Below are 55,850 nucleotides of genomic sequence, written 5' to 3'. Positions count from 1 at the left end.
TCCGCGCGCTGGGCGGGCCTGACAACACTTCGGCGATCCTGGCCCGCAACTACTACTCGTGGTTCGCGAAGGGGTCCCCTCGCCATCACGCGGCAACCGCGGCCGGGGTCACGGCACTGGGTGAGCACGCGGACCTGTTCGCCGAGGTTGTCGGCGGCACCTGATCGACACGTTCCACTTCACGCGTCCAGACACCGAACGGGGCACTTCATGCATCAGCGACTGCACTTCATCACCCTGGCCACCGCGGATCTGAGCGCCACGCGGACGTTCTACCGGGCCCTGGGATGGACTCCGCTGGCCGACGTCGAGGGCGAGATCATCTTCTTCCAGACCGGACCAGGCCTCGTACTGGGATTCTTCGACGCCGAGAAGTTCAACGAGGACCTCGAGTCCGGCCAGGATCGCTCCCAGGTCTCCGGCGTCACCCTGGCCCACAACGTCGACAGCCCGGACGAGGTGATCAAGCTCGTGGCCGCCATGGAGACGGCCGGCGGGACGATCCTGAAATCGCCCCGGGCGGGGCAGTTCGGCGGCGTCTTCCATGCCCACGTGCAGGACCCGAACGGTGTGATCTGGGAGATCGCGCACAACCCGGGGTGGTGCATCGCCGAGGACGGCACGGTCGTCTTCGGTTAGGGCACTCCCTAGCCTTCCGCGGGGCCTCCCGGGGTGTTGCGGTCGACGGCCATCGATCCGAGCCGGGCGATCTCGGCCCGCACCGAGGCGGGCCCGTGCACGTCGATGCGCTCGGCCCAGCCGACCAGACCTCGCGCGATGATCTCCGCCGTGGGGGCGGTGATCACCACACGGGCTCGGCCCTCGATGACCGTGTCCTGCTGGATCGACTCCGGGCCGAAGGTCGAGCGGAGCCACGGCAGGACCTCAGCGTCGACGGTCACCGTCGCGGAGGCGCGGGCACGCAGCCCACGTACGTCGTCGAGGACCCGCGCCCATGCCGCCTCCAGGCCACCTCGGGGCGGCCGCTGGGCCGGTTGGTCGGTGATCTCCAGGTCTGTGATCCGCTCCACGCGGTAGGTGCGCTCGGCTCCGTCGGTCGCGCCGAGCAGGTACCAGACCTCGCCCTTCCGTACCAGGCCCCAGGGGTCGACGAGACGGTCGACCGGGTCCTTGTCCCAGCCGGTGTAGGTAAGGCACACCCGTCTGCGGCTCACCACGGCCGACTCGAGCTGGTTGACGTATTGCGGGCGGTCCCGCGGAGCGGCACCCCAGCCCGCCAGGTCCACCATGATCGCTTCTGCTGCTGCTTCGGCGTCGGCCCGGAACGTCTCGGGAAGGGCCCGGACCAGCTTGCGCAGTGCGGACTTGGCTCCGGGGTCGAGCGCCGCTGCCGGGCCGACCAGCAGGAACAGTGCACGGGCCTCGTCCGAGGTCAGACCGCTCAGGTCGGTCCGGGCACCGCCGAGAAGCTGCCATCCGCCCCCTCGGCCCGGCTGCGGATAGACCGGGATGCCGGCCGTCGAGAGCGCCTCCAGGTCGCGGCGCGCCGTCGACACGGATGTCTCCAGCTCCTTGGCGAGCTCGGCCGCGCTCACGCGACCACGCGCCTGCAGCACCAGGAGGGTGGCCACCAGTCGATCAGCTCGCATGTCTCAAGTATCGCCATCAAAGTGCTCAGAGGATGACTACTTATGAGGTCGATGCTGGAGTCACCATCTCAACCAAGGAGAACACCATGCTCAGAGGATTCGCGACCGCCACCAGCTACGCCGCAGACCTGGACGCCGCCGAGGCCTGGTACAGCGAGGTGCTCGGCATCCCCGCCTACTTCCACGTGCCTGGGTACGTCGAGTTCCGCGTCGGGGACTATCAGCACGAGCTGGGCATCATCGACGCCCGGTACGCACCCCCGCTCCCGCCCGCGCCGGCGGGGCAGTTCGTCAACTGGCACGTCGACGACCTCGAGGGCACCGTCGAACGCCTGGTCGCCCTCGGCGCGACCGAGTATCAGGCGATCACCGACCGCGGGAACGGCTTCCGCACGGCGGCCGTCGTCGACCCCTTCGGCAACATTCTGGGCGTCATGCAGAACCCGCACTACCTTGAGGTGCTCGACGGCACAGGAGCCACGGCGGGCGACTGACGGGGCCTCAGCCGCTCCCGATGCTCGACGACCCCGTACCGCTGCCGGTCCACGTCTCGGTCATAGCCCCCGAGCCGGGATCGATCTGCCCGGATGAAGCGGACGGGAGGGGGTTCTCTCTTGGCGGGCCTCAGTGGTCAGTACCACGACAAGTCCCGTGCCGATGTCATATGATCAGATACGTTGGAGTTCAAGCGAGGAGGCCGTACCGATGAAGAGTGCTGAAATCCTGCGCAGCGCGCGCAAGCGCGCACATCTGACGACTGACGAACTCGCGCGCCGCGCTGCGACATCGCGCACCGCCGTGTCCGCCTACGAGAATGGTCACAAGTCCCCGACCATCGCCACCTTCGATCGGCTGATCGCGGCAACCGGCCAACAGGTCGTCCTCGATGACAAGCCCGTGCAGTTCACGACGATCTTCACTCGACGCGGCCGCCCTCTGTCCGTGCCTGATCGCATTCCTCGGCTCCTCCTCAAGGACGCACTTCGCACGACCGCGCTCCCGGCACGAACACACTGGTCGGGTCCGCCTCGGGAGTACAACCTTGCCGATAGGCGAGAACGCGCTCTCGTCTACAGGGCCGTGATGACCGAGGGCACCGAGCAGGACCTCTTGGACTTCATCGACGGCGCCCTGCTCGTCGACATGTGGGACGACCTGCGACTGCCCCGAGAAGTACGCGATGCCTGGCAGCCACTCATCGATGATGCCCTTCGGGTCGACCGTGGCTAGCCTCCCCACTCGAGGGGGTCTGACCGCCTTCCAGCAAGAGGTCGCCCAGACGTTCTTCACGCTCGACGAGTCGCACGGCTTTGTCGTCGCGGGCGGAGCCGCCCTCATCGCCAACAAGATCGTGGATCGCAGCACCGAGGATCTCGACCTGTTCACGAGCCGTGGCCGGGGCGATGTAGGAGGAGCCTCCCGGGCCCTAGATATCCTCGCCCGACAGAGGGGCTGGACATGCACCATCGAACGCGAGTTTCCTGGATTCGTCCGGCTTTCACTGACCGCAACAAGCGGCGAGATCGTCATCGTTGATCTCGCAGAGGACGCTTCGCCGATCATCCCTCCGACGGTCTCCGTCCTCGGGCCCACGTTGGCGGTCGAGGAAAGCGCAGGTCAGAAGACCCTTGCCTTGTTTGGGCGCGGCGAGCCGCGAGACTTCGTCGACGTGCACGCTCTCGCTCAACTGTTTGGTCGTGACCGACTCATCGACTTGGCCGCCGAGCGTGATGCGGGATTCCTTCCGTCCGTTCTTGCCGAGATGATCGACCAACTCGATGTGATCCATGACGACGAGCTTGATGTCGACCCGGGACAGATACCCGCGCTGCGCCAGTTCTACGCGGACTGGGGCAAGCAGCTACGCCAGCAGGGGTGACCATGTTGGCCAGGCGCGAAGTGGTCCATCGGCGGTCGGCCATCCTCGCCACCCACTGCGAGCGCCGAACTGTAGCTGCTGCTGCAGCCCGCACCTGGAGTGTCTGCGTCAGACGCCGCCGATTCTCGACGAGGAGCTGTTGTCGGAGGAGTTGCCCGGGGTGGCGGTGTAGCGGCCGGTCTTGCGGCCCTTGCGGACACGCCTGCCGAGGGTTGCACCCAGGATCGCCACGAACCCGAGACCCACCGTGAGCGCGGTGAGGAGGATCCCTACAAATAGCAACCAGACCGGCATGACCATCCCCCGCTCTCATCGATGAGGTCGACGCTATCGCTCTTCGCGTCCGGAGGGCAGGCTCTCCGGTCCCCACGTCGGTGGTCAGGTCGCCAGGAGTTCGCGAACTGCGGCCACGATCTCTGCGGGGACCTCCTCGGCCATGAAGTGACCGGCGTCCGTCGTGTAGTGCGTCAGACGCGGCGCCCATGCCCGCCACACCGCTGCCGCGTCGTAGCCGAGGGCAGAACCCCAGTCCTGCTGGATCACCGTCACCGGCATCGAGAGCGTCGTGCCGAGGTCGAGGTCGGCCTGGTCATGGGCGATGTCGATGCTCGCGGTCGCGCGGTAGTCCGCGACGATCGACGGCACCGCTCCCGCGCTCGCGGCGAGGTAGGCCAAGCGGTACTCGGCCGGGATCGCCGCGGGATCCTTGGTCCAGGCGTCGAGGAAGTGGCCGAAGAAGACGTCGGCGCTATTCGAGATCATCGTCTCGGCAAGACCAGGCGGCTGCGCCATCAGGTAGAGGTGGAAACCCACCGCGGCGTTCGCGCCGTGGAGCACGTCCCACATGTCCAAGGTCGGCAGGACGTCGAGGCTGGTGAGGTGGGTGACGTTCTCTGGGTGGTCCATCGCCGTCCGGAAGGCCACGAGCGCACCGCGGTCATGGCCGACCAGGGCGAAGGTGTCGTGCCCGAGCGCCGCGGCGAGCGCCACGACGTCGTCTCCCATCGTGCGCTTGGAGTAGGTCGTGGCATCAAGCTCGGCTGGCTTGTCGCTGTCGCCGTATCCACGCAGATCCGGGACGATCACCGTGTGGTCCTGCATGAGGTCTGCCACGACGTGGCGCCACATGAGGTGAGTCTGGGGGAAGCCGTGCAGCAGAATGACCGGGCTGCCGGTCCCGGCGACGGCGACGTTGAGGCTCACCCCGTCGGCGACAGGGATACGGCGGTAGGTGGCATCGGGGATGACGAGCGTCATGGCGGGTGATCCGTTCAGTTGAGGTTCGGTGGAGGCTCCAGGCTGCCCCGCGCGGATCAGCACCTGATCAGTGACCCCGCCGCGCTCACCGTCGGCGGCCGTACTGTGGTCCCGAGACGCTCAGTGAGAGGAGGACCGTGTGGCTGTCACGCTTGGAGTCCTCGGACCCGTGACCGCGTGGGATGAGGCCGGCGAGCGGATCTCGCTGCGCGGGCCCAAGCACCGGTCGGTCCTCGCGCGCCTGGTCGTCGCGGGCGGGCGGACGGTGCCCCTGTCGATGCTCGTCGACGACCTGTGGGTCGCCCCTCCCGCGCACGCCGTCGGCGCGATCCGCACCTTCGTCGGCGACCTGCGTCGCGCCCTCGAACCGGATCGCCCTCCTCGGGCGCCCGCGATGCTCATCGTCACCGACGGGACGGGTTACGCCCTGCGAACCGATCCGTCGTCCCTCGACGCGTCACGATTCGAGCGGGCAGTCCGCGCCGCCCGGACGCTCTCCCCCGGTGACGCCCAGTCGACGCTCCGCGAGGCCTTGGCCTGGTGGCGCGGACCCGCCTACGCGGACCTCGCCGACGAGCACTGGGCACGCGCGGAACGCTCACGGTTGACCGAGCTGCGGCTGCACGCCGTGGAGCTGCTCGCCGCCTCGCTGCTGGACCTGGGACGCGCCGCCGACGCCGTTCCCGACCTCGACGCCCACGTGGCCGAGCACCCCTGGCGCGAAGAAGGGTGGCGGCTGCTGGCTCTCGCCCTGTACCGCACCGGGCGTCAGGGCGAGGCCCTCGATGTGCTCCGGCGGGCCCGCACCCTACTGGTCGACCAGCTCGGCGTCGACCCCGGTTCCGCGCTCCGACGCCTCGAGGTCGACGTCCTCAACCACGCCGATTACCTCGACCTGCACCCATGGCCCGACGACGGCGCCGGGCTGGTCTGGGCGGAGGCAGCGGCGACCTACGAGCGGAGCACGGGTCCCGGCGACACTACGCCGGGTGTCCGGTCACGGCTCCGCTCGACCGTCGATCTGCTGCGCAGCCTCGCCATCACCGGAGGCACGGGGCTCGAAGCCGCCCGCCGCCAACGCCTGGCGACCATCCTCGCCGCCGAGGAACTCGGCGACATCACTCTCACGGCCCGGGTCATCGGCGCCTATGACGTGCCGGCAATATGGACGCGATCAGACGACGCCGAGCAGGCGGAGCAGGTCGTCGCCGCGGCGGAGCGCACACTCGCGGCGCTCCCCTCGGGCCAGGACGCGAGCCGGGCGCGCCTGCTCGCCACGATCGCGATCGAGTCCCGTGGGACGACCGAGCCACGGGGTCGGAGCGCCGCGACCGAGGCCGAAGCGCTCGCGCGGCACCTCGACGACCCCGCTCTCCTGGCCTTCGCCCTCAACGGCGTCTTCATGCAGACCTTCCATCGGGCCGGTCTGGCGGCCCGCCGCGACGCCATCGGCGCGGAGCTCGTCGCACTGTCCTCCCGCCACGACCTCACCACCTACGAACTCCTTGGACACCTGATCCAGCTCCAGTCCCAATGTGCGCTCGGTGATCTTGATCGCGCCGACGCCCATGCCCGCGCAGCCGACGACCTGGCAGCCGAGTACGAGTCACCGCTCGTCGCCGTCTTCACCGGGTGGTACCGCGCGCTGCGGCTCGCGCTCACAGCCCAGCCGGCGACCGACGTCGCACAGAGCTACCGCGCCGCAGCAGCGGCCCTCGAGGGAGCCGGGATGCCGGGCCTCGAGCACGGGCTGCTGCCCCTCGCCCTACTCACCCTCCGCCTCCAGCACGACCGCCCGGTGCCCACCGACCCCAGCATCCAGTGGGGTCCCTACGAACCCTGGGTCCGCCCGCTCATCCTTCTCACCCAGAACCTGCCCGACGACGCAGCCCGCGCCCTGCGCGACCTCTCCGATCCCCCACCCGGTCACCTCCTCGAGGCGCTGTGGTGCCTCGTGGCCCGGGCTGCGATCAACCTGGACGATCACCACACCATGCGCCGGGCTCTCGCGGCGCTGTCCCCCGCGGCCGGCGAGCTCGCCGGTGCCGGCAGCGGACTGCTCACCTGCGGCCCGACGTCGGGCTGGCTCGCCGACCTGCGGTTGGCGCTGGCGCGCTGAGATGGAGCCCACCGTGGCCGGAGAGGGCTCGCCCAGCCCGGCCCGCTAGAGTAGACGGTGCCATGGACAACAAACTGAACCCGCACCCCGACATCCCCCTCGACCTGCCGACCGGCGAGCGCATCCAAGCCGCCATCGCGCACTACAGCGAGCAGGTCGTCGAGCAGAAGGCCATCGCGCTCCTGCGCGGCGACAACGCAGGCAAGGACTTCCTGCTCTACGCCGGCGGTCGCCACGGGCTCGGCATCCTCGATGGCGCACCCCCGCTGTACTGGCCCGAGCTGTGGGGCGCACGCGCCCTGCTCTACGTCTGGGACGACTCAGCGGCCCCGTACGTGATCGCCGGCCTGGGCGACCGCGCCTGGCGCGTTCGCGAGATGTGTGCGCGAGTCGTGCTGGAGCGCGACATCCCCGCTGCCTCCGAGCTGGTGCGCCTGGCGGCCGACGAGAACGCTCGTGTTCGGTCCGCCGCCCTGCGCGCCCTCGCCGCGCAAGGCACGGCCGAGCACCAGTCGACCATCGCCCAGCACTTCAGCGACCGCGACAAGTCGGTGCGCCCGATCGCCCAGCAGGCACGCGACACCCTCGCGGCTCGGCTGAACGCTCGCTCTGCGTAGGCAGTCTCCACACTGACTGATGGCGGCCGCAAGGCCTCCGTCGGTACAGTTGCGCCAGGACACCACAGTCGAAGCGCGGAGTGGGGAGAACAACATGGCCACCTTCATCACGATCGGTTACGGTGACCGCGCCGGATACGACCAGACCGATCCCGCCGTGCGCGATGAGGCGCACCGGCACGACGCACGCCTGCGGGAGCGAGGCGTCGTCATGGGCATCGCGGGAACCCCGACCCAGGTACGCAACCACGACGGTGCCGGAGCCGCGACCACTGACGGGCCATACCTGCAGTCCGAACTGCCGATCGCAGGGTTCGCCATCATCGAGGCCGACACCCTGGACGAGGCCGTGAGCCTCGCCGCTAGGACCCCGTGCGCCGTCGCCCACGGGGTGGTCGAGGTCTGGCCCCTGCAGACGACAGCGTGAGGGTTGTTCAGAACGTCAACCGCGTGCGGCCCACGCATCGTCGCCGGCGCGCAGGGCTGCTGCGGTGACGATGCCGATGATCTCCAGTACCCCGCCAGCGACCGCGTACCATTCGCCGCCCCCGAAGATGTCGCCGGCGGACACCGCCGACCGCGAGATCGTGATCTCTCGAGTGATCGACCCACGGGAGCTGGTGTTCGAGGCGTTCACCGAGGTGCGGCACCTGTGACGACTCGCTACGACGCATCTGTAACCAAGCGTTCTTTGAACGCATCAGTGTCTACGAAATCGAGAACATCGACACTATAGAAAGCGAACCCGGTGAACCGTTCGATTCGCTTCTTGATCCGAACCTCCACGCCGCAGCACTGGCCTACGAGGCCAGGCTGCCTACGGGAGAGGATGTCAAACCTGCGGATGTCGCAAGTCTGAACATCGAACACTGGGTGGGCCCGGAGGGACTCGAACCCCCGACATCCACGGTGTAAGCGTGGCGCTCTAACCAACTGAGCTACAGGCCCTTGAACGAGCGGATGACAGCCTACCCGCTCGCAGAGTCAGCCCTCGACCGGCACGAACGTCGCGACGCACCCCGCGATGATCGTCGCGAAGTCTTCCCCCGTGCACAGCCGCCGGTCCCACTTCCCCGATCCCCACTTGTCCTGCGTGGAGTCGATGAAGATGTCCACCCCGCCGATCTTGGGACCGACCCGGAAGTAGTACGTGATGGGGTCGCCCTCAGTCGTGAGCTTCGCCACGACAAACTCGGCTCCGGTCGCGACCCCGGCCTCGAGACAGTCCCATGCCTGCGCCGGAACGCTCTCCCCTTGTGCGAGCTTCAGCTCGCCGCAGGAGGCGAGCGGGGCGCGGCCGGCGAACTCCGACTTCTCCGGGTCCGGGCCTGCTACGCACCCGGTGACGCCGGTCAGGACCGTCGCCACGACCAGGACGGAAGCCAGAGTCAGCTTCACAACCCGGCCAACGCCGCCCGGTACCCGGCGAAGTCGCGTCGCTGGCCACGCGGGTTCACCACGGCCCACCGCACGATCCCGCCCGAGTCGATGAGGAAGCTGCCGCGGACTGCCAGGCCGCGCTCGGCGTCGAACACGCCGTAGGCGCGAGCAACCTCGCCGTGCGGCCAGAAGTCCGAGAGCAGGTCGAAGGTGTAACCGTCCTGCTCGGCCCACGCCTTGAGCGAGTACATCGCGTCGCACGAGACGACCAGGAGCTCGACGCCCGCGGTCTCGAACTCCTCGATGTTGTCCCGCAGCTCGCACAGCTCGGCCGTGCAGTTCCCGGAAAACGCGAAGGGGACGAACACTACGAGTACCGGCTTGCCCCGGAGGTCACCGAGGTGGACCGGGGTGCCGTGGGTGTTGGGCAGCGTGAAGTCCGGCGCCGCATCGCCGACGGCGAGCGTCACCTCAGGGGACACCGAGCTCACTTGCCGCGGCCGCGGTTGCCGAGCTTGGTCGCCGACCAGTCCGAGGCGATCGAGAACGTGCTCGTCGCGTGCAGCCCGGCCGTGGTCGCAGCCTCCTGGATGTCGCTGTGCCCGACGTGCCCGTCACGGCCCGGCTTGCGGGTGAAGATCCAGATGACCCCGCCGTCGTCGAGCACGGTCTGCACGTCGACGAGGGTGTCGGTGAGATCGCCGTCGTCCTCGCGCCACCAGACGATGACACCGTCGGTGACCTCGTCGTACTCCTCGTCCACCAGATCGGTTCCGGTGATCTCTTCGATGGCGTCCCGGAGGGCGTCGTCGACGTCCTCGGCCCACCCGAACTCCTGGACAACGAGCCCAGAGGTGAAACCTAGGCGGTTCGCATCCTGAGGCTCAGCGGTCGCTACCACGGTGATGTTCTTCCCTTCACAGCAGATTCCGGACGCGTGACCACGCCGGATGGTTCAATGGTGGCAAACGTAGCCCACTGTGCGCTAGGTCGCGTCCGGAATCGGCCACGAAACGCCGACGCATCGTTGTCGGGGACCGATTTCTCCCCTGCCACCAGGGCGCACAGCCTCCGGAGCGCGCCCAGCAAGCGGGACATCTGCATGGATCTGACGCCCGGAATCGTTGACGTACCAACGATGTCACGAACGTCACGTCCGATCTTCACGTCACGGGGTGGCTTTCACCTCGACCATGCGTTGAGAATGGTCAGAACGACCGGAGTTGACGAACCCTTTGCGCGCAGCACACACAGCTGCTGCATGCAGCACCCAACGACCGGTCCAGGCGAGCAATGGGGCACACCGCCCCCGCTCTGAACACGATGTGAGGTTGCTGGTGGCTACGCATGACGAGACGGGACCATTGATCAATGGTCTGTTGAGCCAGGTCCCCGATATCGACCCCTCCGAGACCGGAGAATGGGTCGAGTCCCTCGACGGGCTGATTGATGACCGCGGGGGCCCTCGCGCCCGCTACGTCCTGCTGAACCTGCTCAAGCGCGCCCGGGAGCGCAACGTCGCCATCCCGACGTCGATCAACACTCCCTACGTGAACACGATCGGTGTGCACGAGGAGCCGTACTTCCCCGGCGACGAGGTGATCGAGCGCCGCTACCGCAGCTGGAACCGGTGGAACGCGGCCGTCATGGTCACCCGCGCACAGCGCCCCGGGATCGGGGTCGGTGGACACATATCCTCCTACGCCTCCGTGGCGACGCTGTACGAGGTGGGCCTCAACCACTTCTTCCACGGCAAGGACCACCCAGGCGGCGGAGACCAGGTCTACTTCCAGGGCCACGCCTCCCCCGGTGTGTACTCGCGTGCCTTCCTCGAGGGACGCCTCTCGGCCGAGGACCTCGACGGGTTCCGCCAGGAGCACTCCCACGCCGGCGGCGGACTGCCGTCCTACCCGCACCCGCGTCAGATGCGTGACTTCTGGGAGTTCCCGACCGTCTCGATGGGCCTCGGCCCGGCGTCGGCCATCTACCAGGCGTGGACTAACCGCTACCTGAACAACCGCGGCATCAAGGACACCAGCCAGCAGAACGTCTGGGCGTTCCTCGGCGACGGCGAGATGGACGAGCCGGAGAGCCGCGGCATGCTGCAGCTCGCTGCCCAGCAGCAGCTCGACAACCTCACCTTCGTCGTCAACTGCAACCTGCAGCGTCTCGATGGTCCGGTCCGTGGAAACGGCAAGATCATCCAGGAACTCGAGGCGCAGTTCAAGGGCGCCGGCTGGAACGTCATCAAGGTCATCTGGGGCCGCGAATGGGACGTCCTCCTCAACGCGGACAAGGACCGCTCGCTCGTCAACCTCATGAACGAGACGCCCGACGGTGATTACCAGACCTACCGCGCGGAGGATGGCGCGTTCATCCGTGAGCACTTCTTCGGCCGCGACCCGCGGACCAAGCAGCTCGTGGAGAACCTTTCCGACGACGACATCTGGGCGCTCAAGCGCGGCGGCCACGACTACCGCAAGATCTACGCGGCCTACGCGGCGGCCATGGCCCACACCGGCCAGCCGACCGTCATCCTCGCGCACACGATCAAGGGCTACGGGCTGGGTTCCGGCTTCGCCGGGCGCAACTCCACGCACCAGATGAAGAAGGTCGGCCCCGCCGACCTCAAGACGCTGCGCGACACGCTGCACATCCCGATCACCGACGCCGAGCTCGACGCCGACCCGTACGCACCGCCGTACTACCACCCGGGCGTTGACGCTCCGGAGATCCAGTACATGCTGGACCGCCGGGCCAAGCTGGGCGGCTTCGTTCCTGAACGTCGCTCGGTGTCCACCGCGGTGACCCTGCCGGCCGACTCCAAGTACGACATCCTCAAGAAGGGTTCGGGAGCTCAGGAGATCGCCACCACCCAGGCGTTCGTCCGACTGCTCAAGGACCTCATCAAGGACAAGGAGTTCGGCAACCGCATCGTCCCGATCATCCCGGACGAGGCACGCACCTTCGGCCTGGACTCGATCTTCCCGAGCGCCAAGATCTTCAACACCCTCGGCCAGAACTATCTCGCCGTGGACCGCGACCTCATGCTCTCCTACAAGGAGTCCGAGTCCGGTCAGATCATGCACACGGGGATCAACGAGGCCGGCTCGGCCTCCGCGTTCCAGGCCGTGGGCACGTCCTACGCCACACACGGCGAGGTGATGATCCCGTTCTACATCTTCTACTCGATGTTCGGGTTCCAGCGCACCGGCGACCAGTTCTGGGCCGCGGGTGACCAGCTCACCCGTGGGTTCATCATCGGTGCTACCGCCGGCCGTACGACCCTGACCGGTGAGGGCCTCCAGCACGCTGACGGCCACTCCCCGATCCTGGCCGCCACGAACGCCGCGATCGTCCAGTACGACCCGGCGTACGGCTACGAGATCAGCCATATCGTCCGCGACGGCATCCAGCGCATGTACGGCGAGAACGAGTCACGTGACCCCAACGTCATGTACTACCTCACCGTCTACAACGAGCCGATGACCCAGCCGGCCGAGCCGGCCGACGTCGACGCCGACGGCATCCTGCGCGGTATCCACCGCATCGCTGCGAGCGACGCCGAAGGCCCCAAGGCGCAGATCCTCGCCTCGGGCGTGGGCGTGCCGTGGGCGATCGAGGCCAAGGAGCTGCTCGCCAAGGACTGGGGCGTCCAGGCCGACGTGTGGTCCGTGACGAGCTGGAACGAGCTGCGCCGCGACGGCCTCGCCGCCGAGCAGCACAACTTCCTGCACCCGTCCGAGCCCGAGCGTGAGGCCTACCTCACGACGAAGCTCAAGGACGCTCAGGGGCCGTTCGTGGCCACGAGCGACTTCGATCACCTCGTCCCCGACCAGGTCCGCCAGTGGATCCCGGGCGAGTACGCGGTCCTCGGCGCCGACGGGTTCGGGTTCTCCGACACCCGCGCCGCCGCTCGCCGTTACTTCAAGATCGACGGACCCTCCGTCGTCGTGCGGGTCCTGCAGCAGCTCGCTCGCCGCGGCGAGGTAGCGGCCGACGCGCCCGCACGGGCGATCGAGCAGTACCAGCTGCACGACGTCAACGCGGGTGCCTCTGGCAACGCCGGCGGGGCCTCCTGACCTGGTGGCACGACGACGAAAGGCCCGGTTCCCAAATGGAACCGGGCCTTTCGTCATCCCTAGCGGGTGTGCTCAGGTCCCCGTGATCTGCTGCTCGAGGTGGGCGATCTGCGCATCCAGCTCACCACGGATGGCGGCGACAGCCTTCGTGTCCGGGTGCGTCACCAGGATCTCCAGGTGGTGGCGTGCGTCGAAGAGCCGGTCGGCCTCGACCGCGGCGAGCACCACCTGACGCCCCGCCTCCGGGGTGTGCTCCTTCGCACGCCAGTGCCCCACGCCCAGCCCCAGCGCCTCCACGGGCAGTCCGGCCTCACGCAGGACTGCGATCGCCTCAGCGAGGGCCTGGCCGGTCGGGTCGCGGTCGGCGGCCGTGGCCAGGCGACGGATGGCGGCGTCCTGGTCGTCAGCCAGGGACAGCCGAGCGAGCTCGATGAGCGGGTACCAGGCCCGCGGGTTCCCGGCGAGCTCCTCACCGAGCGCCCAGACCGCGAGGTCCGCGGCGCGCTGCTTGGCGTGCTCGTCCTCCGGGGCGGAGAGCGGGTCGTCGGCATGGGTGCCCTCGGCCGCGCGCCTGCGGACGACCTCAGAGAGCGCCTGGAAAGCACGGCTGTTGTTGGGGTCGTCGACCAGCATGGCTCGCAGCGCGTCCTCGTGGAGGGTGTCGCCGCGGCGGTCTCCCGTGGTCGGACGGCGCGCGCCGATGGTCGAGGCCGACGAGGTGCGGCGCATGAGCTGACGGAGTCTGGGCATGAGTGCCATACGCCGACGATAGCCGTTCGCGCCGCTCGCCACCGCAGATGTGACCGGATTGCACGGAACGTCGCCGCCCTCCGTCAGCCGTACTTTTGTGAGTTCCCCACAACCGACGACGTATGCTCGGGGGATGCCACCCGCTGCAAAGAACGCGAATGCTGGCGCGGCGTCGACATCCACCACCGCCACCACGCTCCAGCGGGTGCGCGAGGGGAGCGGCCTGCTCACCGCCGCGGCACTGCGCCGCCTCGACGACGAGCTCCCCTGGTACCGCGACCTGCCGGCCGAAGACCGTTCCTGGGTGGGTCTGGTCGCCCAGTCCGGCATCACGGCGTTCGTCACCTGGTACGCCGACCCGTCCGTCTCCCCGCACGCCGTGAGCGACATCTTTGCGGCCGCGCCCACCGACCTCACCCGGTCCATCTCGCTGCAGCACACACTCCAGCTGGTCCGCATCGTCGTCGAAGTGGTCGAGACCCACAGCGACCAGCTCGCCGCCCCCGGCGGGGAGCGGGACCTCCGGGAGGCCGTCCTGCGGTACTCCCGCGAGGTGGCCTTCTCCGCCGCCGAGGTCTACGCCCGCGCGGCCGAGGTCCGCGGCGCGTGGGACGCCCGCCTGGAGGCTCTCGTCGTCGACGCGATCATCCGCGGCGACAACGACAACTCCCTGCGCTCCCGCGTGGCCGCCCTCGGCTGGAGCGGACGCGGGTCCGTCCTGGTCCTGGTCGGTACCACCACCTCCCCGCTCGACGACATCCGCGCGGCCGAGCTGCGCCGCGCCACCCGCCGCGCGGCCGCGGACGTGCTGGTGGGCATCCAGGGCGACCGCATCGTGCTCGTGCTCGGCGGGGAGGGCGACCTGGTGGCCGCCGCAACCTCGCTGCTGCCCCGCTTCGGCCCCGGGCCCGTGATCATCGGCCCGGAGATGGCGAGCCTGGAAGACGCCCCGCGTTCTGCCGCAGCCGCTCTGGCCGGCCTGCGTGCGGCCCCCGCCTGGCCACAGGCGCCGCGCCCGGTGCTGGCCGACGAGCTGCTCCCCGAACGGGTACTCACAGGCGACCACGAAGCCCGTCGCACGCTTGTCCGGCAGGCCTACACACCGCTCTTCGAGGCAACCGGGTCGGTCCTGGAGACACTCTCGGCCTACCTGGCCACGGGGCGATCCCTCGAGGCCGCGGCCCGCAACCTCTACGTCCACCCCAACACGGTGCGTTATCGTCTCCGCAAGGTTGCCGAGCTCACCGGCTGGGACCCTCTGGACGCCCGGGAGTCGTTTGTGCTCCAGGTGGCCTTGGCCGTGGGGCGGCTCGCGGCAAGTCGCTGAGTCGGTCGACGAGGGGCCGCTGTGGGGTGCTGCGCAGGCGCTCCACGGTGGACGCGCGTCGAAGCCATCGACGGCCGTCTTGTAGGTTGTGCACAATCACCAGAGAAACACTTCGTGCGGGTCGTGACGGCCCGTTCCCCTACCGGATCGGGCAGAGTTAGATCGTGCTTGCCGTCGTTTGCCCTGGACAGGGCTCCCAGTCCCCCGGAATGCTCGCCCCTTGGCTCGAGCTGCCCGGCGTCGCCGACCAGCTGGCCGCCTTCTCACAGGCGTCCGGAACCGATCTCGTGGCTCACGGAACGGTCTCGGACGCTGACGCGATCCGCGACACCGCCGTCGCCCAGCCCCTCATCGTCTCGTCCTCCCTGGTTGCGCTGCGCGCAGTGCTCGACGGCGCGCCGGCGACCGGCATCGTGGATATCACCGCGGGCCACTCCGTCGGCGAGTTCGCCGCCGCGGCCGTGGCGGGCGTGTTCGACGACGCAGCAGCCGTCGGCCTGGTGACCGCGCGGGCCCGTTTCATGGCCTTGGCGGCGGCCGCCACGCCGACCGGCATGAGCGCCGTCGTCGGCGGCGATCCGCAGGAGGTCCTCGCCGCGATAGAGGCCGCGGGGCTCTTCCCCGCCAACGTCAACAGCGCCGGGCAGGTCGTCGCGGCCGGTTCTTTCGAGGGCCTCGCCGCCCTGGCCGCCGCCCCGCCCGCCAAGGCCCGGGTCATCGCCCTGCAGGTGGCCGGCGCCTTCCACACACCCTTCATGCAGCCCGCCTTGGACTCCTTCGCCACGGTCGCCGCCGGCTGGCCCGCCGCTGATCCATCCCTCGGACTGCTGTCCAACGCCGACGGCGCCACGTACGCCCAGATCGACGCCGCGGGAGCCGGTGGAGCGGTTGGTGGCCCCTTCGGGTCCCGCCAAGACGTTCTGCGCCGCCTCGCCGACCAGATCGTCGCCCCGGTGCGCTGGGACCTGTGCCAAGAGCAGCTCATCGCGCTCGGCGTGACCGGGCTGCTCGAGCTCGCACCGGGCGGGGTCCTGGTGGGCCTGGCCCGCCGCTCGCTCCCGGGCGTGGAGACGGTCGCCATCAAGTCGCCCGCCGACCTCGACGCGGCACACGACCTCGTCGCCCGCCATTCAACTGCGGCGTCGAACGCCACAGCACCCACCACCAGCTCGCCGGAAAAGGACTCGAAGTGACCATCCAGCTCAAGCAGTCGACCGGCCCGCAGTTCTCCCGGATCCTCGGGATCGGCGCGGAGCGCGGCGAGCTCGTCGTGACCAACGACGACATCGCCGGCCCGATCGACTCCTCCGACGAGTGGATCCGCCAGCGGACCGGGATCATCACCCGCCGTCGCGCCGGAGCCGAGACCTCGTTGCTCGACCTCGCCGAGGCCGCCGCCCGCAAGGCGCTCGACGCCGCCGGGCTGACCGGCGCGGACATCGACGTCGTCATCCTCTCGACCGTCACCTACTTCCACCAGACCCCCTCCGGGGCTGCGGTCCTCGCCGACCGGATCGGGGCCACCCCCGCAGCGGCCTACGACATCTCGGCGGCCTGCGCCGGCTACGCCTACGGCATCGGCCAGGCCGACGCGCTCGTGCGCTCGGGGGCGGCCCGGAACGTGCTCGTGATCGGCGCGGAGAAGATGAGCGACTTCATCGACCCGACCGACCGCTCGATCTCCTTCCTGCTCGGCGACGGCGCGGGCGCGGCGATCGTTGGTCCCTCGGCATTCCCCGGCATCGGCCCGACCGTCTGGGGCTCGGACGGATCCAAGGCCCAGACGATCCGCCAGACGCACGGGTGGAGCGACCTCAAGGAGCACCCCGAGCTCGGCTGGCCGACCCTGCGCCAGGAGGGGCAGCCGGTGTTCAAGTGGGCCAGCTTCCAGATGCCCGTCATCGCCCAGCAGGCCCTCGACGCGGCCGGCGTGAGCGCCGACCAGATCCAGGTGTTCATCCCGCACCAGGCGAACATGCGCATCATCGACCAGTTCATCAAGCAGCTCAAGCTGCCTGAGACGGTTGTCGTGGCGCGTGACATCGCCGACACCGGCAACACCTCGGCGGCCTCGATCCCGCTCGCCGCGGAACGCCTGCTCCGCGAGGGCGCGGCGAAGTCGGGTGACCTCGCCCTGCAGATCGGATTTGGCGCCGGGCTGGTCTATGCCGCTCAGGTCGTCGTTCTGCCGTAGGTTTCCCCCGTACCTATTTCTTGCCCCGCACGTCAGTCACCACCACACACAAGGAGATATACCCATGGCTTTCACCGAAGCTGATGTCCTCGCAGGCCTCGCCGAGATCGTTGCCGAAGAGACCGGTCTGCCGGCCGACTCGGTCACCTCGGAGAAGTCCTTCACCGATGACCTCGACATCGACTCGCTCTCGATGATGACGATCGTGACCCACGCCGAGGACAAGTTCTCCGTGACCATCCCCGACGACGAGGTCAAGAACCTCGCCACCGTCGGCGACGCGGTGAGCTTCATCACCGGCGCGCAGGCCTGATCCACGCCTGATTCGCTGGGACGGGACCGCTCGCGGCTCCCGTCCCAGCGGCACCAGACCCCCGCGTCCGACGACGGTGGGTCTTCACTGGCTCCACCGGCCCCGCTCGGGCACCGTTCACGATCCCCAGGAGTTCCCATGACCAACGTTCGCGACGTCGTCGTGACCGGCCTTGGTGCCACCACGCCGCTCGGCGGCGACGTGGCATCGACCTGGACGGCCGCCCTGAACGGCGAGTCCGGTGCCCGCACCCTCGACAACGACTGGGCCGAGACATACGGCATGCCCGTCAACTTCGCTGCGACCATCAAGGTCAAGCCCGAGGAGGTGCTCGCTCGTCCCGAGATGAAGCGCATGGACCCCTCGGCGCAGTACGCCATCATCGCCGCCCGCGAAGCCTGGACCGACGCGGGCTCCCCCGAGCTCGACGGCGACCGCATCGGCTCCGTGGTCTCCTCGGGCATCGGCGGCATCTGGACCACCCTCGACGCCTGGGACACGCTGCGCGAGAAGGGTGCCCGTCGCGTCCTGCCGATGACGGTCCCGATGCTCATGCCGAACTCCCCCACCGCGTACGTCTCCCTCGAGTTCGGTGCTCGCGCCGGCGCGCACGCCCTCGTCTCCGCCTGCGCCTCGGGCGCCGAGGCGATCGCCTACGGCGTCGAGATGATCCGCTCGGGCCGGGCCGACGTCGTCATCGCCGGCGGTACCGAGGCGACCATCCACCCCATGCCGATCTCCGCCTTCGCGGCCTCGCGCACGCTGTCGCTGCGCAACGACGACCCCGCAGGCGCCTCGCGCCCCTACGACGTCGACCGGGACGGCTTTGTCATCGGCGAGGGCGCGGCCATCGTCGTGCTCGAGGCCGCCGACCACGCCGCGGCCCGCGGCGCCCGGGTCTACGCCAAGATCGGTGGTATCGGTCTGACCGCCGACGGCTACCACATCACCTCCCCCGAGCCCACCGGCGCCGGGCAGATCCGCGCCATGGGCGCGGCCCTCGAGGACGCCCAGGTGACTGCGGCCGACGTCGTGCACGTCAACGCCCACGCGACCTCCACGGTCGTGGGCGACCTCATCGAGGCCCGCTCTGTGAGCGCCGTCATCGGGGCCTCTGCGGACCGCGTAGCGCTCTCGGCGACGAAGTCCATGACCGGTCACCTGCTCGGCGGCGCCGGCGCCCTGGAGACGGTCTTCACGGTGCTTGCCGTCCACCACCGCCAGGCCCCGCCGACGATCAACGTCGCCAACCCCGACCCCGAGCTGGCTCTCGACCTCGTCCGGGACACCCCGCGCGCGTTGCCCGCGGGCGACATCGCGGCGATCAACAACTCCTTCGGCTTCGGCGGGCACAACGTGGCCCTGGTGGTCACGAACGTCTGACCCACCGCCTACGGCAACGGGGTGGACCCGATCGGGTCCACCCCTTCGTCATTTGCTGGAAGCTGCTGGCAGTACGAGGGCGCCCTGGACGCTCAGCCGACGCGGTGCAGCCAGCGCACGGGAGCGCCGGCGCCGGCATAGCGGAAGGGCTCGAGCTCGTCGTCCCACGCCTGGCCCAGCGCGAGGTCAAGCTCGTTGCGCATCCGACGCGGGTCGTGAGCGAACTCCAGGGCGGCACGGACGCGGTCCTCGGGGACGACCATGTTGCCGTGCACGTCGGTCGCGGCGTGAAAGATCCCGAGCTCAGGGGTGTGGCTCCACCGGGAGCCGTCGGAACCGTGGCTGGCCTCTTCGGTCACCTCGTAGCGCAGGTGGGTCCAGCCGCGCAGGGCCGAGGCCAAGCGTGATCCAGAGCCCTGCTGACCCTGCCAGGTGTATTCCGCGCGGTAGAGTCCGGGCGCGGCAGGCTGCTCGATCCAGTCGAGCGTCACGGCGGTGCCGAGAACATTGCTCGCTGCCCACTCGAGGTGCGGGCAGAGCGCTCGTGGAGACGAGTGCACGAAAAATACACCGCGGGTGATAGCACCAGCCATGTTGTCCCTCCCAGAGTAGAGATTCGTCTTCCCCAACGACCTCTGAAACCAGGCGACTTCACGTACTTCACGGTTTGTCTGAACTGCTGTGCCACATCATGCCGTAGATCACACCCGATGACCAGCGCGTCCCACGCCCCGGTCTGCGCCTGGGCAGGTCACGTCAGGTCAGAGGGACTCGCGCAGCTCGCGCATGGCCTTCTTGCGGGTGGCCCGCTCCAGACGGTCGAGGTAGAGGTACCCATCGAGGTGGTCCACCTCGTGCTGCAGGCAGCGCGCCATGAGCTCGGTGCCCTCCACGACGACCTTGTTGCCGTCCAGGTCGGTCCCCTCCACGCGGGCGTACCAGGCGCGCTTGGTCGGGTACCACAGGCCCGGGACGGAGAGGCAGCCCTCGTCGCCGTCCTGATACTCGTCCTCGGAGACCTCGACGATCTTGGGGTTGAGGACGTAGCCGACCTCGTCGTCGATGTTCCAGGAGAAGGCGCGCAGGCTCACGCCGATCTGGTTCGCGGCGAGTCCCGCGCGACCATCGTGGTCGACGGTGTCGACGAGGTCCTCGACAAGACCTCTGACCCGGTCGTCAATCACCGTGATCTCCTCGCACGGGGTGCGGAGGACGGGATCGGGGATGACACGGATCTCACGGATAGCCATGCGGATATTCTTCCATGACGCAGCCCCCTCCCGTCACATCGAGGGCAGGCCTGCTCGTCACACGTCGGGGTCACACTGCAAGGCCACAGCGCAAGTTCACAGCGCGAGGTCACATCTGGGCGTACCGTGCCCGGGCGAAGGAGTAGAGCCCGTAGGCAGCGAAGCCCACGGCGACGACTGCCAGCATGAGCTTGCCGAAGGGCAGCTCCGCCAGGGTGCGCAACGCCACGTCGAGGCCACTGGCCTTGTCCGGATCGGCCTGGACCGCGCCGACGACGAACAGCACACCCATGATGATCAGGGCCACGCCCTTGGCGGCGTAGCCCGCCACCCCGGCCACGATCACCCCGCGGCCCACCGCGCCATCCCCCGTGCTCTCGAGGTCTTCCGTGAACTTCTGGCTCAACCCCTTGTAGACGTGGTAGCCACCGACCGCGACGATCACCACGCCGGCGACCGCGACTCCCACCCGGCCCAGGGGGGACGACATCAGGGCGTCGGTCCCCGACCCCGACCCGGAGCCACCGCCTTGGACCACACGCCAGGCGAGGACAGCCAGGACGAGGTAGGTGACAGCCGTGGCGACCGCCTTCATCCTCGTGCTCCCCGCGTCCTCCTCCGACCCGGACACGGCGACCGCAGTCGTCACCTGCCACGCCCCCAGGGTCGCCAGGGCGACGACGGCGAACCACAGGATGGCAACACCCCACGGGGCATCCCCGAGTGCGGACAGCGCCCCCTCCTGGTCCGCCGACTCACCACCCGCGGACGAGGTCAGAGCGAGGTGGATGGCGACCCAACCGATGACAAGGTGCAACAGCCCACTCACGGCGTAGCCGGCGCGCGCGACCCGCCGAAACCCGTCCGATCCTTGGAGGTCGCGTGCCCGGTTGGTGGCTGCTGAGTTCGTCGGCATCCGATGATGGTCTCACCAGCAGCGGTGTTCTGTCCTGCGGCGGATACACTCTCCAGCGCGCCCTGTTAGCTCAGCTGGTCAGAGCAATCGACTCATAATCGACTGGTCGCCGGTTCAAGTCCGGCACGGGGCACCCCTGAGGCCTCTGCACCTACCGGCGCGGAGGCCTCCGGCGTCTGCCTCGGGCCGCTCGCAACGACTACGGTGGGGACCATGGGACTGTTCTCACGCACAGACGCGATGCCAGCCGAGATCCGCCGGGCTCTGCCCCTGTCCCCCGGTGACTCCGCGCTGGCCAGTGCGCTGCTCCGCGACGGGGGCTGGGTCGTGGCCACCCAGCACACGCTTGTTTTCGTTGCCGCACCGGACCCCGAGCAGGCGACCCTGGCCCCGCCCACGTCGTGGCCGTGGTGCCAGGTGGACCGGGCGAGCTGGGACCCCGAGTCGGCGTCCCTGACCGTGCGCTGGGTCGACACCGCCGCCCCTCTCCCCCTGCACCTGGTCCACCCCGAACGCACCACCTTCGCCCGGGTCTTCCGTGAGCGCGTGCAGTACTCGGTGATCCTGGCCGAGACGGTGCACCTTCCCGACGGGCTGTCCGCACGGGTTGCCGTGCGTCGTGACGCTTCGGGCGATCTGTTCACCCAAGTTGTGCCGGACCCCGGTGCCGACGTAAGGTCTGCGAGGTCAGCCCAGCTGATCCGGTCGGCACTATCCCGGTTGCGCTCCACGTCCGGAGCACCTCCGGAAGCCTGATAGAGTTTTTTCCGGTCAGTCCCGCGTAGCTCAGTTGGCAGAGCATCCGACTGTTAATCGGATTGTCACTGGTTCGAGTCCAGTCGCGGGAGCAGTCCACGAAGGCCCCGATCTGCGCCAGCAGGTCGGGGCCTTCGTCGTTCGCCCTATGGTCCGACCGGGATCCCGTGCCCGAACCTCAGCATGTTGGTCGGGTCATAGCTGGTCTTGGCCGCACTGAGCCTGGCGTAGATCTCCGGGGACCAGGCCCGCGCCCGGTCCGCCGCGTCCCCCGGCCGGCCGTGGAAGTTCACCATCGTCCCCCCGGTCGCGTAGGGCTCCATCGCCTGCAGCAGGTCATGGATCGCCGCGGGCACGACGGCGGCCACCGGCCCGGCCATGAGCCCGATCGCGATGAGCGAGAACGCGGCGTCACGCCCGGAGACGGAGTCCGCCCCGGCCGGCGGGCCCACGAGCCGGCCCCCGAGCGGGCGCAGCTCGACCATCAGGAGCGGAGACTCCACCTGGGCCCCGGCCAGTTCGAGGAGGGCCTCCTGGGCCGCCTCGTCGAAGTGGCGCAGGAGGACCCCGCCGTCCTCGAAGGGCGTCGGGTTCACCGGGTCCATGTGCACCATGTCGATGTCGCGGTAGTTCATCGGTCCGACCGCGTCCATGAGCGGCGTCGAGACCTGTCGCATCGGCGCCAACAGGGCCTCACCCTCACTGGCGCCCCCGATGAAGGCGAACCGTAGGTGCACCACGAACTGCCCACGCAGCGGCTCCGGCACGAACTCGAGGTCGGGCAGGCGGAGCAGGGCGATCGAGGGCGCGGCGGTCTCGGGCAGGGTCGGCCACCAGTCTCCGAAGGCGGAGAGCACGGCAGCCGCGTCCGCCCCTGGGAACATGATCCCGCCGCCGTAGAGCTCGGCGAGCGGCAGCAGGCCGCAGACCATGGACGTGACGATCGCGAAGCTGCCGGTGCCGCCGCGCAACGCCGAGAACAGCTCCGGGTGGGTCTCGGCGTCGACGTGACGCGCCTCGCCGTCGGGCGTGACGACCTCGAAACTGTGCACGTGGTCGGCGGCGAAGCCGAAGGCCCGCCCCAGGACCGGAAGCCCGCCACCCAGCGTGTACCCGACGACGCCCACGTCGGTGCTCGATCCGTTGAGACCGATCAGCCCGAGCGGGACGCTCGCGGCCAGGACGTCGCGCCACTTCACGCCCGCCCCCACGTGGGCGGTCCGCGCGACGGGGTCGACGACGACGTCCTGCATGCGGCGGGTGCAGATCAGCAGTCCGCCGTCGATCGCGTCGCTCGCCCCGTGACCGGTGGCCTGGACCGCGACGGGGAGCCCGAGGCCGGCCGCCCAGCGGACGCCGGCCGCGACGTCGTCGGCGTCTGTGGCCCCCAGGACGACGTCCGGGGAGTGCTGGACGGCCAGGTTGAAGGCGAGCGCGTCGTCGGCGTAGCCGGGGTCGCCGGGGACAGTCACCGGCCCGGTGACGGCGTCGGCAAGTGCGTGAACATCTGCTTCAGAGACCATGGTGAGCTCCTGGTGCCTCCGTGACGGCGTCGGCCCGCAGCACGCGGGTGAGCGGCCGTGCGAGGCCGAGAGAGGCGATACGCGGTTGTATGAGGAGCGAGCCGTCTCTGCAGGCGGCCCGTGAGGATGCATGGAGGCCACGACGGCCGACGACGGTGTCGGCGTCTGGTGCATCCGGGAGATCAGGAGCGCACCGAAAGGCGACGCACCTGGTCTGACGTGTGGGCATCGTGGGGAGGCAGGCATCTCGACGACGCGCCTCCTGGAAGATCCCCGATCACCCGATCGTCTCGCACTCTCGGCTCGCGCTCAACACGTAGACGTGCATCCGGACGCGCTCACTGTTGCGACTTCTGGGCGCTCCACGGCGGCTCGATCGCGAGCGAGCCGTCCCGCCCGGAGAATTTCGTCCGCGGACGCATGCCAGTGATCGTCGTCTTGTCTGGGAGAGTTAGACCATGACCGATGTCGCGCGCTCTCCCCAACGCATCCGTGAGACTCCCCCGCAACCGTTCCACGGCGTGTATGACAGCCCCGCGCTCGCCCACGCTTTTGGGGTCACCCCGGCCCTGCTGCGCATGTGGGTCGCCGGGATCCGGGTCGCCCCGGAGGGCTTCCCCGAGCCCGAGGGCATGCTCAACGGTGGAAATATCTGGAGCGCCGAGTCGGTCGCGCCGATCGTCGAGGCACGACGCCAGCTCATCGAGCGTGGCGAGATCAGGGCAGAGGACTCCCCGAGCAGCTGACGCGGTCGTCGCCTGCGCCTACTCGCCCGCTTGCTCACGCAGCTCGCGGCGCTGCTGCTCGATCGTCAGCAGGTCGGTGAACGCCTGGGTATAGGCCTCGGCCTCGGCGACCGGGTCGATCCGCTGCAGCCGGCTGCGGGCGTTGCCGATCTTGCGCGTGAAGCCCAGGTCGAGGAAGGCCCGCACGATCCCGCGGACGTAGTCCTCGATCGCTCCCGGACGGTCCTCGGGCAGTGGTGCCACCGCGAGCTCGTTGACGAGTGCGAGCACGGGTGCGCTCGACTCCTCCGCGACCAGGGCCACCCACTCGGAGTCGGCGCGTCCGGCCGCGGATGCCAGCCCTCCGGTCGCCCGGATCGCCTCGTGGACCGCGCGCCAGGCAGGCACCGTGAACGCGTCCCCCGGCACGTCGTCGACGAGGGCCGCCGGGACCATCTGCGGGTACTGCAGGATCACCTCGAGGGTCTGGCGTTCCAGCCGGGCGATCGGGTCGGTGTGGCTGGGCCGTGAGAGCCCGTCACCGGCGGCAACTGCCGGCAGCTGGCCGCGCTCAGCGGGCCTGGACGGGCTCGCGGAGCCGCGTCCGGCGTCGTGCACGGCGCGGCGCACGGACTCGCCGTCCATGCCCAGCCAGCCGGCGAGCATGCGCGCGTACTCGGGGCGCAGCGCCGTGTCGCGGATCCCGGCGACGACGGGCGCGGCCGAGCGCAGCGCGGCCACCCGCCCCTCGGCCGTCTCCAGGTCGAAGCTGGCCAGCGTCGTCTTGAGGACAAACTCGAAGAGCGGCTGGCGGCCCTCCACGAGAGCCTGGACGGCCTGCGGTCCGCGCGCCTGGCGCAGCTCGCACGGGTCCATGCCGTTCGGCTCGACCGCGACGAAGGTCTGGGCGTAGAACTTCTGGTCCTCGCCAAAAGCGCGCATGGCGGCCTTCTGGCCAGCCGCATCACCGTCGAAGGTGAAGATGATCTCACCGCCCGAGGACCCTCCCCCGGCGAGCTGGACGCCCGCCCCCGAGCTCGTGTCACCCACCAGACGGCGCACGAAGCGCACGTGGTCGGAACCGAAGGCCGTGCCGCACGTCGCCACGGCCGTGGTCACCCCGGACAGGTGCGCGGCCATGACGTCGGTGTATCCCTCGACGACGACGATCTGCTTGTTCTTGGCGATGTCCCGCTTGGCGAGGTCGATCCCGTAGAGGACCTGCGACTTCTTGTAGAGGGCGGTCTCAGGGGTGTTGAGATACTTGGGTCCCTGGTCCTCCTCATAAAGCTTGCGCGCGCCGAAGCCGATCGTCTCACCGGTCACGTCGCGGATGGGCCAGACGAGCCGTCCGCGGAAGCGGTCGTACACACCCCGGTTTCCCTCGCTGACCAGGCCCGACGCCGCGATCTCGGGTTCGGTGAACCCCTTGCCGCGCAGGTGGCGCAGCAGGTTGTCCCAGCCGTTGGGGGCATAGCCGACGCCGAAGTGCAGCGCGTCGCCCCGGTCGAAGCTGCGCTCGGCAAGGAACGCCCGGCCTGCCGCGGCTTCCGGGCTGAGCAGCTGCTCGGCGAAGTACGCGGCGGCGATCCGGTTCGCCTCGAGCAGGCGCTGGCGCCGGCCCGGCTCTTCGGTCCGCCGGGGTCCGCCACCCTCTTCGTAGCGCAGCGTGATGCCCACCCGACCTGCGAGGTACTCAACCGCCTCGGAGAAGCCGAGGCCGTCCATCTTCTGCACGAAGGAGATGACATCGCCGCCCTCGTTGCAGCCGAAACAGTGCCAGCGCCCCACCTGGGGCCTGACATGGAACGACGGGGAGCGCTCGTCGTGGAAAGGGCACAGCCCTTTCATCGATCCGACGCCGGCCGTGCGCAGGGTGACCTGCTCGCCGACAATCTCCTCGATTCGCGCCTTGTCGCGTACTGCGTCGACGTCTTCGCGTTTGATGAGGCCTGCCACGTCCCTGAGTCTAGGCGTCCCCGGAGGCCCCCGGCGCCCCGGCCATCTGCGCGGCGCACCGGCGCGCGTACGCGCCCGGTGCGAGGCCGACGACGATCACAAAATCGGCTGTGAGGTGGGCCTGGTCGTAGTACCCGACCTGGGTGGCGACCTCGGCGAGGTCGCATCGTGGATCGGCGGCGATGCGCTCGGCGGCCAGGTGTACCCGATGGCGCTGCAGCAGCCACTTGGGCGTCACGCCGACGAAGGTCGTGAAGTCACGCTGGAGCGTGCGGACCGAGACCCCGGCGCGGGCCGCGAGGTCTTCGACCGTGGGGTAAGGACCGAAGCGCGCCGCCACGACGTCGGCTACCAGGGCGTTGATCACCTGCGCCCTGGGGTCGAGGACGGGTGCGGCGCTCCTCAGCAGGGTTGTGACGGCCGCGAGCGCGGATGTGGTGTCACCGCGTTCGGCGGCCGCGAGCGCCAGCTCGGCAGTCTGGTCGGCGGTCTGGTCGGCGGTCTAGTCGGCCGGGTCGAAGATCGTCGCGGCCGGGACGACCCGGTCCCGGAGCTCGGTCAGGGGACGGTGGAGGAAGGCGTGGAAGCCCGCAGGCCGGAACTTGGTCCCAACCGCGACCCCGCGCCCGCTCAGGTCCTTGGTGAACAGCCCGGCGGGCGTGCCGTGGGCGGCGAAGAGGTGCGGCTCCGCCACGAGGTTGACGCACGGGTGCGGGACGATCGTCTGCGCGAACGTCACCCCGGGCTCGAGGTCCCAGCGCACCACCCAGTGCCGTTCGACGAAGGGTTCAAGGTCGGGCGCCGGGTCCAGGCGTTCGAGGGTGAATGCCCGACGGGCGGCCGCCGGGTCGACGATGCCGCCGACGCCTGCGCTCGGGGACGGGACGCCGGTTCTTGGCGTGGGACTGTGTCGCATTCTTCCAAGCGTGCCACCTGCGACCGACAGAGACTGGGAGGACCAGCACGTCCGTCATCGCACGAGGAGCACACCATGGTCGATCCGATCCCCGCAGGCATGAGCACGCTGCACACGAACATCTCGGTCACAGGGTCCGTCGAGGCCATCGACTTCTACTCCCGGGCCTTCGGCGCCGAAGTCGTCTCCACGCTCGAGGCGGGCGGTCAGGTCATGCACTCGCTGCTGCGCCTGGGGAACTCGACGTTCACCGTCGCGGAGGCCATGCCCGACTTTGGTTCGGTCGCTCCGGACCCGGAGGGCCCCACCCACGCCTCGTTCACCATCAACGTCGTCGACGTCGACGCCGCGTACGCCCGCGCCGTCGCGGCGGGGGCGCGGTCCGTCTTGGCGCCCGCGGACCAGTTCCACGGGGACCGCACCGCGACGCTGCGCTGCCCCTACGGGCACCGGTGGTTCCTCAGCCAGCACATCGAGGACGTGAGCAACGAGGAGGTCGAGCGCCGCATGCTCGAGTGGATGGCGTCGTCCTGAGTCCCGTCCGCGCCACCGACCCGGTCAGCGGCGCACGCGCCCCGGTTGGACGAGCCGGGCGTGCCACTGGGCAGCGCTGATGTCGGTCAACGAGGCGACCTGGTCGATGACGATCCGCAGCCGCCGGGCGTCGTCGTCCGCCTCGCGCCAGTCGGCCGCGAAGGCCGGCTCGAGCGCGATCGGTGCCCGCTCGCCGAGGACCTCGACGAGGTCGGCGATCAGCTCACGCTGGTGGATGTAGAGGGGCTCGGCCTCGCGGGGGGCCATGATGTACGCCACGGCCAGCCCTTTGAGGACGAGGATCTCGGCGAGGGTGTGCTCGGGGACCACGAGGGTCGCCGCGTAACGGGTCAACGGACCGTCGCCGTACTGGGCCCGGGTGGCCTTCTCGGCGGCCTTGGCGAAGCGGCCGATGAGCGAGCTCGTGGTGTCCTTGAGCGTGGCGAGCGCCCGGCGCGAGCCGTCGAAGCCCTGGACCAGGAGCCCGGCGGCATCGAGGCGGTCGATCGCCTCGCGGAGCCCGTCGGGTGAGATGAGGTGCCCGTACCAGGTCTGCACGGCGTCGATCACCCGGGCCCGCTCCTCGTCCGCGGCGAGCACCGCGAGGTCGAAACGCCCCCCGACGATCCCGTCCTCGACGTCGTGCACGGAGTAGGAGATGTCGTCTGCCAGGTCCATGACCTGGGCCTCGAGGCACTTCACGCCGTCGGGCGCGCCCTCACGGAGCCACTCGAACACGGGCATGTCGTCGGCGTAGACACCGAACTTGTGCGTGGGACGCCCGTCCAGGCGCAGCGGGCCCTGGCGGTAGGCCCAGGGGTACTTCACGGAGGCGTCCAGGCTCGCCCGGGTGAGGTTGAGCCCGACGCCGCGGCCGTCGTCGGAGAACACCTTCCCCTCGAGCCGGGTGAGCAGCCGGAGCGTCTGGGCGTTCCCCTCGAAGCCGCCGATGTCCTTGGCCAGGTCGGCCAGGGCCCGCTCACCGTTGTGCCCGAACGGCGGGTGGCCCAGGTCGTGGGCCAGGCACGCGGTGTCGACGACGTCCGGATCGCAGCCGAGCGCCTTGCCGAGCTCGCGGCCCACCTGGGCGACCTCGAGAGTGTGGGTGAGGCGGGTGCGGATGAAGTCGTCCGACTCCGGGCCGAGCACCTGGGTCTTCGCCCCGAGCCGGCGCAACGCCGACGAGTGCACGATGCGCGCCCGGTCCCGCTCGAAGGGCGACCGGGACTTGCTCTTGGGCGCCTCCTTGACCCACCGTGCGCGGTCGGCTTTGGTGTAGCCGGAGGTGCTCGGGGTACGGCTTGCGTCAGTGTGTGGCACGGGTCAACCATATCGACCACCGCGGCGTTGCCCAGCAGTATGCCTAGCGCAGCCGCCAGACCTGCACGCCCGGGCCGTCCCCGGGCAGAGCGAGGCCGGCGTCGGACGCGGTGAGCGGGGCGCCGCCATAGAGGTTCTGTGCCGCGCTCCCCTGCGCCACCAACGACCCGGGCAGGGTCGCCCCGGCCCACGGTGCGCGGGCGACAAGCACAAGCACCGACTCCTCGGCCGACTCGCGCAGGTAGGCCACGGCGTCGTCGTCGACGACGACCCAGCGCAGACCGCCCTCGCGCAGCGCTTCGCTCGAGCGGCGCAGCGCGATGAGCCTGCGGTACACCTCGAAGGTGTCGGAGTCCCAACGATCGGGATCATCCCAGGGCATCGTCACGCGGGCGTGCTCGCCGTTGAGTCCCTGGGCGCCCACCTCGTCCCCGGCAAAGAGCACCGGTGTCCCGGGGTAGGTGAACAGCAGGGCTGCGGCGACCTCGACCATCTCCAGGGAGCCGGCGAGCGAGCGCAGCCGCGGGGTGTCGTGGGAACCCAGCATGTTCCACTGCGTGGCCATGACCTTCCACGGCACGACGGCGTCGAAGTCGCGCATGGCGGCGACCATGTCCTTGCCCGAGCGACGCGGCAGCGTCGTGGGCAGGCCGAGCGCGGGCACGGCGGAGTCGGGGGCGACGATCCAGGACCACACCGGGCGGGTGAACGCCGAGTAGTTCATGTTGGCGTGCCAGCCGTCGCCCATCATGTCCGCGCCCGAGTCGTGGAAGTGCTCGGAGACGAGGACGGACTCGGGGTTGACGGCGGCCATCGTGGCTCGGATGGTGCGGGCGACCTCGTGCGTCGTGTCCTGGTCGGCGAAGCGGCCGGTCATGTTCGCGACGTCGACCCGCCAGCCGTCGAGGGAGTACGGCGGTGCGACCCAGCGGCCGATCACCGAGGCGGGGCCCTCGATCATCCGCCGGGCGAGGGCCGCGGAGCCGTAGTTGAGCTTGGGCAGCGAGGCGTGCTCGAGCCAGCTGACGTAGCCGGTCGCGTCGTCGGTCCAGTAGTAGTAGGACGCTTCCTCGCTGCTCCGGTCCGCCTGGGCGGTCGTGAACCACTCGTGCCCGGAACCGGTGTGGTTCGTCGTGATGTCGCCCATGATGTGCATGCCACGGTCGTGGACCGCGCGGGAGAGGTCGATGAGCGCCTCGTCGCCGCCGAGCAGCGGGTCGACCCGGTCGAAGGTCGTCGCGTCGTAGCGGTGGTTGGACCGTGCCGGGAAGATCGGCGTGAGGTAGACGGTCCCGACCCCGAGCTCCGTGAGGTGGTCCAGGTGCTCGCGCACGCCGGGCAGGTCGCCGCCGTAGAGCTGGGTGGCGACGCCGTGGCCAGATCCGATCGGCTCGTCGTCCCACTCGGCCGGCAGGGCCCAGTCGGGCAGCGGTTTGTCATCGATCGCGCGGGCGAAGCGGTCGGGGAAGATCTGGTAGACGACCGAGTCGGTCATCCACACCGGCGCGGGCTCGAAGACTGTGAGGCGGAAGTCGGCGATGTCGGGGACCTCGCGGGCGAACACGCCGCGCCCGTTGAGCCAGAGGTAGCCGCCGGGTGCGTCGATGAAGAAGCGGTAGCTCGTCACCGGGTTGTGCACGAGGACCTCGGCCTCGTACCAGCGGTCCGTGTCGGTGACCTCGGTGAGGCGGGCTGGGGACATGCGCGGCTCGCCGTCGCGCACGACTCGCAGGTGGACGCCGCGCTCGGCGAAGCCCAACGGGATGCGCACGCGAACGGTCACGCTCTCGCCCAGGCGCGGCACGAGGGTGGAGACGTACAGGGACGATCCGTCGTGGTGCGGGTCGCCGAGGAGGTGACCCGCACCGTGGGGCTTGGGGGTCATTACTTGATTGATCCCGCCGTCAGACCGGACACGATGTACTTCTGCAGGAAGATGAACAGCGCGATGACCGGGATGGCGCTGATCACCGCGCCCGCCGCGAACAGGCCCCAGTTGGCCGAGAGCTGGTCGGAGACCCAGGCGTACAGCCCCACCGCGAGCGTCCAGTTGGACTCCGACTGGAGCACCAGCTTGGCGAGCAGGAAGTCGGAGAACGACCCGATGAAGCTCAGGAGGCCAACCACGGCGAGCACGGGGGCGACGAGCCTCAGGACGATCGTCCAGTAGATCTGGCCGTGCGTGGCCCCGTCGATCTTCGCCGCCTCGTCGAGCTCCTTGGGGATCGTGTTGAAGAACCCGTACATGAGGAACGTGTTCACCCCGAGCGCGCCACCGAGGTACACCATGATCAGCGCGATGCGTGAGTTCAGCCCGAGCACCGGCACCGCGTTCCCGAGGGACAAGAGGAGCAGGAAGACCGCGACGAAGGCGAGCAGCTGCGGGAACATCTGGATCACCAGCAGGCTAGTCAGCCCGACCCGGCGTCCGGTGAAGCGGAACCGCGAGAAGGCGTACGCGGCCGCCGCACCCATGAGCACGGTGCCGATCGCCGTCGCTGTCCCGATGAACAAGGTGTTGACCGCCCAGGTCCAGAACTTCGTGTCCCCCAGGGCTGCGTAGTTCGCACCCGTCACCGTCGCGAACAGATGGTTCGATCCGGTCAGGGTCCCGCTCGTGGAGAGCGACGCGGAGAAGATGTACACGATCGGGAAGATGGCATAGATGATCGCGAAGGCGATGACGACGTAGCGCCATCCCAGCTCACGCCACCACCGCTTGCCCTTGAGCGACGTGCGCAGCGCTTGTGAACTGGGTGCCGTGACAGTTGTGTGTGCCATGTCAGATGATCTCCTCGAGCGAGCGCGTCCTGCGGAAGCCGATCACCGAGATCGTCGCCACGATGATGAAGATGACGATCGACAGTGCACTGGCGAGTCCATAGTTCTTCGCGGCTCCGCCGTCGAGCCCGGAGATCGCGTAGACCATGGTGATGAGGATGTCCGTGTGCCCGACCGGCACGGAGGCGTCGACGAAACGTGGACCACCTCCCGTGAGCATCTCGATGATGTTGAAGTTGTTGAAGTTGAAGGCGAAGGACGAGATGAGCAGCGGCGCGACGGCGATGAGAAGCAACGGCATGGTGACCGACTTCCAGATCCGCGCGACACCGGCTCCGTCGATCTTCGCCGCCTCGATGACATCGCCCGGGATGGACTGCAGGGCTCCCGTGCAGATAAGGAACATGTAGGGGAAGCCCACCCACAGCTGGACGCCGAGCACCGCGAGCTTGGCCAGGTTCGGATCCGACAGCCACGGGATGTCGGCACCGCCGAGCAGGATCGTGTTGATGAATCCGTAGTCGGTGTTGAGCATCCCCCGCCAGAGCAAGAAGCTCATGAACGCCGGGAAGGCGTACGGCAGGATCATCACCGATCTCAGGATCCTGCGCCCCTTGACCCGCTCGTCGTTGAGCACGACCGCGAGGAAGAGTCCGAGCGCGAACGTCGTGATCACCGAGAGGACCGAGAAGACGATCGTCCACACGAGAACCTTGACAAATGGCTCGGAGTATCGGGAGTCACCGAAGGCGGTCTTGAAGTTGTCGAAGCCGACCACAACACGCCAACCGACGGGCAGCACGTCACCGTCCGGAGACTCAAACTGCCCCACGTCGTTGGGCTGATAGACCACGCCCGTCTGGACGTTGGTCATGGTGTCGGCCTCGGAGTCGTACTCGAGGATCGAGTGGTAGACGTAGCCGTTGCTGGCATCCTGCGTGCGGATCGAGCCGGCCTCGGGGTCCTCGGAGAACGGGACGCGGAGGTTCGAGACCTCCTTCTGCAGGGTGACGATGTCGTTGATGCCCAGCACCGTGAAGTCGGGGACGGACACGACCCGGCCACCCTCGATGACGGCTCCTGCGGATTCTTCCAGCGGGGTCTCGGCGGTTCCGACGAGGACCACGCCGTCGTCCACGATCGCGAAGCCGAGGGTGCCGTCCTGCTCGACGACGGACAGCTTGTAGCCGGACGAGCCCTCGACACGCTTCTCGTTCTGGATGAGCAGCGCCTCGATGGCCTGCTCCTTGTTGGAGTTGTGGCCGTCGCCGTAGTTGGTGAACGCGATGTAGCCGGTGTAGCCGATCGTGAAGATCTGATAGATGAGCAGGAAGGCGAGCCCAGGAAGCAGATACTTCATGGGCAGTGCGCGCTTGGAGAAGTACACGTAGTTGGTCACCAGGAGCAGCGCGACCATGCTCCATGCGATGAGCGCGTTGTCCTGCCCCCAGGCCGCCATGACGACGTAGACGCCTAGGGCGTCGATGATCGCAAGCAGCGCCAGCTTGGCGAAGAACCCTGCGGAATAGTTGCGAGCGTGAGACTCACGGTATGGGCGCTTCCTGACCGGCTCTGCCGGTACCAGCACATCCGCGGGGTCGTCACTGTTCTGGTGGGATTCCACCTTCGGCGGCTTGGGCGAACTCATCGGGACCTCCGTGCAATCCACGCAGCCTCGTCGGCGGCGCAGCGATGGACAAACTGAGACTACGGGCAAAATGACCGAATGACGTGCAACCGACGTGATGTCGGCTGCACGTCACTCGGATCAGGTGTAGTCGACGACGATCAGCCGATTGCCGCCTGGATGTCTGAGACCATCTTTTCCCAGCCCGTGACCGGGTCCAGGGTTCCGGAGATGATTCCTGCCTCGGTCACGCCCCAGAAGGACCAGACCGAACCCATCTCGGGGATGGACGGCATCGGGACAGCGTTCTTGCCGACCGCGCGGAACCCTGCTGCGATCGGGTCTGCGGAGACCTCGTCGGCGGCGGCGATGAGTGCAGGAGTACGGTTGCCGGCCTTGAACAGGGCGACCTGGGCCTCCTGGGTGGACATGTAGTTGGTCAGGAAGTCAGCGGCAAGGATCTTGTTCTTGCTCTGGGCGCTGATGTAGAAGCCCTGAACACCGGTGAAGGGGCGAGCCTCCTCGCCACCCGCGCTCGGGATCGGGTCGATCGCGACGTCGATGCCAGCTTCCTTGAACATGTCGACCATCCACGGACCGCCCAGGATGTACGGGGACTCTCCCGCGGCGAAGGCTGCGGTGGCGATGTCGTAGGTCATCGTCGTCTTGAAGATCCCTGCCGTGCCCTGCGTGGCGAGCCAGGTGGCGAAGTTGTTGCCGGCCTCACCGCCGAGCGCGAGCTCGGAGGTGTAGGAACCGTCGTCGTTCTGCTTGAAGACCGGGGCACCGAAGGACGTCTGGAACGGGTACATGGTGTAGCCGTCCCCCTTCTCGTCCACCTGAATGAGGAAGGGGTACGTGGCACCGGTGGCCTGGCCTGCGGCGATCATCTCGTCGAAGGTTGCCGGAGTGGCCTCGGGGGCGAGCGCCGTGTTGCGGATGATGGCGATGTTCTCGATCGCGTACGGAAGGGCGTAGACCGAGCCGTCGAAGGTGAAGGCCTGCAGCGCGACAGGCTCGAACCCGCTGGCCAGGTCTCCGAGCTCGATCGGCTCGACAACTCCGTTGGACGTCAGCTCGCCGAGCCAGTCGTGGGCGCCGACGGTGATGTCGGGGCCCTCACCGGTCGGGACCTGGGCGAGGAAGTCGGCGCGGATGTCATCGAAGTTCTTCTGCACGAGCTCGATCTTGTTGCCCGTCGCGCTCTCGTACTCCTTAGCCGCTGCCGTGACGGCGGGCAAGCGGGTCTCGTCGACCCACATCGTCAGGCTTCCGCCTGCCGCGGCCGAAGCGGAGTCGCTCGGCTTGGGCGTTTCCTTGGCGGTGTCGTCCGAGCTCGAACTGCATGCCCCGAGGGCGAGGCTGCTGGCGAGGACGCCAGCAAGAAGAATGCTCCGTCGCATTGTGTCTTCTCCAAAGTAGGTGGTTTGAGTCCGCCGTCGTTGGCTGAGCACCGACGTTGGCCCTGATGAGAACGACCCTAAACCGAAGTCCCCACGATCTGCAAGCCGTTACAGTAACTTTCATGCAACGATCGACTGTGAGACAGTTTGCGTTGCAAGTCTTCCGTCAGATCGTAGGAGTTCACTAGGATCTGCCGTAGCATCTGACGCTGACAGGCAATCTGCAAGTCCCTGCAAGAACGTTCCCGCGAACACAGAACCCGGCTCGACGTAGCCCGGCACGAGACGAGGAGGTCTGGTGTGTCCCTGACTCAATTCCCATCCGAAGCGCTGGGACCGAAGACCCGACTGACCGATCTCGCCAAGCAGGCCGGCGTGAGCACGGCCACCGTCTCCCGGGTTCTCAACGGCAAGGTCGGGGTCGCCTCCGAGACCCGCCAGGCCGTTCTCGCCGCCCTCGACGTGCTCGGCTACGAACGCCCCGAGAAGCTGCGGAACCGGTCCGCGGGTCTCGTCGGGCTGATCGTCCCCGAGCTCACCAACCCCGTCTTCCCGGCCTTCGCGCAGACCATCGAGAGCATGCTCTCCCAGCGCGGCTACACCCCGCTGCTGTGCACCCAGTCCCCCGGCGGGACGACCGAGGACGAGTACATCGAGATGCTGCTCGACCACTCGATCGACGGGATCATCTTCCTCTCGGGCCTGCACGCCGACACCCAGGCCAGCCGCACCCGCTACGACCAGCTGCGCAGCCGCGGTATCCCACTCGTGTTCATCAACGGCTACGCCGCCGAGATCGACGCCCCCTTTGTCTCGGCCGACGACGTCGCCGCGATGGAGCTCTCGGTCCGTCACCTCGTCTCCCTCGGTCACCAGAAGATCGGCCTGGCCACCGGGCCCGACCGGTTCATCACGGCCAAGCGCAAGGTCGACGGCTTCCGCGAGGCGATGGCCCGTCACCTCGGGATCGAGGACGCCACGGAGCACATCTCCACCTCGCTGTTCACGGTCGAGGGTGGTCAGGCGGCCGGCGGGGACCTCATCGACTCAGGCCACACCGCGATCGTCTGCGGCTCCGACCTCATGGCCCTGGGCGCGGTCCGCGCCGCGCACCAGCGCAAGCTCGCCGTCCCCGAGGACGTGTCGATCATCGGCTACGACGACTCCCCGCTCATCGCCTTCACCGACCCACCCCTGACCACCGTGCGCCAACCCGTCTCGGCCATGAGCCACGCGGCGATCAGCGCGCTCATGGCCGTCATCTCGGGTGCACCGACGCCGCGCTCGGAACTCCTGTTCCACCCTGAGCTCATCGTTCGCAACTCGACCGGAGCCTCCCCGGACATGCGCCTGCACGCGGCGCTCCGCAACGGCTGACACCCTCAAACTCTCCACTCCAGACCAGCACACCCTCTCTGACAAGGACTTTGTCGACGTGACTCATATCGATTCGACCGTGGCCTCCCCCGCCCTCGAGCTGACCTCGACCAACCCGGCGGCGACCGTCATCCATCCCGCGAGCGAGTCCGCCCGCGAGTGGTGGCGGACCGCCGTGATCTACCAGGTCTACCCGCGCTCCTTCGCCGACGGCAACGGCGACGGGATCGGCGACATCCCCGGCATCACCTCGCGCCTGGACCACCTGGTCGAGCTCGGCGTCGACGCCGTGTGGCTCTCGCCGTTCTACCGCTCGCCCCAGGCCGACGCCGGATATGACGTCGCCGACTACCGCGACGTCGACCCGCTCTTCGGCACCCTCGCCGACTTCGAGGAGCTCCTCGCCCAGGCCCGCAGCCGCGGCCTGCGTGTGATCGCCGACCTCGTCCCGAATCACACCTCCGACGACCACGAGTGGTTCAAGGACGCCCTCGCTGCCGGCCCCGGCAGCCCCGAGCGCGCCCGCTACCTCTTCCGCGAGGGCAAGGGCGCGGCCGGCGAGCTTCCCCCGAACAACTGGAAGTCGATCTTTGGCGGACCTGCCTGGACCCGCGTGAGCGATCGCACCTCTCCCCTCGCCTCCGACGGTGTCACCGACGGCGAGTGGTACCTGCACATGTTCGACACCCGCCAGCCCGACCTCGACTGGGAGCACCCCGAGGTCCGCGCGGAGTTCGAGGACGTGCTGCGGTTCTGGCTCGACCGTGGGGTTGACGGCTTCCGCATCGACGTCGCGCACGGCATGGTCAAGGCACCCGGCCTGCCCGACTGGGACGGTGACACGTCCATGGTCGAGGGCGCGACGGAGGCCCACGAGGCGGCCGAGGACGGCTCGACCGGCGCCGGCAACTCCGGCCCGATGTTCGACCAGGACGGCGTGCACGACATCTACCGTGCGTGGCACAAGGTCCTCGCCGAGTACACCGGCGACCGCGCGCTCGTCGCCGAGGCCTGGGTCGAGCCGCTGAGCCGGCTGGCCCGCTACGTCCGCAGCGACGAGATGCACCAGGCGTTCAACTTCTCCTACCTCACCACGGCCTGGGACGCGGCAGCGCTCCGCGGCGTCGTCACAGCCTCGCTCGAGGCCTCCGACGAGGTCGGCGCCCCGACCACCTGGGTGCTCTCCAACCACGACGTCATCCGCCACGCCTCGCGGATGGGCCTGACCGGCGCCGCCGTGCGTCCCAACGGGATCGGCACGAACGACCCCCAGCCCGACGCCGAGCTCGGCCTGCGCCGTGCGCGCGCCGCCAGCCTGCAGATGCTGGGCCTGCCCGGCTCCGCCTACGTCTACCAGGGCGAGGAGCTTGGCCTGCCCGAGCACACCGACCTGGACGACGACCTGCGTCAGGACCCGGCCTGGTGGCGCTCCGGCTACACCGAGGCCGGCCGCGACGGCTGCCGCGTGCCGCTGCCCTGGGAGGCGGACAAGCCCGGCTACGGCTTCGGCCCGACCGGCAAGTCCTGGCTCCCCCAGCCTGACTCGTACAAGGCGTGCGCGGCCGATGTGCAGCGCTCGACGGAGGGGTCGACGTTCGCGATGTACCGCTCTGCCCTCGCCCTGCGCAAGGCCAACGACCTCGGCCTCGGTTCTCTCGCCTGGGTCGATGACTTCGCCGGTGCCGACTCTGTGCTCGCCTTCGTCAACAACGGCGTGCTCGTCCTGACGAACTTCGGCGAGACCCCGGTGGCCCTGCCGGCCGGCGCCGAGGTCCTCGTCGCGAGCGGCCCGCTCACGGGCGCCGGAGTCCCCCAGGACACGACGGTCTGGCTGACCGTCTGACCCAAACCCCGGTCACCCACCGATAGGTGCACGAGCTCCGCCCTGTTTCTCACCGAAGCAGGGCGGAACTCGTGCACCTATCGGCGTATGTGGGCAGGGAGGTTGGGACGGGGTCGGGTGGACGGCCTGGGCGAGGTCAGCCGCCGGAGACGCTCAGCTCGGCTTCGAGGAGCTTGGCTCGGTGCTCGTCGCTCAGCTCGCGGGAGTCAAGCCAGCCGTAGGGGACGTGCGGCTGCTTGGGCGTGCCCTGGCGGCCGCGCTGACCTTCGGCGTCCTTGCCCGGGTAGGGCTGGTCGAGGTCAAGAGCGTCGAGGCGCTCGCGCAGCTCGGTGAGCGAGGAGACGAGCGCCAGACCGCGGCGGGCGTCGCCCCCGACCGCGTAGCCCTTGAGGTACCAGGCCATGTGCTTGCGCAGGTCACGGGTGCCCTTGTCCTCGTCCTCGAAGAAGTCCGCCATGAGCTCGCCGTGCCGGTAGATCGTCTCGGCGACGAGGGCCAACCCAGGCTTCATCCGCACGTCGGAACCGTTGAAGGCCGCCGCGAGGTCGGCGAAGATCCAGGGCCTCCCCTGGCACCCACGCCCGACGACGACGCCGTCGCACCCGGTCTGGCGAACCATCTCCAGAGCGTCCTCGGCGGACCAAATATCACCGTTGCCGAGCACCGGGATGGTCGTGACGGTCTCCTTGAGCTGGCGAATCGCCGACCAGTCGGCCGTCCCGGAGTAGTAGTCGGCCGCGGTCCGCGCGTGCAGCGCGACAGCCGCGACCCCGGCCTGCTCGGCGATGAGGCCCGCCTCGAGGTACGTGAGGTGGTTGTCGTCGATACCCTTGCGCATCTTGACCGTGACCGGCACGCCGAAGGGCGCGGCGGCCTCCACGGCCGCCGAGACGATCCGGGTGAACAGCTCACGCTTCCAGGGCAGGACGGCGCCGCCGCCCTTCTTGGTGACCTTGGGGACGGGGCAGCCGAAGTTGAGGTCAACGTGGTCGGCGCGATCCTCCCCCGCGATGATCTTCACAGCGGCCGCGACGGTCGCCGGGTCGACGCCGTACACCTGGGCCGAGCGGGGCGACTCGCCCTCCTCGAAGGTGACGATCCGCAGCGCCTCGACGTTGCGCTCCACGATCGCCCGGGACGTGACCATCTCCGCGACGTAGAGCCCACCCGGGCCGTGCTCGCGGCACAGCTTGCGGAAGGCGGTGTTCGTCACACCTGCCATGGGCGCGAGCACGACGGGAGTTCGGACCGTGTGCGGGCCGATGCGCAGGGGCGGCAGCAGGGGCGCGGTCAGCCCGGAGGTGGCCCGGTCACCGCGCGCCGGGCCGACTGCGGGCGCACTCAAGACAGGAGAAGGGGAACTCATCCCACCAGTATCCCACCGCAGTCTGGCCACGAGCTGACAAGCGAGGCGGCCCACCCTCGACCCGAGCGGCGACATGCCCGGCCGCGGAGCCGCCGTCCTGCGAACGCGCGGAGCCGCCCACGCGAGGCGTGAGCGGCTCCGGAGAACGCGTCGTCGGGCAGGTTTCCCGGGTCAGGTCAGCTCAGGAACCGATCAGGCGGGCGGCCAGGTACGCGGTGACCTGGTCGAGTGCGACGCGCTCCTGGGACATGTCGTCGCGGTGACGGATCGTGACTGCCTGGTCGTCGAGGGTGTCGAAGTCGACCGTGATGCAGAACGGGGTACCCACCTCGTCCTGGCGACGGTAGCGGCGTCCGATCGCACCGGCGTCGTCGAAGTCGACGTTCCAGTTCTTGCGCAGCTCGGTGGCCAGGTCGCGGGCCTTCGGGGAGAGCTGCTCGTTCCGCGAGAGCGGCAGGACCGCAGCCTTGACCGGGGCCAGGCGCGGGTCGAGCTTGAGCACGGTGCGCACGTCGACCCCGCCCTTGGCGTTGGGGGCCTCGTCCTCGGTGTACGCGTCGGCGAGGAACGCCATGACCGAGCGGGTCAGGCCGGCCGCGGGCTCGATGACGTAGGGCACCCAGCGCTCGTTCTTGCCCTGGTCGAAGTAGCTGAGGTCCTTGCCGGAGTGCTCGCTGTGCGTCTTGAGGTCGAAGTCGGTGCGGTTCGCGATGCCCTCGAGCTCGCCCCACTCGCTCCCTTGGAAGCCGAAGCGGTACTCGATGTCCACCGTGCGGGTGGAGTAGTGGGAGAGCTTCTCCTGCGGGTGCTCGAAGAGGCGCAGGTTGTCGCGGTCGATGCCCAGGTCGACGTACCAGTTGGTGCGCAGGTCGATCCAGTACTGGTGCCACTCCTTGTCCGTGCCGGGCTCGACGAAGAACTCCATCTCCATCTGCTCGAACTCACGGGTGCGGAAGATGAAGTTCCCCGGCGTGATCTCGTTGCGGAAGGACTTGCCGATCTGGCCGATGCCGAACGGCGGCTTCTTGCGGCTCGCGCCGAGCACGTTGGCGAAGTTCACGAAGATGCCCTGGGCGGTCTCGGGGCGCAGATAGTGCAGGCCTGACTCGTCCTCGACGGGGCCGAGGTATGTCTTGAGCATCATGTTGAAGTCGCGCGGCTCGGTCCACTGCCCGCGGTTCCCGCAGTTGGGGCAGGCGATCTCGGCGAGGCCGCCGACCGGCTCGCGGCCCTTCTTCTCCTCGAACTCCTCGAGCATCTGGTCCTCGCGGAACCGCTTGTGGCAGGACAGGCACTCGGTCAGCGGGTCGGTGAACACCCCGACGTGGCCGGAGGCCTCCCAGATCTTGCGCGGCAGGATGACCGCGGAGTCGAGGCCGACGACGTCGTCGCGGCTCGTGACCATCGTGCGCCACCACTGGCGCTTGATGTTCTCCTTGAGCTCAACACCGAGGGGCCCGTAGTCCCAGGCGGACCGCGACCCTCCGTAGATCTCACCGGACTGGAACACAAAGCCGCGACGCTTCGCGAGGGAGATGACGGAATCGAGGTGGGACGGCGCTTGGGCCACGGTGATCACTCCAAGAGACTTCGGTGCCCGCACGTGGCTCGTGGGGCAGAGGTGACTGGCGCACGTCGTGCGCCAACCACCCAGGTTACTCGGGGCGGAGGTGACCCAGCAGACAGCGCGCTCGGTTGACACCACCAAACGCGTTAATTGATAATGATGTTCATGTACATCGCCTCACGTCGCACCCTGGCGACCCTCGCGGGCGGCGCCCTGTGCGCCGCGCTCGCCCTCACCGGCTGCGCCAGCTCCGACGCAGCGGACGACGGCCGGCTCCAGGTCCTCGCCTCGTTCTACCCCCTGCAGTACATCACCGAGGAGATCGGCGGCGACCTCGTCGACGTCACCTCGCTGACCCCGCCCGGGGCAGAGCCGCACGACCTCGAGCTGTCCCCCGCGAAGGCCCGCCAGGTCGGCGAGGCCGACCTCGTGGTCTTCCTGTCCAACTTCCAGCCGGCCGTCGACGCCGCGATCGACGCCCGCGAGCCCGCGCACGTCGTCGACGCCGCCGACTCCGCGAACCTCCAGGCGCACGAGCTCCAAGGCACGGACGAGAATGACGAGGACAGCCACTCCGCCGACGACGGCCACGACCACGGAGTCCTCGACCCCCACTTCTGGCTCGACCCCACCCGGCTCGCTGCGGTGAGCGAGGACGTCGTCGCCGAGCTCTCGGCGATCGACCCGGACAACGCCGAGACGTACGCCGCCCGCGGGGCCGAGCTCGTCGCGTCCCTGACCGACCTCGACGCCCAGTTGACCGCCGGCCTGTCCCAGTGCTCGAGCAAGCTCCTGGTGACTACGCACGAGGCCTTCGGCTACCTGGCCGACCGCTACGGCCTCGAGCAGGTCGGGATCTCCGGGATCGACCCCGAGGCCGAGCCGTCACCGGCCCGGATCAAGGAGGTCTCGGCGACCATCCGCGACCGCGGCGTCTCCACGATCTTCTTCGAGACGCTGATCAGCCCGAAGGTCGCCCAGACCCTCGCGAGCGACCTCGGCATCACCGCGACCGTCCTGGACCCTCTCGAGAGCCTGAACGACTCGGGCGGCGACTACCGTTCGGTCATGCTCTCCAATCTCGAGGCGCTGCGCACCGGGCTCGGTTGCGCATGAGCGGCCGCCCCACCACCCCCGAGCAGGTCATCGAGGCTCGTGACCTGCACGTCACCCTCGACGGGAGCCGCATCCTGCGCGGCGTCGACCTGTCCGTGACCGCAGGCGAGGTCGTCGCGCTGCTGGGGGCGAACGGCTCGGGCAAGTCGACCCTCGTGCGCACCCTGGTCGGGATCCTGCCCATCGCGTCGGGCTCTGTCACCCTCTACGGCACACCGCTCGGGCGGACCGTGCCCTGGCAGCGGGTGGGATACGTGCCCCAGCGGGTGAGCGCGACGACCGGGGTTCCCTCGACCGCCCTCGAGGTGGTCTCCTCGGGCCTGCTCTACGGCCGGCGGATCCGGATGCCCCGGGGCGCGTGGGCCAGCGCGATGGACGCGCTCGACCGCGTAGGCCTGGCCGACCGTGCCGACCGCGCGGTGAGCGAGCTCTCCGGCGGGCAGCAGCAGCGCGTGCTCATCGCCCGCGCGCTCGTGCGCGACCCGGACCTGCTCGTGCTCGACGAGCCCGTCGCCGGCGTCGACCAGCAGAGCCAGGAGTCCTTCGCCGTGACTCTCACAGGTCTGGTCGAGCTGGGCACCACGATCCTCGTCGTGCTCCACGAGCTCGGTACCTTCGCCCCGCTCATCTCTCGCACGGTCGTGCTCCAGCACGGCCGCAAGGTGCACGACGGCGGGGCGCTGCCGCCGTCGGCGGCCCACGCCACCCCCGGGCACGACCACGTCCACCCGCACGAGAGCCCCGAAGAGGGCTCACCGCTCATCCACAACGCAGGGTTCGGATCATGACCACCATCTTCTCCGAGCTCCTCGGCATGCTCACCGACCCCTTCATGCAACGGTCCCTCGCCGCGGCCGTCATCGTCGGGCTCACCGCCCCGGTCATGGGGACCTACCTCGTTCAGCGCCGGCTCTCCCTGCTCGGGGACGGGATCGGGCACGTCGCCCTGACCGGGGTGGCCCTGGGCTGGTTGGTCGGCTCCGCGATGGGGCTCGTCCAGAACGACGCGCTCGCGGTTCCCGGCGCCGTCGTCGCGGCCGTGGCCGGGTCGATCACGATCGAGCTGGTCCGCGAGCGCGGCCGCACGAGCGGCGACGTGGCCCTCGCCCTGCTCTTCTACGGCGGCATGGCCGGCGGCGTGCTCATCATCGGCTTCGCCGGCGGCACGAACGCCAACCTCATGTCCTACCTCTTCGGGTCGATCTCGACCGTCACGACGACCGACCTCTTCCTGACCCTCGGCCTCGGCGCGGTCATCCTGGCCGTCGGGGTCGGGCTGAGCGCCGCGCTGTTCGCCGTCTCCCACGACGAGGAGTTCGCCCGGGCCTCGGGCCTGCCGGTCCGCACCCTCAACATCGCCATCGCGGTGATCGCCGCGCTCACGGTCACCGTGTCGATGCGCGTCGTCGGGCTGCTGCTGGTCAGCGCGCTCATGGTGATCCCGGTCGCGGTCGCCCAGCTGGTCACCACGTCCTTCCGGCGCACCATGGTGGTGGCCGTGGCGGTCGGCGTCACCGTATGCGTCGTCGGGCTGTCGATCACGTACTGGCAGCCGCAGTCCCCCGGCGCGACGATCGTCGTGCTGGCCATCGCCGTCTATGCGGTCGTGGCGGCCGCGCGCCCGCTCGTCATGCGCCGGCGCAGGGCCGGTCAGGACCCCCACCCCGATATGCTGGACGACGTCTCACTCGAGCAAGGAGCTCAGCCATGCAGCGAATGACGCGCCAGCGCGCAAGCATCGCGGACCTGCTGGCAGCGACCGAGGACTTCCGCAGCGCCCAGCAGCTGCACGAGGTGCTCCGCGCACGTGGGGAGACCACCGGACTGGCGACCGTGTACCGGACCCTGCAGACCATGGCCGACGCCGGCCAGGTCGACGTGCTGCGCACCGCGGAGGGAGAGAACCTCTTCCGCCGCTGCGAACGCACCGAGCACCACCATCACCTCGTGTGTCGCTCGTGCGGCGCGACGATCGAGATCGACGGCCCCACGGTCGAGGCGTGGGCCTCCCTGGTCGGGGCGACCCACGGCTTCATCGACATCGAGCACACGATCGAGCTCTTCGGCACCTGCGCCGACTGCGCCGCGCGGCGGTAACGCTCCATGCCCGACCTGGACGGCGCGCCCTTCGTCGCGATCTTCTGCTTCTTCTTCGCGATCGTCATCGTGCGCACCCAGGCCACCTACTGGCTGGCCCGTCTCGTCGCGGCCCAGACCGTGGGCCGGTCCGCGCCGAAGAACCGGGTGCTGGCCCGTGCCCAGGCCTGGTCCCAGAGCCCGTCGGCGGCCCGGGGCAACACCGCGCTCAACCGCTGGGGCGTCCTCGCGGTCCCGCTGAGCTTCTTCACCGTTGGATTCAAGTCGGTCGTCAACGCCGCCGCCGGCCTGACCCAGATGCCCTTCCGGCGCTACCTGCCTGCGATGCTCCTCGGCTGCATGATCCACGCGACGATCTATGCGACCGTCGGCTGGGCCGCCTGGGAGGTAGCCCTGGCGGCCGCCGCTGGCTCCCCCTGGGGGATCGCGGTCCTCGCAGCCCTGCTGCTCGCCACCGCGGCCCTCATCACGCTGGCCCGACGCCGCAGCGCCCGAACCCGCGCACGCGTCACCGCGGCGTCCGGAGGCACCGACGGCCCGCAGGCCTGAGCACCGGCTCGGTCAGGACTCGACCAGCGGGTCGGGCCCGTCGTCGGTCTCCGCAGCGTCGGCCATGTCGACCGCGCCACCGTAGCGCCGGTCACGGCTGGCGTACTCCTCGACGGCGCGCCACAGGCTCCGCCGGTCGACCTCGGGCCACGGCTCGGGCAGGAACACGAGCTCGGCGTAGGCGGACTGCCAGATCATGAAGTTCGAGATCCGCTGCTCGCCCGAGGACCGCAGGAACAGGTCGACGTCGGGCAGCTCGGGTTCATCGAGGAATCGCGCGACGGTCTTCTCGGTGATCCGGTCGGGGTCAAGCCGTCCCGCGGCGACCTCGTGCGCGATGGCCTTCGCGGCGTCGGCGATCTCCGCCCGGCCACCGTAGTTGATGCACATGGTCAGCGTGCAGACCGTGTTCGCAGCGGTCATCTCCTCCGCGGTCTCGAGCTCCTTGATCACCGAGCGCCACAGCCGCGGCCGACGCCCGGCCCACCGCACCCGCACGCCCCACGAGCTCATGGTGTCCCGCTGGCGTCGCAGCACGTCGCGGCTGAAACCCATGAGGAAGCGCACCTCCTCGGGAGAGCGCTTCCAGTTCTCGGTCGAGAAGGCGTAGGCGGACACATGCGTGACGCCCACCTCGATCGCGCCGGCGACGACGTCGAGCAGGGCCGCCTCCCCCGCCTCGTGGCCCGCGGTGCGCGGAAGTCCACGGGCGTTCGCCCACCTCCCGTTGCCGTCCATGACGACGGCGACGTGCTTGGGCACGAACTCCAGGGGGATCGCCGGCGCCACGGCGCCCGACGGGTGCGCCGGCGGGGGCACGGGGAGGGCGGGCGCCGTGGCGGCACCTAGAGCAGCTCTGCGGCCGCGGACCATGGGCGGGACCTCTCAGTGGGCGACAGGGACGTCGGGCGTGACGGGGGTGGGCACGGCGGGGGTGGGCACGGCGGGCTCGCTTCGGTCGACCATCCGCAGGGACCGCAGGGACCGTTCGAGGTGGAACTGGCTGTATGCCGCGACGAGACCGTTGGCCTCGCGACGGTTCCGCTCTCCGGCGAGGTCGGCGACCGACCAGTCACCGCTGAGCAGGGCCGCGAGCAGGTCGATCGTCTCCGGAGCCGGGGCAGTCGCACCGGGCGGGCGGCAGCGCGGGCAGACCGTCCCACCCTGAGCGACCGAGAAGGCCCGGTGCGGCCCGGGTTCACCGCAGCGCGCACAGTCGGAGAACGTCGGGGCCCACCCGGCCACGGCCAGCCCGCGCAGCAGGTAGGAGTCGAGCACGAGGCCGGGGGCGTGCGCGCGCGAGGACAGCGCCCGCAGCGCACCCGCGAGCAACCAGAACTGCTGCACGGCCGGCTCGCGCTCGGCGTCGACCAAGCGGTCGGCGGTCTCGAGCATGACCGCACCCGCGGTGTACAGGCCGTAGTCCTCGCAGATCGCGCGGGCGTAGGGCTCGACCGTCTCCGCCTGAGTGACGATGTCGAGGCTGCGCCCGACGTGCAGCTGGACATCGACGAACATGAACGGCTCGAGGCGGGCGCCGAACTTCGAGGAAGTACGGCGCACGCCCTTGGCCACCGCCCGCACCTTGCCGTGCTCACGGGTCAGGAACGTGATGATGCGGTCTGCCTCGCCCAGCTTATGGGTGCGCAGGACCAACGCTTCGTCTCGATACAGGACCACGGGTCCATTGTCCGCCATCGCGGGAGCGCATCACTCCTTCGTGCGGCCCTGACGGTTGACGGCGGAGATGATCGCCTTGAGCGAGGCGGTCGTGATCGACGGGTCGATCCCCACGCCCCACAGGACCTCTTCGCCGACGGCGCACTCGACGTAGGCCGCAGCCGACGCGTCGCCCCCCTCGGAGAGCGCGTGCTCGGCGTAGTCGAGAACCCTCACATCGACGCCGATCGATGACACGGCGTCGACGAAGGCCGCGATGGGCCCATTTCCGGAGCCCTCCAGGGTGATCAGCTCACCGTTGTCGACAAGGTCCACCGAGAGGGTGTCCAGGCCACCCTCGACGCTCGAGGCCCGGGTGCCGCGCAGGGAGAACCGGCCCCACGGCTCAAGCGGTCCGCCAACAGGGGCGGGGAGGTACTCGTCTGCGAAGATCTGCCAGATGTCCTCACCGGTCACCTCGCGGCCATCGGCGTCGGTCACCGCCTGGACCACCCGGGAGAACTCGATCTGCAGGCGGCGCGGCAGGTCGAGGTGGCGCTCCGTCTTGAGCAGGTAGGAGATGCCGCCCTTGCCGGACTGGGAGTTGACCCGGATCACGGCCTCGTAGCTGCGTCCCACGTCACGCGGGTCGATCGGCAGGTACGGCACGCCCCAGACCAGGTCGTCGACGGACGTGCCCGCGGCCTCGGCCGCCGCGGCCATCGCATCGAGGCCCTTCTTGATCGCGTCCTGGTGCGAGCCCGAGAACGCGGTGAAAACCAGATCGCCCGCATATGGGTGACGCTCGTGGACCGACAGCTGGTTGCAGTATTCAGCCGTACGACGGATGTGGTCGATGTCGGAGAAGTCGATCTCCGGGTCGATCCCCTGGCTGAACATGTTCATGCCGAGGGTGACCAGGTCGACGTTGCCGGTCCGTTCGCCGTTGCCGAACAGGCAGCCCTCGATGCGGTCGGCGCCGGCCTGGTAGCCCAGCTCGGCGGCGGCGACCGCGGTCCCGCGGTCGTTGTGCGGGTGCAGCGAGATGATGATGTTCTCGCGGTGGTTGAGGTGCCGGTTCATCCACTCGATCGAGTCGGCGTAGACGTTCGGGGTCGCCATCTCGATCGTCGCGGGCAGGTTGATGATGACCTTGCGGTCTGGGGTGGGCTCGAGGACCTCGATCACCTCGTTGCAGATCCGCGCCGCGAACTCGAGCTCGGTCCCGGTGTAGGACTCGGGTGAGTACTCGTAGTAGACCGTCGTCTCGGGGATGGTCTGCTCGAACTTGCGGCACAGCTTCGCGCCTTCCAGCGCGATGTCGACGATCCCGTCCTGGTCGGTGCGGAACACGACCTCACGCTGGAGGACCGATGTCGAGTTGTACAGGTGCACGATCGCGTGCTTGGCCCCTCGGATCGACTCGTACGTCCGAGCGATGAGGTGCTCGCGGGACTGCGTCAGCACCTGGATGATGACGTCGTCGGGGATGAGGTTCTTCTCGATCAGCATCCGGACGAAGTCGAAGTCCGTCTGGGACGCCGAGGGGAAGCCGACCTCGATCTCCTTGTAGCCCATGGCCACGAGCAGCTCGAACATCCGCAGCTTGCGCTCGGGGTTCATCGGCTCGATCAGCGCCTGGTTGCCGTCGCGCAGGTCGACCGCGCACCAGCGCGGGGCCTTCGTGATGACCTTGTCGGGCCACGTCCGGCCGGGCAGGTCGACGGCGAACTGCTGGGCGTAGGGCAGGTACTTGCTCACGGGCATCGCCGAGGGCTGCTGGGGGGCTGCTTGTGCGTTCATGGCGGAAGAATCCTTCGTCTCGCGTGCTGCATCTGTGTGTGGTGAGTCCTACAAGCCGGCACACCAACCACCGCGACGAGGGACCGGCCTACGAGGCCTCGTCGCGGCACAGAAGGAGCAGGGAGACCTGCTGAACGTGTTGCACGTCAAACACTGTACCCCTCCTGCCGGGCGGCATCGGGTGAAGTCCATCCGGACCTCCCCCTACCTGGGGCCGGTGCGTGCGGGAGGCCTGCCCGCACGCACCGGCCGACCCGTCAGAAGAGCTCGTCCCCGAGCACGCCCAGGTTGTCCATCCACCACTGCTGGTCCGTGAGCTTGCCCTCGTCGAACAGGCGCACGGCGTTGGCTACCAGGATCCCCGCGGAGTCACCCATCGTGCCGGCGTAGCTGACGTACCAGCTGCCGTTCTCCTCGACGGCGATCAACGAGAGATCCCCGATCCCGAGCTCCTTGAGCGCCGGGATGTCGTCGAGGCAGCCCTTGACCTGCTCACCGTCGAGATCGGCCGAGAAGCACTCGGCGTCGAGCTCGATGCTGCCCGTCGTCCCCTCGAACTCACCGGAGAAGGTCAGCGAGTCGATCTGGAGCCAGGCGACTCCGTCCTTCTCCTCCCTGACCGAGAAGGAGGCCGTGAGATCGCTCGCAGCGAGGACCTCCTGCAGCTCGGCGAGGCCGTCCATGTCGAGCTCGTCGCTGTTCCCGTAGAGCGTCATGGCCCGGCGGTCGGCCAGCGGCAGCGCCGAGAGGAACGCATCCTGGTCGCTCGTCTCCACGTACTCCTTGAGTCCTGTGACCAGGCCTTCGGCCGCGGCCTCGGGGCTGTCGTAGTGGCCCGCGAGGTCGTCGGAGGGCATCGAGCCACGCTCGATACCCTGTGAGATCGCGCCGTACTCGAGCATGGTCAGGGTCGGGCTCACGTACCAGCTGTCCCCCTCCTGGACGACGATGAGGAACGGGTCGATCGGCTCGTCCCCGAGGTCGAGGCCCAGCTCGGCGCCGATCTCGGAGGGGTCGAGCTGGAGGTCCTCAGCGGCGACGTCGACGGGGAAGGTGTCTTCGATCGTCGTCTCGACCGCGTCGCGGACCTCGGTGTCCGAGGGCAGCGTCGTGCCTGACATGTCGAGCAGCTCCGCAAGCGGACCCTTCTCGAGGTCTGCGAGCAGCGTGATCGTCGCGTCGGAGAGCTTGTCGGCATCCGCGTCGATCGTCAGCTGACCGCCGACGATGTTCACCTTCGCGAGCCCGTCCTCAAGCTCCTCGACCTCGACCTCAAGATCGGTCAGCTCGAGGTCGAAGGCGTCGAAGTACTCCTTGTAGGCGTCGGTCACGGCGCCCGCGTCGACGCCGCCGGTGGACTCCAGCCGGTCAGAGAACAGCGTGAGGGCAGTCGACAGGTTGTCGAACTCCGAAGGCGAGGTGACCCCGTACACCCCGACCAGGTCCTTGGCCACGGCCGCCTCGATCATCTGCGTCGCGGCCGCCTCAGGCGTCTTGGCCCCGCCCACCTTGGAGAACCACAGCGCGTTGGCGGCGTAGGCCCCGCCACCCACCACGAGCGCTCCGGCAACACCGATGCCGATCCACATCCCCTTGCGGGACTTCTTGGCGGCCTGCTGCGGCTGGCCCCAGCCGCTCGGACCGCCGACGACCGGCGGCCCCCACGCGTTCTGCTGGCTGCCGGTCCACTGACCGGGCTGACCGGGCTGCTGAGCGGGCTCCTGGACGGTGCCGTACGGGGTCCACTGGCCTGCCGGAGCGGCCGCTGCAGCCCCAGGACCGAAGGCGTACGCCCCCTGGCTCGGGTCGGTCGGGAGCTGCTGGGTCTGGGCGGGGTAGCCGGGCGCCGGAATCGCCTGGGTCGTCTGCGCACCCGGCGCCGCTGCGCCGCGGGCCGCGAGCGCGGCGTCGACCGCTGGGTCCGCGAAGGATCGGAGCCAGTCGAGCAGCTCCGGGTAGGCGGTCGGGTTCGAGGCGATGGCCGGGCGCAGGTCCGGGCGGTGCGTCGCGATCTCGCCGAGGAGCGCGGCCGGGGTCGAGGGATCTGCGGCCTGCGCGAGGGTGTACTCGCTCGGATTCGTCATGGCAACCTAACTTCTGTGAATTTCGTGGGAGACGGCAAACGGGGGCAGGAGGTGCATCCGTCGAGCGAATGCGCCTTCTGCCCCCGTCGTGGCAGGTGGCTGACCTAGCCCTGGCGGTTACGCAGTGCCGCGTCGACCTCGGGGTCGCCCAGCTGGCCGAGCCACCCGAGCAGAGCCGGGTAGGTCGACGGGTTCGCAGCAACCTGCGCGCGAAGCTCGGGGGCGTCCTGGACGATCTGCGCCAGGACCGCACCCGGGGTGCCCGGGTCGAGCGCCTGCGCGGCGGTGAAGCCGCTCGACGTCGGTGCCTCAGCGGCCGGGGCCTCCGGCTGCGCGGCGACCGGCTGAGGAGCTACCGGCTGCGGCGCGGCCGGAGCCTGCTCCTGCTGGGGCGCCTGCTGACCCGGGTAGGTCGGAGCCGGCGCCTGGGCGGGGGACGAGGCCTGGGTCTGCCACGGAGCCGCCTGCACGGGTGCGCCGTAGGGCTGCTGCGCGACGGGCGCCGAACCGTAGGGAGCGGGAGCCCCCTGCTGGCCCGGGTACTGGTACCCGGGGGCCTGGACCGGCGGCGCGGACCACTGGTAGGCGGCGTTGTTCACGCCGCGCGGTGCGGGACGGTTCGCCGCGAAGTACTCGCGGACCTCCTTCGGCGCGGTGAGCGCGATCGCGATGAGGGCCGGCAGCCCGAAGGCGAGGAGCAGGTGCCCGACGGTGATGTACTTCCCCGTCAAGATCGTGTCGCTCGGCACCATGATGACGATGACCAGTCCGAGGACGAAGGCACCTCCCGCTGCTCCGAGCGCCAGGATCCGGTTGGATGCCGGGTCCTTGGCGAGGGCGAGGCGGGCGTAGACGGCCGCGCCGGTGATGAGAACTCCCAGGATGATGGTCGTGACCACCACTCCTGTGGGGCGCTCGATCTTGTCGAAGAAGAACCACATCGCGGTGCTGACGACGGTGGCCGCCCCGACGAGGGCGAGGTAGTCGAATCCGTGGACGGCCGTGGAGATCCACGTCTTGGCACGGGGTTCGCGCGTCAGAGCGCGAAGCGTCGCCGGTGCAGCGGCCGCGGCAGCAGCAGCGGGAACGAAGATCGCACCGAGACCGTCCTGCAGGGACAGCGGGAAGAGGAACGTCCCACCGGTGTTGCGCAGCGACTCGAGCTTGAGCAGCGACGAGCCGTCGCCTGCGCCGAAGACGAAGACGCACACCAGGATGGTGCCCAGCCCGATCAGCACCAGGCGCCAGCTCGGCGAGCGCTGGATGACGGTTCCGTAGATCGCCCACAGGCTGAAGGCGACGGCGAAGAGCCACGCCAGGATCGTGCCGACAACGGCAACCCCTCCGTAGAAGTCGGAGTAGTCACCGACATCGATCAGGAAGAGGACGAAGGAGACGAGGTAGGTGAGCGCGATGAACGCACCGATCGCGGCCGTGATGGTCCACCACAGCTTGCTCACCCCGCGGTCGAGGTCCTCGGGACCCATCTCGCACTGGCGGGGCTGAGCAGCCAGGATCGCGCCGGCGAGGCCGAGCGCGAAGATCGTGCCGACTCCCGTCGTCTCGTCGCTGGTTACGGCGTCAAGGACGACGTAGACGAGGACGACGACGACGTAGGGCGCGTTGGCCAGCATCCGGACCAGGCGCGTGGTGTGCACCGTCCAGCTCGGCGGGAACACGCTCGCCCGGGCGAGGTAGGGCAGGGCGAGGGAGAGGACCGAGAGGATCGTCACCAAGGTGACCACGTAGTGGAATCGGTCACCGATTCCCTCGTAGCCACGACCGAAGGTGACCGGCAGCGCGAAGGAGACGAGGAGCAGGAGCGCAGCGAGGCCGTCCCGGACGAAGTCCGAGACGGGGATCCCTGTGAAGGGGTTGGGCCTCGGCGCGGTCGGCGCCTGGGGGTACTGGCCCTGAGCGTACTGGCCCTGCTGCGGGACATAGCCCTGCTGGCCGGGCTGCGGAGCATACTGGCCGGGCTGGGCAGCGTACTGACCAGGCGCGGGTGCGTAACCGCCCTGCTGGGGCTGCTGCGGGTACTGCGCCGGCTGGCCGTAGCCACCCTGGGGAGCCTGACCACCCTGGGCGCCCTCGCCGGGAACCTGCGGGGACTGCTGCGGTTCACCGTTCGGCGGGAAGCCACCGGGTGGCGGAGCCTGACCTTCGTAACTCATGATCTCCCTCTCGTCGTTACCGTCTCTGCGCGAACCCGGGTACCGCCCGAGTGCCACGCCACGGTCCTGCCACGTGGATGCCGGTCACAACCTATCCACATCACACGGGTCGTGCATATACCATCCATGCGCGCCGCGTCACCTGGTGACGCGGCCCGACTGATGCTGCGGGAACGTTCACGGCACGTGCCGAGGGCGTGCCACCTCTGTGGGCACCCTCGGCACGACCGTCAACGTTGCCAGCAGTCGAGGACTACCAGCGTCCGGTGTTCTGGCGCTCTGCGGCCTGGTACTCGCTGTTGCTCGAGTCGACACGGCGTCCGACGTCGTTGAGCAGCGCCTTCATGTCCGTGATGGCGGTCGTCCACTTGGCCTTGGCGGAGGTGTAGGCCGAGGATGCCTCGCCGTCCCAGCTCGCCCGCAACGGCGCGAGGGAACGGTCCATGTCATCGAGGATGCGCTCGAGCTTGGTCGAGCTCGACTGGATGTCTGCTGCTGCGGTGGAGAGTGCTCCGAAGTTGACCTTGAGATCGCTCATCGTGTCTGTCCTTCCTGGTCCGTTGAGGGTGATTCAGCCGAGACGCGCGGTGAGCGCGCTCAGGCCGGCGGACTGCTGGTCGTCCGACGTGTCGTAGGACGCGCCCGAGTCGGTGAGGTTGCGCTCGAACTCGTCGAGGGCGCTGACCATCTTGGTCGCGTCCTCACGCCACCGGGTCATGAGCTGGTTGAACGCGACCGCGCCCTGGCCCGTCCACGCCTGACCGATCGAGGCGAGCTTGCCCTCGAGGCTCTTCAGCTCGCTCTGGAGCTCGCTCCGTGACTGACTGACGGCCTGGGCACCCTGCTTGAGCGCGCCATCAACTGCAGAAACTTCACCTGCCACAATGAACTCCTTAACAGGCCCAGGGGCCGGATCATCAGACATCGACGACTGACCGATGTCCCACCTGGTCTGAGTACCGGGTGACAGGTTGGACACTATGTCCACAGGATGAGTTTGTGCACCCTTCTGACGTGGGTAGAGGTACCCATGAGCACCAAGAAGCCAGTGTTCAGGCCAACAACACGGCCCAGTGCCGACGCGCCTCGACGGCCTTCCGGGGACGATCCACCCCGGATCCTCATCCGCCCCGCGCGGGTTCACTATGCTGTCGGCGTCCCCGTTTTGTCGTCGAGCACCAAAGGATCGCCATGGTCGAGGCGTCACCCGCTCCCACCACGCTGGGCACGCTGCTCCGGATCTCCGTGGTCGCCGGCGACCGCCGCCTCGACGTCGGTGCGCCCGGAAGCATCCCGGTCGCCGAGATCATCCCAGGGTTCGCGCGCACCCTGCGCCTCCTGGACGCCTCCTCGGTCCACGGCGGGTACCGGCTGCTCCGCTCCGACGGGTCCGCGCTGAGCACGAGCGTGTCGCTGATCGCCCAGTCGGTGTCCGACGGCGAGGTCCTCACCATGGAGGTCGGGGCGCACGCACCGGGACCGCGCGTCTACGACGACGTCGTCGAGGCCGTCTCGGACGCCGTCGAGAAGGACTTTGCCCCCTGGACGCAGCAGGACAGCTCGCGCGCCGCGGTCGGAGCCGCCGCGGCCTTCCTGCTCGCCGGGGCGATCATGCTGCTCGGGGCCGGGAGCCAGTCGGTCGTGCCCCCGGTCATCGCCGCCTGCGTCGGCGCACTGGTGCTCATCAGCGCGGCCGTGATCGCCCGTCGCGAGGTGCACCCGAGCGGTGCGCAGGCGATGGTGCTGTGCGGCGCCGTGTTCTGGGCCGTCGCCGGACTGCTGTTCACCGCTCCCGACGCCGTGAGCCTGTGGGGTTGGCCGCTCGCCGCCGCGGGCGGCGGTGCGGTCCTCGCCGGCGCGGCCGGCCTCGCCCTCCTCCCCCGCACCCAAGAGATCTGCGTCGTCCCGCTCGCGGCGGGGTTCATCCTCGCGGCCGCCGGGACGGTCGTGGCGACCACGGACCTGTCCCCCGGGAACGTGCTGGCCATGACGGTCGCCGTCGCGGTGACCGCAAGCAACGGCATCCCCTGGTTGGCGCTGTCGACCACACACCTGCGCGTCGTGTCCGCGCAGAGCGACGAGGACGTCTTCGCGGACCCGGCGCCGATCGACCCCGAGGCCGTGGGCCGCAGCTACCAGCGCGGCTACCGGCTGCAGTTCGGCTTGCGGGCCGCCGTCGCGATCATCACGATCATCGCGACGCCCACCGTCGCCTCCCTCGGTCTGACCGGCGTGCTGCTCATGGTCCTGTGCTACACCGGCATGCTGCTCAGCGTCCGGCAGACCTTCTCCCGGGCCGACGTGTTCGTCGTCATGGCCACCGGCATCGTCGGGCTGACGTTCACCACCCTCATCGCCGCGCTGGCCCACCCCCAGTGGCGCGGGTCGCTCATGGTCGCCGTCGCAGTCGTGGCCGCGGTCGTCGTGGGCGCCTGCCTCATCGCCCCGCGCCCCCGGGCCGCGTTCGGCCGGGTAGCCGACTCCGTCGAGCTGCTCAGCCTCGCCCTGCTGCTCCCGCTCGGCGTCGCCGCCGCCGGGCTGGTCTGAGAGGCCCGGTCATGGCATCCAAGAAGGAGCTTGTCGAGGCGCAGACCTTCGGTCGACGCCGTCTGCTCACCGCCTTTGTCAGCGGCTCCCCCGGCGGACGTGAGATCGAGCCCCAGAAGCCGATGCGCGCGGTCGTCGCCGGCGTCGCGCTGTCCGTCCTGCTCGTGCTGGGCAGCCTCGGCTACGGGCTGCTCAAGCCAGGACTGCCGACCGGCTGGGACAACAACAAGCTGGTCCTTACCAAGGGCAGCGGCGCCCGCTTCGTCTCGATCAAGGGCACGCTCTACCCGGTCCTCAACACCACGAGCGCCCGGCTGGTCATCCCGTCAGAGAGCTTCGAGGTGGTCGAGGTGGCCGAGTCCAAGATCTCCGACGTCCCCCGCGGCAAGCAGATCGGCATCACCGGCGCCCCGGACGAGCTGCCCTCGCCCGCACACCTCGTCGGCTCCGGCTGGCTGGCGTGCGTGGGCGACGACGGCGCGAGCCGCATCCAGATCACCCAGGCCCCCGCCGGGGAAGCCACGACCGACAGCGCGGTCGTCACCGTCGCGGATCAGACCTACGTCGTCAACGGTTCCTACCGATACCTCGTCCCGAAGAAGGACGTCACCGCGGTGCTCCGCGCGCTCCAGCTCGAATCCGCTCCCGTGCGGGCCGTGACCGGACCCTGGCTCAACGTCTTCACCCCCGGCGACGACCTCGCGCCGCTGTTCCTGCCCACGGCAGGCGACCCGCTGGTCACCAGCACGCTGCCGAGCGGGACGGTCGTGGGGTCCGTCGTCGAGCAGACGGGGTCGGGGACCGAAGCGCGACGCTACGTGGTGACCGCCGCGGGCGAGCTCGCGCCGCTCACCGAGATCGGCTACCAGCTCTACCAGCTCGGCAGCGGCGCCCAGCTGGGCGCCCCGATCCAGGTGAGCAGCGCGGACATCCGGGACGTGCGGACCGCCCCCGAGCTTGCACCGCCGACCTGGCCGCAGGCACCGGCCGCGGCCTTCGACGGCCTCGACCCGATGTGCGCGGTCCTGCAGGTTCCCCCCGGAAGCG

At 69.3% G+C, this 55,850-nt stretch carries 55 protein-coding genes and 3 tRNA genes (2 of these 58 only partly in view); 28 read left to right on the top strand and 30 right to left on the bottom strand.

The window, feature by feature from the left end; translation table 11 throughout:
• Positions 1-164: the end of a DUF2161 family putative PD-(D/E)XK-type phosphodiesterase gene (locus tag BLQ50_RS12835; RefSeq protein WP_093184204.1), read on the top strand. Its footprint begins 550 nt before the window's first position; 164 of the gene's 714 nt are visible here — the last part of the coding sequence; its start codon lies beyond the left edge, outside the window; its stop codon occupies positions 162-164.
• A gap of 46 nt (positions 165-210) precedes the next feature.
• Positions 211-639, top strand: coding sequence for a VOC family protein (locus BLQ50_RS12830; RefSeq protein ID WP_093184202.1), 429 nt, complete (start codon positions 211-213; stop codon positions 637-639).
• 8 nt (positions 640-647) lie between these two features.
• Here BLQ50_RS12830 and BLQ50_RS12825 read toward each other — a convergent pair whose 3' ends face one another.
• Entirely contained in the window at positions 648-1,610 is a 963-nt protein-coding gene (locus tag BLQ50_RS12825; protein ID WP_093184201.1) for a helix-turn-helix transcriptional regulator, read from the bottom strand.
• Between the two features lie 86 nt (positions 1,611-1,696).
• On the opposite strand from BLQ50_RS12825, the gene BLQ50_RS12820 reads away from it, so the two are divergent.
• The 3 genes from BLQ50_RS12820 (at position 1,697) to BLQ50_RS12810 (ending at position 3,489) form a co-directional block, all read left to right on the top strand.
• Complete coding sequence (locus BLQ50_RS12820) at positions 1,697-2,104, top strand: VOC family protein (protein WP_093184199.1); 408 nt, start codon at positions 1,697-1,699, stop codon at positions 2,102-2,104.
• Positions 2,105-2,267: 163 nt separating this feature from the next.
• Positions 2,268-2,840, top strand: coding sequence for a helix-turn-helix domain-containing protein (locus tag BLQ50_RS12815; RefSeq protein WP_245701196.1), 573 nt, complete (start codon positions 2,268-2,270; stop codon positions 2,838-2,840).
• The gene (locus BLQ50_RS12810) at positions 2,791-3,489 is read left to right on the top strand and encodes a nucleotidyl transferase AbiEii/AbiGii toxin family protein (RefSeq protein WP_093184197.1); all 699 of its coding nucleotides are present in this window, start codon (positions 2,791-2,793) and stop codon (positions 3,487-3,489) included. Before BLQ50_RS12815 ends, BLQ50_RS12810 begins: the two co-directional genes overlap by 50 nt.
• Before the next feature lie 108 nt (positions 3,490-3,597).
• On the opposite strand, the gene BLQ50_RS19085 is transcribed toward BLQ50_RS12810, so the two are convergent.
• Positions 3,598-3,789: a hypothetical protein gene (locus BLQ50_RS19085; RefSeq protein ID WP_093184195.1), complete on the bottom strand. Its 192-nt coding sequence runs from the start codon at positions 3,787-3,789 to the stop codon at positions 3,598-3,600.
• A 78-nt stretch (positions 3,790-3,867) separates the two neighbouring features.
• On the bottom strand, positions 3,868-4,746 hold the full coding sequence (locus tag BLQ50_RS12800) for an alpha/beta fold hydrolase (RefSeq protein WP_093184194.1): 879 nt from the start codon (positions 4,744-4,746) through the stop codon (positions 3,868-3,870).
• Between the two features lie 139 nt (positions 4,747-4,885).
• Here BLQ50_RS12800 and BLQ50_RS12795 point away from each other — a divergent pair, with 139 nt between their 5' ends.
• From BLQ50_RS12795 to BLQ50_RS12785, 3 genes are all read left to right on the top strand, one after another.
• Complete coding sequence (locus BLQ50_RS12795) at positions 4,886-6,865, top strand: AfsR/SARP family transcriptional regulator (protein ID WP_093184192.1); 1,980 nt, start codon at positions 4,886-4,888, stop codon at positions 6,863-6,865.
• Positions 6,866-6,927: 62 nt separating this feature from the next.
• Positions 6,928-7,482, top strand: coding sequence for a HEAT repeat domain-containing protein (locus BLQ50_RS12790; protein WP_093184191.1), 555 nt, complete (start codon positions 6,928-6,930; stop codon positions 7,480-7,482).
• A 94-nt stretch (positions 7,483-7,576) separates the two neighbouring features.
• Positions 7,577-7,909 carry a YciI family protein gene (locus BLQ50_RS12785; protein WP_093184189.1) on the top strand — a complete coding sequence of 111 codons (333 nt, stop codon included), beginning with the start codon at positions 7,577-7,579 and terminating at the stop codon, positions 7,907-7,909.
• A gap of 15 nt (positions 7,910-7,924) precedes the next feature.
• On the opposite strand, the gene BLQ50_RS18850 is transcribed toward BLQ50_RS12785, so the two are convergent.
• From BLQ50_RS18850 to BLQ50_RS12755, 5 genes are all read right to left on the bottom strand, one after another.
• Entirely contained in the window at positions 7,925-8,119 is a 195-nt protein-coding gene (locus BLQ50_RS18850) for a hypothetical protein (RefSeq protein WP_217629169.1), read from the bottom strand.
• Between the two features lie 237 nt (positions 8,120-8,356).
• Positions 8,357-8,430: transfer RNA gene (locus BLQ50_RS12770), tRNA-Val, on the bottom strand.
• Between the two features lie 36 nt (positions 8,431-8,466).
• Entirely contained in the window at positions 8,467-8,880 is a 414-nt protein-coding gene (locus BLQ50_RS12765) for a hypothetical protein (RefSeq protein WP_093184186.1), read from the bottom strand.
• The gene (locus BLQ50_RS12760) at positions 8,877-9,344 is read right to left on the bottom strand and encodes a peroxiredoxin (RefSeq protein WP_245701183.1); all 468 of its coding nucleotides are present in this window, start codon (positions 9,342-9,344) and stop codon (positions 8,877-8,879) included. Before BLQ50_RS12760 ends, BLQ50_RS12765 begins: the two co-directional genes overlap by 4 nt.
• A 5-nt stretch (positions 9,345-9,349) precedes the next feature.
• Positions 9,350-9,763 carry a DUF3052 domain-containing protein gene (locus BLQ50_RS12755; RefSeq protein ID WP_093184185.1) on the bottom strand — a complete coding sequence of 138 codons (414 nt, stop codon included), beginning with the start codon at positions 9,761-9,763 and terminating at the stop codon, positions 9,350-9,352.
• A 436-nt stretch (positions 9,764-10,199) separates the two neighbouring features.
• Between BLQ50_RS12755 and aceE the strand changes: the two genes are divergently transcribed.
• The gene (aceE, locus tag BLQ50_RS12750; RefSeq protein WP_093184376.1) at positions 10,200-12,944 is read left to right on the top strand and encodes a pyruvate dehydrogenase (acetyl-transferring), homodimeric type; all 2,745 of its coding nucleotides are present in this window, start codon (positions 10,200-10,202) and stop codon (positions 12,942-12,944) included.
• A gap of 72 nt (positions 12,945-13,016) precedes the next feature.
• Here aceE and BLQ50_RS12745 read toward each other — a convergent pair whose 3' ends face one another.
• Complete coding sequence (locus BLQ50_RS12745) at positions 13,017-13,703, bottom strand: hypothetical protein (protein ID WP_093184183.1); 687 nt, start codon at positions 13,701-13,703, stop codon at positions 13,017-13,019.
• A 124-nt stretch (positions 13,704-13,827) separates the two neighbouring features.
• On the opposite strand from BLQ50_RS12745, the gene BLQ50_RS12740 reads away from it, so the two are divergent.
• From BLQ50_RS12740 to BLQ50_RS12720, 5 genes are all read left to right on the top strand, one after another.
• On the top strand, positions 13,828-15,021 hold the full coding sequence (locus tag BLQ50_RS12740) for a PucR family transcriptional regulator (RefSeq protein ID WP_093184182.1): 1,194 nt from the start codon (positions 13,828-13,830) through the stop codon (positions 15,019-15,021).
• A 164-nt stretch (positions 15,022-15,185) separates the two neighbouring features.
• Positions 15,186-16,214 carry an ACP S-malonyltransferase gene (locus BLQ50_RS12735; RefSeq protein WP_093184180.1) on the top strand — a complete coding sequence of 343 codons (1,029 nt, stop codon included), beginning with the start codon at positions 15,186-15,188 and terminating at the stop codon, positions 16,212-16,214.
• Positions 16,211-17,215 (top strand): beta-ketoacyl-ACP synthase III, encoded by a 1,005-nt coding sequence (locus BLQ50_RS12730; RefSeq protein ID WP_093184179.1) that lies wholly within the window; start codon positions 16,211-16,213, stop codon positions 17,213-17,215. Before BLQ50_RS12735 ends, BLQ50_RS12730 begins: the two co-directional genes overlap by 4 nt.
• 64 nt (positions 17,216-17,279) lie before the next feature.
• Positions 17,280-17,528, top strand: a complete 249-nt coding sequence (locus tag BLQ50_RS12725; RefSeq protein ID WP_093184177.1) for an acyl carrier protein — start codon at positions 17,280-17,282, stop codon at positions 17,526-17,528.
• 138 nt (positions 17,529-17,666) lie between these two features.
• Positions 17,667-18,911, top strand: coding sequence for a beta-ketoacyl-[acyl-carrier-protein] synthase family protein (locus BLQ50_RS12720; RefSeq protein WP_093184176.1), 1,245 nt, complete (start codon positions 17,667-17,669; stop codon positions 18,909-18,911).
• Positions 18,912-19,003: 92 nt separating this feature from the next.
• On the opposite strand, the gene BLQ50_RS12715 is transcribed toward BLQ50_RS12720, so the two are convergent.
• The 3 genes from BLQ50_RS12715 to BLQ50_RS12705 form a co-directional block, all read right to left on the bottom strand.
• Complete coding sequence (locus tag BLQ50_RS12715; RefSeq protein ID WP_093184174.1) at positions 19,004-19,504, bottom strand: DUF3145 domain-containing protein; 501 nt, start codon at positions 19,502-19,504, stop codon at positions 19,004-19,006.
• 168 nt (positions 19,505-19,672) lie between these two features.
• The gene (gene def / locus BLQ50_RS12710) at positions 19,673-20,161 is read right to left on the bottom strand and encodes a peptide deformylase (RefSeq protein ID WP_093184173.1); all 489 of its coding nucleotides are present in this window, start codon (positions 20,159-20,161) and stop codon (positions 19,673-19,675) included.
• 109 nt (positions 20,162-20,270) lie between these two features.
• Positions 20,271-21,077, bottom strand: coding sequence for a DUF1206 domain-containing protein (locus BLQ50_RS12705; protein WP_093184171.1), 807 nt, complete (start codon positions 21,075-21,077; stop codon positions 20,271-20,273).
• Between the two features lie 59 nt (positions 21,078-21,136).
• Between BLQ50_RS12705 and BLQ50_RS12700 the strand changes: the two genes are divergently transcribed.
• The 3 genes from BLQ50_RS12700 to BLQ50_RS12690 all read left to right on the top strand — a co-directional run bounded on the left by BLQ50_RS12700 (position 21,137) and on the right by BLQ50_RS12690 (position 21,925).
• Positions 21,137-21,210, top strand: a tRNA-Ile gene (locus tag BLQ50_RS12700).
• Positions 21,211-21,290: 80 nt separating this feature from the next.
• On the top strand, positions 21,291-21,833 hold the full coding sequence (locus BLQ50_RS12695) for a hypothetical protein (RefSeq protein ID WP_093184170.1): 543 nt from the start codon (positions 21,291-21,293) through the stop codon (positions 21,831-21,833).
• 19 nt (positions 21,834-21,852) lie between these two features.
• Positions 21,853-21,925, top strand: a tRNA-Asn gene (locus BLQ50_RS12690).
• Positions 21,926-21,979: 54 nt separating this feature from the next.
• Here the strand turns inward: BLQ50_RS12690 and BLQ50_RS12685 are convergent.
• Complete coding sequence (locus BLQ50_RS12685) at positions 21,980-23,356, bottom strand: FAD-binding oxidoreductase (RefSeq protein ID WP_093184168.1); 1,377 nt, start codon at positions 23,354-23,356, stop codon at positions 21,980-21,982.
• Positions 23,357-23,814: 458 nt separating this feature from the next.
• Here BLQ50_RS12685 and BLQ50_RS12680 point away from each other — a divergent pair, with 458 nt between their 5' ends.
• Positions 23,815-24,102, top strand: coding sequence for a hypothetical protein (locus BLQ50_RS12680; RefSeq protein WP_093184167.1), 288 nt, complete (start codon positions 23,815-23,817; stop codon positions 24,100-24,102).
• A gap of 18 nt (positions 24,103-24,120) precedes the next feature.
• On the opposite strand, the gene dnaG is transcribed toward BLQ50_RS12680, so the two are convergent.
• From dnaG to BLQ50_RS12665, 3 genes are all read right to left on the bottom strand, one after another.
• On the bottom strand, positions 24,121-26,040 hold the full coding sequence (gene dnaG, locus BLQ50_RS12675; RefSeq protein ID WP_093184166.1) for a DNA primase: 1,920 nt from the start codon (positions 26,038-26,040) through the stop codon (positions 24,121-24,123).
• 10 nt (positions 26,041-26,050) lie between these two features.
• Positions 26,051-26,407 (bottom strand): helix-turn-helix domain-containing protein, encoded by a 357-nt coding sequence (locus tag BLQ50_RS12670; RefSeq protein WP_175559122.1) that lies wholly within the window; start codon positions 26,405-26,407, stop codon positions 26,051-26,053.
• 135 nt (positions 26,408-26,542) lie between these two features.
• Complete coding sequence (locus BLQ50_RS12665; RefSeq protein WP_093184163.1) at positions 26,543-26,956, bottom strand: DUF6597 domain-containing transcriptional factor; 414 nt, start codon at positions 26,954-26,956, stop codon at positions 26,543-26,545.
• Between the two features lie 75 nt (positions 26,957-27,031).
• On the opposite strand from BLQ50_RS12665, the gene BLQ50_RS12660 reads away from it, so the two are divergent.
• Complete coding sequence (locus tag BLQ50_RS12660) at positions 27,032-27,490, top strand: VOC family protein (RefSeq protein WP_093184161.1); 459 nt, start codon at positions 27,032-27,034, stop codon at positions 27,488-27,490.
• A gap of 24 nt (positions 27,491-27,514) precedes the next feature.
• On the opposite strand, the gene BLQ50_RS12655 is transcribed toward BLQ50_RS12660, so the two are convergent.
• From BLQ50_RS12655 to BLQ50_RS12635, 5 genes are all read right to left on the bottom strand, one after another.
• The gene (locus BLQ50_RS12655; protein WP_093184160.1) at positions 27,515-28,810 is read right to left on the bottom strand and encodes a deoxyguanosinetriphosphate triphosphohydrolase; all 1,296 of its coding nucleotides are present in this window, start codon (positions 28,808-28,810) and stop codon (positions 27,515-27,517) included.
• Positions 28,811-28,853: 43 nt separating this feature from the next.
• Entirely contained in the window at positions 28,854-30,695 is a 1,842-nt protein-coding gene (locus tag BLQ50_RS12650) for a glycoside hydrolase family 13 protein (protein ID WP_093184158.1), read from the bottom strand.
• Positions 30,695-31,591: a sugar ABC transporter permease gene (locus BLQ50_RS12645; protein WP_093184157.1), complete on the bottom strand. Its 897-nt coding sequence runs from the start codon at positions 31,589-31,591 to the stop codon at positions 30,695-30,697. The genes BLQ50_RS12650 and BLQ50_RS12645 overlap by 1 nt, the downstream gene beginning before the upstream one ends.
• A gap of 1 nt (position 31,592) precedes the next feature.
• On the bottom strand, positions 31,593-33,239 hold the full coding sequence (locus BLQ50_RS12640) for an ABC transporter permease subunit (protein WP_093184156.1): 1,647 nt from the start codon (positions 33,237-33,239) through the stop codon (positions 31,593-31,595).
• A 140-nt stretch (positions 33,240-33,379) separates the two neighbouring features.
• Positions 33,380-34,621, bottom strand: a complete 1,242-nt coding sequence (locus tag BLQ50_RS12635) for a sugar ABC transporter substrate-binding protein (protein ID WP_093184154.1) — start codon at positions 34,619-34,621, stop codon at positions 33,380-33,382.
• Positions 34,622-34,927: 306 nt separating this feature from the next.
• On the opposite strand from BLQ50_RS12635, the gene BLQ50_RS12630 reads away from it, so the two are divergent.
• Entirely contained in the window at positions 34,928-35,998 is a 1,071-nt protein-coding gene (locus tag BLQ50_RS12630; RefSeq protein ID WP_093184374.1) for a LacI family DNA-binding transcriptional regulator, read from the top strand.
• Between the two features lie 58 nt (positions 35,999-36,056).
• Complete coding sequence (locus BLQ50_RS12625) at positions 36,057-37,841, top strand: glycoside hydrolase family 13 protein (protein ID WP_093184153.1); 1,785 nt, start codon at positions 36,057-36,059, stop codon at positions 37,839-37,841.
• A 136-nt stretch (positions 37,842-37,977) separates the two neighbouring features.
• Here the strand turns inward: BLQ50_RS12625 and dusB are convergent, their stop codons facing one another.
• Complete coding sequence (dusB, locus tag BLQ50_RS12620; protein ID WP_093184151.1) at positions 37,978-39,207, bottom strand: tRNA dihydrouridine synthase DusB; 1,230 nt, start codon at positions 39,205-39,207, stop codon at positions 37,978-37,980.
• Between the two features lie 181 nt (positions 39,208-39,388).
• Positions 39,389-40,777, bottom strand: a complete 1,389-nt coding sequence (locus BLQ50_RS12615; protein ID WP_093184371.1) for a glycine--tRNA ligase — start codon at positions 40,775-40,777, stop codon at positions 39,389-39,391.
• Positions 40,778-40,930: 153 nt separating this feature from the next.
• On the opposite strand from BLQ50_RS12615, the gene BLQ50_RS12610 reads away from it, so the two are divergent.
• The 5 genes from BLQ50_RS12610 to BLQ50_RS12590 are packed head-to-tail and all read left to right on the top strand — an operon-like array spanning position 40,931 to position 44,536.
• Positions 40,931-41,890: a metal ABC transporter substrate-binding protein gene (locus BLQ50_RS12610; RefSeq protein ID WP_093184150.1), complete on the top strand. Its 960-nt coding sequence runs from the start codon at positions 40,931-40,933 to the stop codon at positions 41,888-41,890.
• On the top strand, positions 41,887-42,678 hold the full coding sequence (locus BLQ50_RS12605; RefSeq protein ID WP_093184148.1) for a metal ABC transporter ATP-binding protein: 792 nt from the start codon (positions 41,887-41,889) through the stop codon (positions 42,676-42,678). Before BLQ50_RS12610 ends, BLQ50_RS12605 begins: the two co-directional genes overlap by 4 nt.
• Positions 42,675-43,610 (top strand): metal ABC transporter permease, encoded by a 936-nt coding sequence (locus BLQ50_RS12600; protein WP_093184147.1) that lies wholly within the window; start codon positions 42,675-42,677, stop codon positions 43,608-43,610. The genes BLQ50_RS12605 and BLQ50_RS12600 overlap by 4 nt, the downstream gene beginning before the upstream one ends.
• Positions 43,598-43,987: a Fur family transcriptional regulator gene (locus tag BLQ50_RS12595; RefSeq protein ID WP_093184145.1), complete on the top strand. Its 390-nt coding sequence runs from the start codon at positions 43,598-43,600 to the stop codon at positions 43,985-43,987. Before BLQ50_RS12600 ends, BLQ50_RS12595 begins: the two co-directional genes overlap by 13 nt.
• Positions 43,988-43,993: 6 nt before the next feature.
• Positions 43,994-44,536, top strand: a complete 543-nt coding sequence (locus BLQ50_RS12590; protein ID WP_093184144.1) for a DedA family protein — start codon at positions 43,994-43,996, stop codon at positions 44,534-44,536.
• A gap of 12 nt (positions 44,537-44,548) precedes the next feature.
• On the opposite strand, the gene BLQ50_RS12585 is transcribed toward BLQ50_RS12590, so the two are convergent.
• From BLQ50_RS12585 to BLQ50_RS12555, 7 genes are all read right to left on the bottom strand, one after another.
• Complete coding sequence (locus BLQ50_RS12585) at positions 44,549-45,409, bottom strand: isoprenyl transferase (RefSeq protein ID WP_093184142.1); 861 nt, start codon at positions 45,407-45,409, stop codon at positions 44,549-44,551.
• A 12-nt stretch (positions 45,410-45,421) separates the two neighbouring features.
• The gene (recO, locus tag BLQ50_RS12580; protein WP_093184369.1) at positions 45,422-46,216 is read right to left on the bottom strand and encodes a DNA repair protein RecO; all 795 of its coding nucleotides are present in this window, start codon (positions 46,214-46,216) and stop codon (positions 45,422-45,424) included.
• Between the two features lie 30 nt (positions 46,217-46,246).
• On the bottom strand, positions 46,247-47,998 hold the full coding sequence (gene leuA, locus BLQ50_RS12575) for a 2-isopropylmalate synthase (RefSeq protein ID WP_093184140.1): 1,752 nt from the start codon (positions 47,996-47,998) through the stop codon (positions 46,247-46,249).
• A gap of 257 nt (positions 47,999-48,255) precedes the next feature.
• Positions 48,256-50,082, bottom strand: coding sequence for a variant leucine-rich repeat-containing protein (locus BLQ50_RS12570; protein ID WP_093184139.1), 1,827 nt, complete (start codon positions 50,080-50,082; stop codon positions 48,256-48,258).
• A gap of 104 nt (positions 50,083-50,186) precedes the next feature.
• Positions 50,187-52,256: a DUF7937 domain-containing protein gene (locus tag BLQ50_RS12565; protein ID WP_093184137.1), complete on the bottom strand. Its 2,070-nt coding sequence runs from the start codon at positions 52,254-52,256 to the stop codon at positions 50,187-50,189.
• A 253-nt stretch (positions 52,257-52,509) separates the two neighbouring features.
• Positions 52,510-52,794, bottom strand: coding sequence for a WXG100 family type VII secretion target (locus BLQ50_RS12560; protein ID WP_093184136.1), 285 nt, complete (start codon positions 52,792-52,794; stop codon positions 52,510-52,512).
• Positions 52,795-52,827: 33 nt separating this feature from the next.
• A complete protein-coding gene (locus BLQ50_RS12555; protein ID WP_093184134.1) occupies positions 52,828-53,139 on the bottom strand; it encodes a WXG100 family type VII secretion target in 312 nt (103 codons plus the stop codon).
• A gap of 308 nt (positions 53,140-53,447) precedes the next feature.
• On the opposite strand from BLQ50_RS12555, the gene eccD reads away from it, so the two are divergent.
• Together eccD and eccB are read left to right on the top strand one after the other, a co-directional pair.
• The gene (eccD, locus tag BLQ50_RS12550; RefSeq protein WP_093184132.1) at positions 53,448-54,803 is read left to right on the top strand and encodes a type VII secretion integral membrane protein EccD; all 1,356 of its coding nucleotides are present in this window, start codon (positions 53,448-53,450) and stop codon (positions 54,801-54,803) included.
• Positions 54,804-54,814: 11 nt separating this feature from the next.
• A protein-coding gene (eccB, locus tag BLQ50_RS12545; RefSeq protein ID WP_093184131.1) for a type VII secretion protein EccB crosses the window boundary here: on the top strand, positions 54,815-55,850 show its 5' portion. It continues 344 nt past the right edge of the window; the window shows 1,036 of its 1,380 coding nt (coding positions 1-1,036); its start codon is at positions 54,815-54,817; its stop codon lies beyond the right edge, outside the window.

The organism is Sanguibacter gelidistatuariae (assembly GCF_900096585.1).
Lineage (GTDB): Bacteria > Actinomycetota > Actinomycetes > Actinomycetales > Cellulomonadaceae > Sanguibacter > Sanguibacter gelidistatuariae.
The sequence above is the reverse complement of the archived record's forward strand: the minus strand, read 5'-3'. Positions and strand labels throughout refer to the sequence as shown.

Coding starts and splice junctions, on each gene's coding strand:
- BLQ50_RS12815 (WP_245701196.1), top strand. CDS start 2,268: ATGTCATATGATCAGATACGTTGGAGTTCAAGCGAGGAGGCCGTACCG.
- BLQ50_RS12725 (WP_093184177.1), top strand. CDS start 17,280: ATGGCTTTCACCGAAGCTGATGTCCTCGCAGGCCTCGCCGAGATCGTT.
- BLQ50_RS12830 (WP_093184202.1), top strand. CDS start 211: ATGCATCAGCGACTGCACTTCATCACCCTGGCCACCGCGGATCTGAGC.
- leuA (WP_093184140.1), bottom strand. CDS start 47,998: ATGAACGCACAAGCAGCCCCCCAGCAGCCCTCGGCGATGCCCGTGAGC.
- BLQ50_RS19085 (WP_093184195.1), bottom strand. CDS start 3,789: ATGGTCATGCCGGTCTGGTTGCTATTTGTAGGGATCCTCCTCACCGCG.
- BLQ50_RS12635 (WP_093184154.1), bottom strand. CDS start 34,621: ATGCGACGGAGCATTCTTCTTGCTGGCGTCCTCGCCAGCAGCCTCGCC.
- BLQ50_RS12740 (WP_093184182.1), top strand. CDS start 13,828: ATGCCACCCGCTGCAAAGAACGCGAATGCTGGCGCGGCGTCGACATCC.
- BLQ50_RS12585 (WP_093184142.1), bottom strand. CDS start 45,409: ATGGTCCGCGGCCGCAGAGCTGCTCTAGGTGCCGCCACGGCGCCCGCC.
- BLQ50_RS12640 (WP_093184156.1), bottom strand. CDS start 33,239: ATGAGTTCGCCCAAGCCGCCGAAGGTGGAATCCCACCAGAACAGTGAC.
- BLQ50_RS12720 (WP_093184176.1), top strand. CDS start 17,667: ATGACCAACGTTCGCGACGTCGTCGTGACCGGCCTTGGTGCCACCACG.
- BLQ50_RS12595 (WP_093184145.1), top strand. CDS start 43,598: ATGCAGCGAATGACGCGCCAGCGCGCAAGCATCGCGGACCTGCTGGCA.
- BLQ50_RS12705 (WP_093184171.1), bottom strand. CDS start 21,077: ATGCCGACGAACTCAGCAGCCACCAACCGGGCACGCGACCTCCAAGGA.
- BLQ50_RS12665 (WP_093184163.1), bottom strand. CDS start 26,956: ATGCGACACAGTCCCACGCCAAGAACCGGCGTCCCGTCCCCGAGCGCA.
- BLQ50_RS12785 (WP_093184189.1), top strand. CDS start 7,577: ATGGCCACCTTCATCACGATCGGTTACGGTGACCGCGCCGGATACGAC.
- BLQ50_RS12650 (WP_093184158.1), bottom strand. CDS start 30,695: ATGACCCCCAAGCCCCACGGTGCGGGTCACCTCCTCGGCGACCCGCAC.
- BLQ50_RS12600 (WP_093184147.1), top strand. CDS start 42,675: ATGACCACCATCTTCTCCGAGCTCCTCGGCATGCTCACCGACCCCTTC.
- BLQ50_RS12680 (WP_093184167.1), top strand. CDS start 23,815: ATGACCGATGTCGCGCGCTCTCCCCAACGCATCCGTGAGACTCCCCCG.
- BLQ50_RS12810 (WP_093184197.1), top strand. CDS start 2,791: ATGCCTGGCAGCCACTCATCGATGATGCCCTTCGGGTCGACCGTGGCT.
- BLQ50_RS12820 (WP_093184199.1), top strand. CDS start 1,697: ATGCTCAGAGGATTCGCGACCGCCACCAGCTACGCCGCAGACCTGGAC.
- BLQ50_RS12560 (WP_093184136.1), bottom strand. CDS start 52,794: ATGAGCGATCTCAAGGTCAACTTCGGAGCACTCTCCACCGCAGCAGCA.
- BLQ50_RS12565 (WP_093184137.1), bottom strand. CDS start 52,256: ATGAGTTACGAAGGTCAGGCTCCGCCACCCGGTGGCTTCCCGCCGAAC.
- BLQ50_RS12715 (WP_093184174.1), bottom strand. CDS start 19,504: ATGGCTGGTGCTATCACCCGCGGTGTATTTTTCGTGCACTCGTCTCCA.
- BLQ50_RS12660 (WP_093184161.1), top strand. CDS start 27,032: ATGGTCGATCCGATCCCCGCAGGCATGAGCACGCTGCACACGAACATC.
- BLQ50_RS12685 (WP_093184168.1), bottom strand. CDS start 23,356: ATGGTCTCTGAAGCAGATGTTCACGCACTTGCCGACGCCGTCACCGGG.
- dusB (WP_093184151.1), bottom strand. CDS start 39,207: ATGAGTTCCCCTTCTCCTGTCTTGAGTGCGCCCGCAGTCGGCCCGGCG.
- BLQ50_RS12610 (WP_093184150.1), top strand. CDS start 40,931: ATGATGTTCATGTACATCGCCTCACGTCGCACCCTGGCGACCCTCGCG.
- BLQ50_RS12800 (WP_093184194.1), bottom strand. CDS start 4,746: ATGACGCTCGTCATCCCCGATGCCACCTACCGCCGTATCCCTGTCGCC.
- BLQ50_RS12825 (WP_093184201.1), bottom strand. CDS start 1,610: ATGCGAGCTGATCGACTGGTGGCCACCCTCCTGGTGCTGCAGGCGCGT.
- BLQ50_RS12590 (WP_093184144.1), top strand. CDS start 43,994: ATGCCCGACCTGGACGGCGCGCCCTTCGTCGCGATCTTCTGCTTCTTC.
- BLQ50_RS12790 (WP_093184191.1), top strand. CDS start 6,928: ATGGACAACAAACTGAACCCGCACCCCGACATCCCCCTCGACCTGCCG.
- BLQ50_RS12645 (WP_093184157.1), bottom strand. CDS start 31,591: ATGGCACACACAACTGTCACGGCACCCAGTTCACAAGCGCTGCGCACG.
- eccD (WP_093184132.1), top strand. CDS start 53,448: ATGGTCGAGGCGTCACCCGCTCCCACCACGCTGGGCACGCTGCTCCGG.
- BLQ50_RS12695 (WP_093184170.1), top strand. CDS start 21,291: ATGGGACTGTTCTCACGCACAGACGCGATGCCAGCCGAGATCCGCCGG.
- BLQ50_RS12605 (WP_093184148.1), top strand. CDS start 41,887: ATGAGCGGCCGCCCCACCACCCCCGAGCAGGTCATCGAGGCTCGTGAC.
- BLQ50_RS12570 (WP_093184139.1), bottom strand. CDS start 50,082: ATGACGAATCCGAGCGAGTACACCCTCGCGCAGGCCGCAGATCCCTCG.
- def (WP_093184173.1), bottom strand. CDS start 20,161: ATGGCTATCCGTGAGATCCGTGTCATCCCCGATCCCGTCCTCCGCACC.
- BLQ50_RS12745 (WP_093184183.1), bottom strand. CDS start 13,703: ATGGCACTCATGCCCAGACTCCGTCAGCTCATGCGCCGCACCTCGTCG.